This is a genomic window from Mucilaginibacter pineti, from assembly GCF_900101875.1.
Classification (GTDB): domain Bacteria; phylum Bacteroidota; class Bacteroidia; order Sphingobacteriales; family Sphingobacteriaceae; genus Mucilaginibacter; species Mucilaginibacter pineti.
This window is the reverse complement of record NZ_FNAI01000013.1, coordinates 115,344-173,014: the sequence shown is the minus strand read 5'-3', so window position 1 is coordinate 173,014 and position 57,671 is coordinate 115,344. Positions and strand designations below refer to the sequence as shown.

The window sequence follows — 57,671 nt, the reverse complement described above, 5'->3', positions numbered from 1 at the left end:
ATTGGTCAGGTCATTCAAAAAAAGGTTTTTGTCTGCAAGCTTTTCAATGATTTTGATATAATTCAGAAAGTCGACCTGCAGCTGCTTTTTTTTTGCAGAATCCAGCTGGAGGCGTTCAATGATCTCAGAATACTGTTCCATTCTTTCGCGGATCAGCTGACTGAGTTTCGATTTTTTTGCCATAAGGATTTCAAGTTGAATAAATTTCCGGAAACGGTTATTCAGGTTAATACTTAATTAAGAAATCAGGTGGCATCATACCCTAAAAAAGAATACGCAAACAGGGACAAAAGCCGTTACCGGAATCAGTCGGAATTCGTTTCGGGGATTGTTTTTTGTAGTTTTTTCATGAATGAGGTTGGTTAAGGTTAGAATAAATAAACAGAATAATATCTTTTACTTCGCTGAAAGTTAGGTAATTAATATGATAAACAAGAAAAATATATAATTTATACTGACAGTTAAATAACACAAGTCAGCAAAATTCAAACTGCCGGTTTTCATGGTGGAAAAATCATACCAAAGAGCTGAGTACACTAAACAAGTGACTCAGCTCTCCCGGAATCAGATTACCGGTAGCCCTTTATAGTTTCGATCATTTTTTCCAGCGTTTCAATGGCGACTTCCTTGTCCCTGCTTTCGGGTCGGCCTGCATTACTTCGCATCGCGTCCCAGCTGATGCCTGCTTTCCAAACTGTCGAAAGGTAAGGTGCCAGTATCTGGCAAACCTTGCGGAAAGAATTAGCGATGATCACTTTAACATCAAAGGCCGCCCTAAGCAAAATTCCAAGCTGATCGGCGCTGAGCCCGCAAACAATCTTTTTCAAGGTTGACTCTTCAGATCGAAGTTCGCACTTCCGGGTACGCGGTGATTCAGGCAAATACTCCCCGTAGCGGTGGTGCAGGTGATTGCTAAGCTGCTCCAGGGAGCTGATGATCAGTTGACCGGTTTTGCTCACCATGCCGGTTTTAGGATACTGCTGCTGGTTTTCCTGCGCCTGTGCCCGGAGCAGGCGGATGGCCTGATCATAATGGCCGGCAACAACTTTGATCTGATCCGTGATGTACAGGCAGAAAGCCTGCGTTTTGATACTGCTGAGAATGCCGCTGATTTCGCCGGGAAGACGCTCAGCGATCTGGCGCAGCTGATCTGCTGAAATTAGCCGGATGTTGGTTTTTGCCGGATTAAGGGTTGTTTCGATGATCTCGTCAAGCCAGGCAAAAGGGTATTGTTGGTCATTGATTGCGTTCGTACTCATATCCATTTGTTTTCGTTGAACCATGATATTAAGCGTATCAACATTTTGAAACCGGAATTTTAAACACAACAATCCTGCTGGCCTGATGAGCCATTAAATTAATTCAGGAATATTTTTGTTACTGAAACCGGATGCCGGATGATACGCCGGATAAACAAAAACACGGGTTAGTGCAAGCTCGGGCCGACTGAGGTACTGGTATACCTAAACAGCCACGAACAAGCACGCCCGCGTTTTCGCGGGCATTGCACTTGCTCTCGGCTGTTTTTTTAAAAATTACCAGTTTTCAGTCGGCCAAGAAATAGTTCAATGCGAATATCGCTATATGTTATTGCGTATGATTTCTGTTTTGTATTTTCATTTTTTTGACGTTTTAAAGTTAAACATTTTTTTTCAGGCCATGCTTATGTCTGTTTTCATCGGCGGCTTTCCAGGCCCATTTCAGGATTTGCACCATGGTCTCAATAAAGATTTCCCGGTCACGTTCCGTATTGACATCAATACCGCAAACCGGACTGTTATTCGTGCCAGCCTGCATAGCCACATAATAGCCGCCGCCTAAAATCATAGCGACTACGGCCTTCAGGCTGATGCCTGAGTTCAGGAAATGCGGGTCAGATAAACCTAAGAGTAACGCGCCGTCTTTTTCGCGTCTTTCCGATATCGAGCGCATCAGCGCGTTCGGCTCTGATATCTGCCATAGTATGATCTTCTGTAATTCCGGAGTCTCATTAAAGTACCGGAACTGTTCCTGCAGCGTACTGATGTAATAATCGAGTAAATTATCCGGTGCAGGCAATGGCTGACTTTTCACTTCTTCAAAATGAGGCAGCCAGTATTCGGTTTCCATAATATAAGCCCTGATCAGACCGTTGACACTGCCGAAATATTTTTTGACATATTGTTTGCCTACATCGGCACAGCGCGCAATTTCATTCAGGTACAGGAAACGGTGACCTTTGGTGCGCAGAATTTCACCGATGGCCCAGACCATCCGCGCCATACTGCCTTCTTTATCTCTTTTCCTGTACCTGCGGGCCATTAAGCTTATACTATTGCTGCTGTTGTTTTCAAATTCAATTTATGGCTGACCTGCTCAAATGCATTCAGTACCTGATCCAGGTGCTCAAAAGTATGCGTCGCCATCACGCTCATTCTGATCCGTGCATCTGCCGGTGATACCGCCGGATAGATGATCGGATTGGTGTAGATACCGGCATCCATCAGCAATTTGGCTGCCTGGGCGGTTTTATAAGGATCACCGATCTTCACCGGGATAATCGCGGATTGCGTATTGCCGGTATTCAGCCCCAGGCCTTTCAGCCCGCTTTTAAAGTATTCGACATTCTCCCATAATTTACGCATCCACTGAGGCTCCTCATCGATCAGGTCTATACTTTTCAGGATACAGGCGGAGGCCGGGGCGGCTGTTACGGAGAAGAGGTGTTGTCTGGCCTGAAACTTCAGGTAACGTACCACTTCCGGTTTGGCGATCAGATAGCCTCCGATATGCGCAAAGCTTTTGCTGAACGTACCGGTGATGATGTCCACCTCCTGGAAAAGATCATAATGCTCGATCACTCCGCGGCCGGTTTTTCCGATAACGCCGGTGCCGTGCGCATCGTCCACGACCAGATAAGCGCCGTACTGTTTGCACAGCTTAACGATCTCCGGCAGGTGCGCAAAGTCACCGTCCTGGGAATAGACACCATCAATAATTACCATGCGCGTCTGATACTTCCCCCTGGAAATTGTCAGTATGCGCTCCAGCTCCTGCAGGTTATTATGCGGGAAACGTTTGGTGTCACATTGCAGGCAGCCTTCATAAACGCTGGCATGTACGGCCATATCCAGGATAGCCAGATCATTCCGGCGCAACAGGGATTGCAGCGATGCACTGTTAGCGGTATAACCGGTGGTGTAAACAATAGCGCTGCCGCGCCTGAAAAATCCTGCGATCTTTTGTTCCAGGGCTTCGTGGAAATCAAAATGTCCGCCGATAGCCGGCGAAGCACCGGTGCCGGTTCCGTATTTTCCGATGGCGGCAACGGCAGCTGCTTTGACTTCAGGATGCTGGGTGAAGCCGAGATAATCGTTCGATACCAGGCTGATAAATTTGCGGGGCCTGGTTTTTCCTTTGAGTTCCAGCATAACTTCAGGGCCGCAGCCGCTGACCGTTTTGATACGGTAGTTAAGGTGTCCCCGGTCATCGAGGAAGTTCAGATACGTATCGAAATACGCTGCACGCTCATAGGCGTCCATACCAGGGATTTGTTCGAAATCCTTGAAACTGGCTTTGTTAAAATCGATGTTCATAGCAGATATAATAGGTTCTTTGAACACGAAATTAGCGCGCAATTTTATCCGCAGCGGTAATTTCAAATGACTTTTTTTAATTTTTATTTAGATGACTTAACTAAGCCGAAATATTACACACAATAAAAAAGCGCGCCCGGAATCAGGTCCGGGCGGCGCTTTCTCACTATAATTAACTCACTGATATTAACTGACCTGTAAAGAACGATTGATAAAGCGGCAGGGTCATCAGCAAAGCCTGCCTGATTTATATTTTGATATTCCGGAGCATCTCACTCACGATTGTTGTCAGATTATACTGAGGTTCCCAGTCCCAGTCATGCCTGGCATGCCGGTCGTCTACACTTGCCGGCCAGCTGTCTGCGATGTTCTGGCGCCGGTCGGGTTTATAGTTGATGGTAAATACCGGAAGATGTTTGGTGATGGCTTCCGCCAGCTGCGCCGGGGTAAAACTGATGCCGAGAATGTTGTAACCGGTCCTGACAGTCAGCTTTTCATTTGACGCTTCCATCAGTTGCATAGTCGCCCTGACGGCGTCAGCCATGTACATCATCGGCAATGCCGTATGCGGTTTCAAAAAGCAGGTGTAGGTACGGTGCTTCAGCGCATGGTAAAAGATATCCACCGCATAATCAGTTGTACCGCCGCCCGGCTCAGCAGTATAGCTGATCAATCCCGGATAACGGATACTGCGGACGTCCACACCGTATTGCTCATGATAATACTTGCACCACAGCTCTCCCGAAACTTTGCTGATTCCGTAAACGGTGGACGGTTCCATTATGCTGTGCTGGGGAGAAAATGCTTTAGGGCCGTTCGCGCCGTAGACAGCAATACTACTGGGCCAGAAAACTTTGAGCTGGTCTGTCTTGGCAATTTCCAGGACGTTGAGCAATCCCTGCATATTCAGATCCCAGGCTTTGAGCGGTTGCTTTTCGCCGGTAGCCGACAAGGTCGCAGCCAGGTGATAGATAACCGTGATTTTTTCCCGCAGCACCAGTGCGTGCAGGGATACTTTATCCAGTACACTAAGCTGAATGTATGGCCGGATACGGAATTCGGTATCGGTCAGCAGCCGGATATCGGCGGCAATCACATTTTCGTTGCCATATTTAAGCCGCAGGGCGGTAGTCAGTTCTGTCCCGATCTGTCCGCAGGCACCAATTACCAGTACTTTAGTCATGAATCAGTTTGATTTGTGTAACTAGTCCGGAATTAGCCAGCGCGTTTTGTATGCGGACAGCTGCGCTGTAATCAGCCGTTCTGTAAAATACGCCGGTAATAGTGTGGTCCGCTTCCAAAATCCAGACTGGCAAGGGCAATTCGGTTGATGAAAATGACATAGTATCAATACCTGAAATCAGCCGGGCTTCAACGACCCAGTTTTGTGATACCGGAGCCGTACGCATGGTGCTGCATGCACTAAAAACAAGGCAAAGGCATAGCCAGGGGTAACCCCAAAAATGTTGTCTTTTCATGTAATATTATTTATGCTGGTCTATGGCCTCCTGAAATGATTTGCGTTCCCGCTCAGCTATATTTTTACCATATTTAGCCAGATATGCAGTGGCAGCAGGTACGTATTCAGACCAGTTCTGTTTATTGATAAACTCTACTGTTTTCGCCCGCATCAGTATTTCGTCGCCCGGTTCACCAAATGGCCTGATCTTTTCCGCCAAGGCATTCCAGTCTACATTTCCGGCATTGATCACCGGTTCCAGTTCTCCTTTATAGATCATATTCATCAGGGCCAGGGTATATTTTCTTGAACCCATCACCTGTTTAAAACCGGCTGAATCGGTGAGCATCAATGCATAACCTGCATCCTTGGTGCTTTTGGTAAACTGCGCAACGGAGGCGCGGTCGTCGTCCGCCAAGGGTATTTTAAGCGATGCGATATAGGCTTTACCTGCCATTTCAGCACCCGGCTTATCACCGGCCTGTACAGCCTGCATGGCCATTCGTTTTAAAAACGCAGGTTCTCTTTTACCGGCAATATACTGGTCCAGTAATTTGCTGTATATTAGACCGGGCTCCGTGATATCGGCGTCTTTAGCGATGACGAGGCTGGTTTTGATGACATCGGGGTTTAATATGCTGTGAATTTTCCGAAGCTTTGCAAAGGGCACTTTGATCACTTCCCGGTCATAGGTCATCAGGCCATTCTGTTCGCCTTCAACATCAAAGGGCTGGGTGTAAATGGAACCTGACAGCCCTTCTTCCTTCAGCAGTTTTAAATGCTGATTCATAATCTTATATTTCGCCATCAGCCCGGCGGGCTTCTCCTGGATGTAACCCCAGGCGGAACCGGTCAGCCACTGGTGATCCGGTATAAAAACACCGATTCCGCCGAACTCTCCAACCACCTGCGCTTTGCCAGCTTGTTTAATGGAGATCATCGGATCAGGGTATGCATGTACGTCCGTCATATCCGCACCGACATAAGCATTCGGAGATGGCGAACGTAATTGTTCATTAACATAGAGCAGCTCGCCGGTATGGCCGTTGACGATTCTTGAAGGGTCCGTCTCTTTGATCCATTTGGTAAGCCGCTCCTGATCATACTGACCCCATTTTTCATTAAACAACACCCAGGTAACGATACTGGGGTAATTATGCAGCTGGGCTAAAATTTCCGCACTTTCTTTCTCAAATTCCGGCTTGCTGCCTTCCGGTAATCCCTGGTTGGGATTTACCATATCCTGCCACACCAGCATACCAAGTTTATCCGTGTAATAATACCAGCGTGCGGGTTCAACCTTGATGTGTTTACGGATAGTATTAAAGCCCATAGATTTGATGGCTTTGATATCAAATGCCAGTGCTTCGTCTGTAGGAGCAGTATACAATCCGTCAGGCCAGAATCCCTGATCAAGCGTGCCTAAATTAAAGTACGGTTTGTTATTCAGGCAGATACGGTCAATGCCTTTGGCGTCTTTACCAATACTGATTTTACGCATAGCAAAATAACTTTTAATTTCATCGATGATTTTGCCATGAAGTTTGAGGCGGACTGTCAGATCGTACAAAAACGGATCTGAGGGTGACCACAAATGCGGTACTGGTATAGCCAGACTGGTCGAATAGTCGCCATCATGACGGCTATGCCAACTGGCAATTACTTTCTGTTTATCATAGGCAATTGCTTCCACTTCCAGATCTTTATCTATGCCTGAAATGTTAGCACTGAACTGTAATTGAGCATGGTCGATATCGGGTGTGATCTTGATATCACAAATGTATTTTGCAGGAACCTTTTCAAGCCACACCGTCTGCCAGATGCCGGATGTTGGCGTGTAATAAATATTAGCCGGGTTCAGTACCTGTTTGCCATGTGGACCTATGCCTTCATTAGTTGGGTCATATACTTTGACAACTAATTCATTGTCAACTTCTTTCAGTGCGTCTGTGATATCCAAGTTAAATGCTGTGTAACCTCCTGTGTGCTGGCCAACTTCTTTTCCGTTAACAAAGACCGTTGCCTGCCAGTCTACTGCACCGAAATGCAGTAGTGCTCTTTCTCCGTTTGTAAGGTTCGGCTTCTGCAATGTTGTTTTATACCAAAGTAGCTGGGAAGGACGCAATGTTTTTTTTATACCGGATAAAGCAGATTCAAGCGGGTATGGTACAAGGATTTTTCCATCGTACTGAGCCGGTGCTTTTCGCTGATCGTTGTCGGTAATTGCGTAAGACCACAATCCGTTGAGATTTGTCCAGGCCGGCCGCATCAGTTGCGGCCTGGGATATTCATTAAGCGGATGACCCGCGGTAATCTGTTTAGCCCATCGGGTTAGCAGGGGGGAATCCTGCATTTTGTAAGGTTGCTGGCAGAGACCATTGCTTATATTCAGACAAAGCGCGGCCAGTCCTGGTAAGATATATTGAAAATTTTTCATGGAAATTGATGTTTATTTGGTTGGCCAGGTTGGTAACCCACTGCGCATTTTTTCTAAGACTTTGCCAAAGCCGTATATATCATCCTTTTTAGGATCGAATACCTGTCCTTTTGATTCTGTTAATATCTTTTCACCCTCTATAGCTACATTTTCTTGGTCTATAGCTTTATCGGTTTTCCCAAGTCGATATAATATATTCGCCCGGGTATCCAAAAATTGAATGTGATCGTTCAATTGAGGTTTAATTTTAATTGCTTTCTCAATCCATTTTAGAGCGAACTTCAAACATTGCTCTTTCCCAGTAGAACTAAATAAAATCCATGCGGGGCTATTTAAGGCAAAGAAAGCTTCATTCCCTTCAGTCGAAGGCGGGTAATTAGTTAGAAACTTGTCATAGTAAATAGAATAATTAATCCAATCCCTTTTTGAGGCGTAATAAAAATATAATCCTTTTAAGATTATTTTATCAGCATTCACCAATGGATATTTTAGCTTAACTTTCTTTACGGTTCTATCAAAATTAAATGTGCGTTTATCTCTTTTTGATAAGACATTATCAATTTCTTCATGTTGTATAACTATAGATACTAGCCAATCCGCCCACTCTATTTTTGTAGCTTTTCCTTCGTTGAATATACTGTCAACTTGACGGGGGCTTTGTAACGTCAATTTAAATATTAAGTCATTGGAAGAAACCAAATTAATATTTTTTCCAAGGAAAGAAAGATTATCTTTTTTAAGCAGACTATCAGGTGATATTTTATCAAGGAAATTGACTTTTATATCTCTGGCTAAGCTGTCCGCAAACAATGCCTCGTTCATAACAAGCGCCTTTTTATATAAAAGTCTTATATCAGAATAGTTTAATTCATTTTTTCGATACCTTTCGACCTGATTTGGATAGGACCAATTTGTGTTTTCTACGTCACGAATTATTGAAGTAAATTCTTTGATGTTTTTTGCACCTGCATCTTTATTTAATAGCTCCCCATTAGAGTTGAAAAAAAGAAACGTTGGAATAGACTCAATGTGAAATTGATATTTAATGAACGCGGCGTCCTTATAAAATGATCTGGTCTTTTGCGAATCATTTTTTGATGTATCCATTTGTACCTTGACAGAAATAAAATAGGGATTCATTAAATCACCAAGTGTTGGGTGCGCATATATTTCCCGATCCATTTGTTTACAAGGACCACACCAAGTTGCATATACATCCATGAAAATAAATTTATTTTCTGCTTTGGCTTTTAATTGAACTTCTTTCCAGGAAAGGCCGTCGGTAAAGGTTATCCCTTGGCTTTGAGCCATAAGGATAACCGGGCATAAGAAAATGCCTATTAAAAAGAGATTTTTAATCATGATTAATTACTTCCGTAGCCGGGATTTTGTATTAAATTTGGATCAAGACGAATTTCGGATAGTGGTATTGGGTAAAGTTTCCAATTTGTATTCCAAGTGCCAGTTAAACCTCCATAAACCTTTTGAGATGAGTAAATAGCCATGACTTGATCAACCGTATTTGTTCGTTTGAGATTAAACCAGCGTTGTCCCCATTCCGTAAAAAACTCTGAACGATATTCTTGGAGAATCGCTGCAAGAATTACTGATTGGTTTAATGATGTAAAACTAGGCAGTCCAGCTCTTTTTCTAATAACATTCAAATCATCTAAGCTTCCATTTATATTTCCTAAATATGCGCGACATTCAGATCTAATTAAATATTGTTCAGCGAGACGAAATATCACTGAGTATTCGGTTGTTGTACTAGCCGCATTGTAGAGTCCTATTTTGTATTTCGTCGGAAAATAATAGATTTTTCCAGCCGAAAAAATACTCTTCGTCCAGTTCGATAGCCTTTTATCGTTTGTCTGAAAACTATTTATTAAATTAGAACTCAAGTAGACTAAATTCGTTCCTGGCCCAAATTGATTTGAGGCATCTGGGAGAAATAAAATACCCTCTGCCGTATTAGACAATGTTCCCGAATTGACAGATGGAAGTGACCATATAGATTCCTTGCTATTTTTTAAAAAAACATTATTTATTGAAACAGTATCATAAGTTGATTTATTGGATATTACGGTTGATGCTTGGATCTCTGCGTTCGTATAATCTTTTGTATATAAATATGCTCTTGCCAATAACGCGGTAGCTGTATACTTATTAGGTCTAACTCTTTCTTCGTTTCCTGATTGATAGCTTGAAAGCACATCACCTTTTAAAAAATTTGAATTTAATAAGGATTGTGCTAACTTTAAATCCTCAATAATCGCTGTGTAAATAAGGCTTTTCGACGTTTTTGATAGGTTTGAAGTATTCGCGTAATTAGTGCTTGTGACAAAAGGGACGTCATCATAAAGGTTAATTAAGTTGAAATAACAAAACGATCTAACAAAATATGCTTCACCGAGTAACTGATTTTTTACTGGTGTACTTACTTTTGCAGAACTTTTTAATCCATCAATAATCGCATTTGTTTTATTAATAATAGTGTAACTGTATTGCCAATATGAGAGGTTAATCGAATTGCTGCTTTTTATCGAATTTATGTAAATCTGTACAAAGTCTGAATTACCATTTCCGTCAAATAAAGTCAGGTCATCCGCAGATAAAGATGGCAATAAATTTAAAGCTGTTAAACTCCCATTTCCACCATTTAATCCGTAACTATCTAAACTCCACTGGGTATAAATCCCGGTAAGCGTAGCAATAGCAGTAGCATCCGATTCGAAAACATTTTGCGAATTAAGAGTTGTTACAGGTGCGCCCGCATCTACAAATTTTTTACAAGATGGTAAACTCGTCGCCAAAAAAATGAATAGGATTACAGCATAGTTAATTCTAAATATTCCATTTTCGAAAAATGGTCTTTTAAAAAGTATATTTTTCATTTCAATATTGTTTAATTTTAAAATGTTGTCTGAAAACCAAGGGTTATTACTCGAAGTGGTGCTAAAGAACTTACGCTCTGATTTTCTGGGTCCGGTCCTATATAGTTGGTTAGAGTGAATAGGTTTTGACCTTGAATAAATAATTTTGCGTTAGTCATCTTCATCCGATTTTGCCATTGGCTGGGCAGCGACCAAGAAAATGACAGGTTCTTCAACCTAATATATGAAGCGTCTGAAATGCCCAAGCTTCCAAAATAATCACTATATAATGTCGTGCTAACTTTTTGAACTAAAGCATCTGTTTGTCCTGGTTTAGTCCATCGCTGTAAATAAATTGCAGAAAGATTAGCTGTCGGGGCAAATCTATTTCCAGACGCAAAAGCACCTGGTTGAGCATAATAAGGGATATCATTTGATCCTTGTTGCTTGACAAATTGTAATAAGAAATCCAACTGTAGAGATTTATAACTGATAGAATTCTGAATCCCACCGTAAAACTTTGGCATAAGATTATAGATGTACGTTCTGTCGATATCGGAAGGGTTACTAGTGGGCGTACCGCTAGCAGTATTCACTTGGTACAATCCAGTTTGGGGGTTAACACCTGATGAAGCGTAAGTTTTGCCAATTGAAACAGGTTGTCCAATTATGTAAGAAGAGTAGTAAGCTGACGTTTCCAAGTTTGGAAATTCGAGAAGTTTATTTTGTGAAGTAGTAAAATTAATTCCTGAACTCCAATTTACGTTTTCGGTTTTAATATTTACGGTAGTCGCCGAAAGTTCCCAGCCCCTGTTTTGTACCACGGCAGGTAAGTTTGCAAGAACACTGCCGAAACCAGTAAAGGCAGGCAAACTGTAATTTATCAGCTGATTTGAAGAATGATTATCAAAATAGTTGATATTGAATAAAATTCTATCTTTCAAAAACCCCAAGTCAATCCCAAATTGCTTTTTTTTAGTTTCCTCCCACTGTAGCTGTGGATTACTGTTGCCAGTGATTTGAATGCTGCCAGTTCCCTGATATGGTGTATTTACCACAATTGAGGAATATTGACTTGAAAATACATAATCACCTATTTGATCATTTCCAGTTAAGCCATAGCTGCCTCTGAGTTTGCCAAAACTTATAAAGGGAAATTTTTCTTTAATAAAATCCTCGCTCGAAAATACCCAGGCACCACCAATTGCCCAAAAATCATGAAACCGGCTGTCTGGCCCAAAACGACTACTGCCATCCCGACGTAAAGTTCCATTTAAGATATATCTTGAATCATAATTATAGTTCAATCTGGCAAAAAAAGCATTATACTTATAGGTAGTATTGATATCATTTATTATTGTCCTTGTATTTGCCGCAGAAACGCTTTTCAATAGTGCATCACTTATATAATTTACGCCAATTTGTGCAAACTCCTGGGTATTGAGCTTTTGAAAGGTCGCGCCTAATAATGCATTGATGCTATTAGCGCCCCATACATTGTTATATGAAAATTGGGGTTCAATGATCCAAGATGATATCGCTCCTTGGCCGTAACTTGCATTTCTCAATGATGTCGCTGTCGCAATGATTCTTCTTTCAGGAGCGACAGCACTTAAGGGCGAAGTTGTAATTTCATCCGTGGTTAAATTAGTGTAACCTAGGTTTGCTTTTAGAACTAAACCTGGGTAAAATTCATAACTTACATTACCACTGCTAATTAAATTCTTAGTGTTGTTCTTATAAGTTTTATCGAGTTGCGCTAAAGGATTTAGCCAGGTCGAAACACTATCAACCGCGCCAGCAGGTAAAAAACGCGCCCAATTTAACGATCCATCTGGTTTAGTTAGGGATGGGGCGTTAGGGCTTAACCTTATTGCGATATTAGTTAAATCATTACTTAGTAGTCTATTATTATCTGACAAATAATTTCCAGAGATCTGTATTTTAAATTTCTGATTCATAGAGTTATGGTTTAAATTAAAACCGAACGAGCCTTTTTGATCTCCAAAATCTCCGGGAAAAACCGTTGTTTCATTATGATAATTTCCGCTAATCCTAAAACTTGTCTGTACGTTCCCTCCAGAGATTGAAAGTTGTGCATCCGTGTATTTAGCTGTACCACCAATTAGCTCTTTCTGCCAATCTGTATTACGGTTGGAATCATATAACGTTAAATCATAATTTGAAGTTGAAGGTGTCGTTGCTTTAGTCGGCACAGGTAATCCATCATTCTGATAAGCTTCCCTTCGTAGTTGTAAATATTGATCCGTATTTAATACTTTTAAAAAACGGGTAACCTTGCCAACACCTTGTTGCATTTTTAGATCTACTTTCGTGAGGCCTGCTTTTCCTTTTTTTGTGGTAATCAATATAGCTCCGTTCGCAGCTCTCGACCCATAAATAGCTGTAGCATCAGCGTCTTTTAACACATCGATACTTTCGATTTCTTCTGGATTTATGAAACTAAACGGACTTCCTCCTCCATAAAAATCAGTTCCATTAGTTCCTTGTGCTCCTAAAATTCCATCTCCTAAATTAGAAGGCAATTGCGATATATATGGAACACCATCAATCACATAAAAGGGTTCATTTCCCCTTGTCATTGAATTTTGTCCCTGAATTCTTACTGAAACAGAGGAGCCTGGCACACCTGTATTCTGTGTAATAGTCAATCCCGGTACCCTACCAGCTAAAGCCAAGAGCGGATTACTCACCGGCTGCTTCTCAATGTCCGCCGCCTTAACCGTCGAAATATTCCCTGTCGACAACCTCCGCGAAGTCACCCCATACGCCTGCACCTGCACCTCATCCAGCTTCGAAGTTGCCTGCACCAACCGCACATCACCCACATTAGCTGCCGCATTTACCGCCTTCGGCTCATACCCGATCACCGTCACCATAATAATTGAACCGTTCTCCACTCCCTTCAACGTAAAAAAACCTTTCTCATCCGAAATCGTCGCCTGTGACCCATTCTGCACCCTCACCGTCGCACCGGGAATCGGTATTCCGTCCTTATCGACGACATGACCATTAGCATCAATAGGAGTTATTTGATTTGCTTTCGCATTTGTTATAGGTTTCACCTTTTGTGTGATCACGACATTTTTGTCCAGTATCCTGTAATCAAGATCCAGATTCGCGAGGCATTTTTTAAGTGTTTCTTCTAAATTGGAATTGTTGGTTTTAATTGTAACTCTGGTGTCTTTCAGGTCATTTTCATCATAAAACAAATCAAATCCAGATTGCTTCTGTATGGATTGAAATACCTTTACGATGGACGCTTTCTTTGCATTAAGGGTTATCTGACTGAATCCTTTTGCACTGACCTGCAGAAGACCAATGATTAGCATAAGCGTTGTGAGCTTCATAATCATCAAAAATTTGGAGACGGGATGCCGGCCGATTTTGGGCACAGCAATGCTAATAGCACTAAATTTCATTACATTTGTACTGTTTGGGTTAATACTTTAAACTCTTGTCCAATTGTTTATCCCGGTTTTGCCGGGAAGGGTTAATCCAGATACTGATCGCGGCTGTGCTTCCAACACTCCCGCGATTTTTTCTTTTTTACCCGATCTCTGCAACGCTACGTTCGTAAAACTTTTTTCATTGAAATTGATTTAGAGGTTTAATATAATTTGATTCGGTTTTCTATGGCGTGACAATAATTTTCCTGCCGCTAATTTTGAAGTTTACTCTTGAAGCCGTTAAGATTTGAAGTGCAACTGATGCCTTTGTGTTTCGGTTGATGTTACCGCTGAATGACCGTTTGGGTATATCACCCTGATATTCAATATCTACATCGTACCAGCGAGATAACTGACGCATTACATCAGGTATGCCTGCTTTGTTGAAATGGAAATGTCCTTCTTTCCAGGCTATAGCGGCTTCAGTATCTGCATTTTGCACGCGGATTATCTTATCCCTGTAATTTACTAAAGCCTGTTTTCCTGGTGTAAGAACTATATCGTCTTTTTTTATGCTGATTTTTATACTTCCCTGAAGCAGGGTCGTAATAATGGCTGGTTCATCCCCATAGGAATTGATATTGAAATGTGTTCCAAGGACCTCAACAGTTTGTTCTCCGGCTTTTACTTTAAACGGTTTTGTTTTATCATGAGCGACTTCAAAATACGCCTGCCCGGTAATTTCAACGAGTCGTTCCTTTCCGGTAAAGTTTACCGGATATTTGATCGACGAGGCTGCGTCCAGCGTTACCTCGCTTCCGTCGGATAAAGTCAGTTCGTATTTACCACCTCTTGGCGTCGTAATTGTATTAAAAATGACTGATGCATCTTTTTTGACGGGGGCAGTATAGACAAGGTGACCGTCATTAGTTTTGTTAATGGCAGTTTGTTTTTCATGGGTAATCAAGCCATTCTTGCGGTTATTTAAAATGATTTTTTTGCCATTTGCCAGCGTTAAAATGGCTTTATTACCGCCTGGCAGAATGTCCTGGACAATATTTGTTTTGACAGGATTGGCACTTTTATTTATATAATAGTTGTAGCCACCGATTCCGAAAAAGATCAATAGTACCGCCGCTGCGGCGTAGCGGTAAAATGGAATTATTCTTTTTCTTTGAATCTTATTCCACACCACAGATTTTACCTGATTAAAGTCCTGTCTTGGGTCGGGAAGCTCCTCGCCAGCAGCGAGCTTGTGATACCATTCATTAACGACTGCCTTTTCGTCTTCTGAGACATCATCATTGAGGTAACGGGCTAATAGATCATCTGCTTCCTGGTCGTTCATATCAACAATTAATATTTACTTATTAATTAGCTAACAGGTTGTTAATACCAAAGGAGTAGTGCTGCAAAAAATAATTTACAGCAATATCTTATAAAAGTAATTTACCGAAATCAAACGGTTTCGAAAGTGCACGGATGCGATTCAGGAAAACAGCCGGTGCAGCCAAAGTATGGCCGCCATGAAGTTTAAAAGTAAAGCAGAAGTTAGTTTTGCGCGAAGCCTTTTCAGGGCAACGGCCAGGTGTTTTTTTACTGTTGCTTCCGATATACTAGTAATTTCAGCAATTTCCTTATTGGTCAGGTACGCTTTTCTGCTCAGTTCAAAAACTTCACGCATTCTGGGCGGCAGCGCGGCGATTTCATGCTCGATAAGTTCAGCCATTTCTTTTTCCCTGTATACTTCATCCGCAGGAGCGCTATGTTTGTTGATGTAAGCTTTAAGTGACTGTACATATTTAATCTTAACCTGTTCCCGGTGAAAAAGATTAATAATACGGAAGCGGGTCGCCTGGAAGAGATAAGCTGCTAATGTTGTGTGGAAAGTCAGACTGCCCATTTTTTCAAGAACAGCTGAAAAGATTTCCTGAACGACGTCGGCTGCCTCGTCCTCGTCTTTCAGCATACGTCTGGCGTGATTATAAAGCGGCAGCCAATACCGGTTATAAACCTCTTCAAATGCACGGTTATCCTGCTGGTTGAGTTTGTCTACCAGCTCTGAATCCGAGAGTATTTGATAATTGGTTGTCATCTGAATTTGAGCAAGCCAAAAATACTCAATCGTTTATACATATCAAATTTATTATGACAATGGAATACATGCTAATATTCGCGGATATGCTGAATCATTTTCTCAAGCGCGGAAATGGCAATTTCTTTATCCCGGTCTTCACCGGTATAAGATTTCACCCGCATGCTCTCCCATGAAATATTTTCTTTTTTTTCAGTAGAAAGAAATGGCACAATTGTTTTAAAGATCATATTCAGAGACTTCCCGCTAATCACATGGCTATCATCGGCAGCTCTGATTATCAATGAAAGCTGGTCAGTAGAAAGATGACATAATACTTTCGCTAACGAGCCTTTAAGAGTTGTATCGTTCCAGTGACCAACTGTTTTTTCAGCTTTGAACTTATGGTCTGCATAATCGAGTTCATTGCTAAGGTATTCCAGCAGCCAGGATTTTAACGACCTATTGAAATCATCAAATGCGTACTGATTATCAGTAATCATACCATTATATGTCTTAATCAGATTTCTAAGGAGCAACGACGGATTTTCCTCCAGATTTATTTGCAACAGCTGAATGTCGGTGACCGACTTCAGTACTGATATGCCATGTTGATCATTAATATTTACTTTAAGATATAATTCATATGCCGATTCTCCAGAGTTGCTTTCAGCGTCACTGTTATGATGATTACCAAACAATTCAATAATATGTACAATAAAACTTAGCTGTTTTACAGTGACGGGAATTGCGGCAGCAGCCTTAACAAAGAATTCTGTCAATACATTAATAACTACGTCAAAAAGCGCCCGGTCCTGCTCATTCAGTTTACTGGCCAGAATGCGGATTTCATCGAGCCTCGAATAATTCTGTGTCACAAAATCGTCAATTGTGTTTTGCGGAACCTGTTGACTGCCTCCTAAAATTTCTGAATACTCATTGCTTACACTGGTGTAAAGTGACGAAAGATTAAATAATATTGCTTCATTTACCTTAGTAAGCTGCTCATTTACCCCTTGTGCAGCATTCGTATTATTATAAATTTTATTGATGAATCCGGTAATCAGATTGCAGTAATTAGTAACAATAGATCTTCGATCACCGTCAACGGAATTGAGCAGGTCATTTTTAAGGTAATCTTCAATCTTTTGGCATTCAGGTTTTGTCCATTTAACCAATTCGGAAAGATTAGCCAAACCAAATTCTGCATACTTACCAGACGGCTTTAAGACCTGGTCAATCATTCCTTCAAACCATTCAAAATTTTGCTTATTCATATTTAATAGGTTTATCGTTTGTTTCTGAACAGGTGATTATACATAACTCTATTTTCCTGATTTTGTTGGATTATAAGCCTGTCTTGTCCCCGGTGATCACAACGTTCTTCCCAATCGTTTCCGGGCTTTTTTCTTCAGGCGTCGCCTAAGTGCTGGCGGAAGTGAACCTGCCGTGTATTCATACTGCAGTAAAATACGGCCCAGGCTATTGTCGAAATCGGAAAATAAATTCCCGGAATTACTTGTGCATTCGTTTGAACGACTAAAATCTTGAAAATGTATTTTTTCGGTTTCTCCGATGGGCCGGAGCCTTGTTGAATTGGTTTGCCCTCTATTTTGTTTTCGGTTTTGCAGCGCATTGGCAGTAAACTCTTTCCCGAGTTCGCTGCCTTTGAAGACCTGCTTGTTTTTATGATCAATAAAAGTCACCCCAAAAACAACCTGATGCTTTCCCGTGGCCAAAACCATGTCGATACCTGTTTTTTTGAGTTCTTCCTTTAGTTCTGTGATGTTGATCTGCGTCCTAGCAACCATCGCTAATTTTACCTTTGTTGCCAGTGATTCCTTGTGCTTTTCCCGGCCAGCCGAATTCTTTATAAATTTCGCCTCAAGATATTTCAGCGTTGGTTTCTGGTAAAAACGGCTGGCCTTTACCGCTACGCCAACAGATTTACCTTTGGCATTTAATATCCGGTATACGAGCCCGCCATGTTTCCAGGCATTTGACTTGGGTGAACCGCGGTCCGCGTGTATGTTGTACAAATTGAGCACTGCATTAAGTTGTGGCAAGCTTGTGTATTTATAATTTTCCAAAACGAAATCCAATACATTGCCCATAGCACGGCGGGATTCTGTTTTACCGTAATTTACTTTGCCTGTCACTCCTTCTGGCTTAAATACTTTTCGCTTGCGATTGCCGGATTTGACAAGGTTATACTTAACCTCCAGAAGGTTGGTTGTTGGTTTGGAAAGCTTACGGCCAATGTGATCGGTCTCTATGACTGTTCCATCCTGCCTTATCTTGGTTGTTACAATGTGTACATGGGGGTGGCCGGCATCGAAATGCCTGTATATCAGGAAGGGTTGGTTGCCGAAACCAATGCCATTCATATACTCTTGAGTGATTTTTTTCAGCTGATCATCACTGAATTGCTCACCTGGTGTAAAATTAAGCGAGATGTGTATACTATTATGTTCGACACTCGGACGCCTTTCTGCCATCTTCAGTAACATATTGATGCGGTGTCCCTCCTTCATTTGTTCCAGATCCATAGGGTAATTCGTTGCAGCAATACAGGTCGCCACACTATCCTTTACTTTATTTTCATTGTAATGATAGGCCCTGCGTATAGAAATTCCTGATTTTATGACTGCAACCATAACGCTGACGTTTCATTAATATATTTCCGAATAGCCTCAACGTCTTTTAAAAGTTTGCGCTTATCCATTTCATACTTCAATACCCATTCCTGGTATTGCTGAATTCTGTCCAGGATATGCAGCTTGTGAACTGCCTGATTGAAATTTGCGGCGATACCATGCAATTCCCTGATGAGAACAGAAAATTCTTCAACGAGCTTTTCAAACGAAAGGTCCCGGGTTTTACCAATCAATGGTTGCGCAAGCAGCATTTTCCGGCAGTAAGCAGTCCTTTTGTATCCGGCGGTTTTTGCAAATTGTTTTTCCAGCAATTCCAGCTCATTTTCAGAGATCCGGATGTGTAACCATCTGGAGCGGATATCTTTTACATCTTTCATGATTTGCATTTAGTTGCATGCAAATAAAAAAGAAGCAACAATGCCGGTAAAGTACAATAAAGTTGTACCCCGCCTTATCAGGGTCGGGTTCGGGAGATAGGGGAAACGCCACTATTCGCGTATTTCATACTTTAGCGTTCAATTTTAAAATTGATTCCACGAATTAATTGCTCTTTTTTAATCTCAATTACCTCCGGCATTCGATCATATCCCGTAATTGATAGCCCCGCAATTTTTCATCAATATCCATATCGGCCATTCCATCAGGGACTTCAAGTTTTGTGCATATATCCAGGTGAATTAAAAGGAGGCGATGATCCGCTCTAACGAGTTTCATTAATTCTCTCCTCTCCCCGTCGTCAATGACGCCACAGAATTCTTCCAGTGTCAGCCTGAATACTAAGTCATGATTTAAATTTCTCATCTCATTTTTATTTATTAAATATCGTTGCGGTGAACTGCGAAAGATAACATGGTGTGTTAATTATTCTCTAAACAAGCGGCCCCGACTCAGGAGAGGCCGCAAAAGTGATACATTTAGACACCTTGCCGGTTATCGCAGGCGGTAACCCATGGCATAAATCACATCTATGGTTCCTTACTGTTAAAGACTGTATCAATCTCTTATCTAACTATCGTTACGCCAAATATTGTTAAAGCCTAAGTGTTAATAAGCAGGTGATATATATAAAACGCGCTAACCCTCTTTTGGTACTCTGTTTTACTTAATATTTTGAGATCTTTTTTAAGATGGCCCTTTTGTATGGTTTACTTTGGTGATTAACATAGTTTTAACCTCTGAATTATACAATTCAAGCTACCTTGCGAAAACGGACTTAAATCCTGTTCCGTCTTCGAATATGAAATGTTATTATACCATTGTCTTTTTAATCCTGTATTTTTACGGGAATGCGCAAATTCTTAAAACCAATTCAGCCGGCCCTTTTGCCTATACATCAATCCCGTTGAAGTCCGATAAAGGGGGTAATTATGACATGGCATTTGCGCCCGAAATGGCCTCAATGGCAGGTCTGACGATTAACCGGCAAGTAAAAGAAGATTTCGCATTAAGTTGTGAAATAACCTACACTTTTACTGATTATACATCTTTCAGAGGATCGGGGAGTTATATTCAGGACGATTTACATTACGCAGGAATTACGTTGCTTCCTGTATTTAACAGGTGGAATCAAATTGGCTTCTACTGCGGGTTAAAAACAGACTGGCTGCTTGCCGCCAAAAGGTACTCAGATCGTACCTCAACGAATTGGCCCGAAGCGCGGGTATTTTACCGCTCCTTTGCTTTTACCGGATTAGCCGGTTTTGATGCGGAAATAGCAACACACTTGTGCTTTGTCCTGAGATACTTTTATGGTCTCAATTCTGTGTGGAAATCAAAGGTTCCGGAGATGGATGGGGATACAAAGAACCAGTTGGAATTTTATCACAGTAATTTGCAAATTGGTTGTAGATATCTCTTTCCTTCAAAAAAATCAAAAGAACGCTATGATATTAGCTCGGATTATATAAATCATTGACGTATTCAGGTCGGTATATTTTTTCTTCGACTACTCTTTTTAGTTTCCGCACCTGTTATGTTGTAGACAACTGCGATATGTCCGCAGTGTTGTTTGCTAACTTAACTCAAAAATGAAATCCTTATTTACTTTTTTCCTGTGCCTGAACAGCATTATCTGTTTTGCGCAAAAACCTGTGCTTGATACAGCAACTTGGAATAACTGGCCCACCGTAGGACAACCCGCACTTACCGACGATGGAAGTTACGTTATCTATATGATAGATAATCAGCCAAAAGGTAGTGAGACATTAATGTTAAAGGCTACTAACGGGAGATGGGAAAAGCAAATCCCGCATGCAAAAAATTATAAAATAATACGGGGTAACACTATCGTTTATCAGAAAAGCGATAGTCTTGTTATAATCGCTCTCGATAAAAAGACGGAGAAAGTAATAAAAAACATTTCGAGTTATACATTATATAAAACCCGGAAAGATGCATTATTAGCCTGTTTACGACCTGAAAACCGATTGTTGTTAGTTAGTACTTCAACCGGAAAACAAACCGAATTTAATGGGGTGCTATCTTATCTCATGGCAGGTGAAAACTCTTTGCTTCTAAAAAGAAAAACTGGCTTGTATAAATCATCCTTTTCAGACACTACAGTTTCCGTTATCTACGCTGGTGAATTTGAAAATCTGATTAGCGACAAACAGGGAATGCAATTTGCATTTACCTGTGAACTCAATGGCAGTAAGTCTATTTATTATTACAGCAAAGCCACGGGTACAGTTGAAATCGCCGATAATCATACAACCGGTATTGATACGGCTTTAAGTATTGCAGGAATAGACCGATTCAGTGAAGATGGCAAACGAATTATAATATCCCTGAAAGAAACTCAGAAAACCCCAAAGGGCGATAATCAAAGGGTGAGAATCTGGAGTTATAAAGATGTAAGACCGCCTTATGATCTGCAAAAAAATGAACCGCTTAAAAGTTCTATTTCGTCTTTGTCAATCGGTGAAAGAAAAGTTATTCAGCTTCAGCATGAAAATGAAACTGTTCGATTCCTGAACGACAGTATATTGCTAATTAACTACAACAAAGGAAATATCTCGGAAAGGAATTGGAATGAGGACGCACACAGTTATTATTCTCTCTTCAACTTAACCACTAACAAAAAAACAGAAGTCGCTTTTATTGTTACGACAATATCTCCTACAGGTAAATATGCACTTGGTTACGACAGTACGGCTCAAAACCTCGTTACTATTAATTTAATTACCGGAGAATCCACTAATCTTACTAAAAACCTTCCTATTCCTTTGGTTGATAATGATTACGATTTGCCAGGCAATTTATCCCGTGGTTTGAGCTTAGGAGCGTGGTTGCCGAAAAATAAAATTCTAGTGTATGACAGGTATGATATATGGAAGCTGGATTTGACAGGTTTAGAAAAACCGGAATGCCTGACTAACTTTCAGGGTCGTAAATCTAATGTATCTTTCAGATTGATTAGTGCTGATTTAAAAACGGCTAGGCTAAATAATGGCTTTTATCTTACGTCTTTTGACTGGAATACTAAAGATAATGGCTTTTATTCGCTGATTAATAAACGGCTTAAAAGGTTAAGCTCAGGGTCATATTTTTACAATTTTCCCGGCTCTGTGGATTTACCTCAATTCACGCCATTAAAGGCAATCGATAAATCTATATTTTTAGTTCGAAGGGAGAGCGCTACCTCATCACAGAATTATTTTATAACAAAGGATTTTGTAAAATTCAGTGAGGTAAGTAATGTCTATCCCGAAAAGCAATATAACTGGATAACAGCTGAATTAGTGAAATTCAAATCGGCTGATGGTAAACAAAGTGACGGGGTTTTGTATAAGCCAGAAGATTTTGATAGTTTAAAAAGGTATCCGGTTATCATCCATTATTATGAAAAACTGAGCCATCGGAAAAATGTTTATTACCAACCCGAAGGATCGGGAGATAATATTAATATTCCATGGTTTGTGTCTCAAGGGTTTCTCGTCTTTACTCCTGATATTCATTATACAGTAGGTAAACCCGGGGCGAGCGCTTTGAACTATATTTCGGGTGCTTATAAAGAGCTTTCTAGTAAAAACTATGTTGATAGCAAAAGAGTAGGAATCATGGGCCATAGCTTTGGGGGATTTGAGACTGATTATATTGTCTCTCATTCTAATTTATTTGCCGCAGCTGTTTCTTCCGCTGGCGCTTCCGATTTTATAGGTAATTACGGCTATAAGAATTATCAGTTTCTTTTTGATATGGGAACCTATCGAATGGGTAAAACACTTTGGGAAGACAAAGAAGGTTTCATTGATAATTCATCTGTTTTAAATGCAGAAAAAGTTGTAACTCCAATTTTATTATTAAACAACCGAGGGGATATAATCGTTCCTTTTAATCAAGGAGCTGAATTCTTCACAGCGCTAAGACGCTACAAAAAGAAAGTTTGGTTAATTGAGTATTCAGGGGAAAACCATAGTGTTAGTAAACCGGAAAATGTGAAAGACAGAACTTTGAATATTGAAAATTTTTTCACCTTCTTCCTAAAAGGTGAAAAACAAATTTTTGATTGGAAATAAATAATAAATAAGCCGAGAATACTTATTCTCGGCTTATTTATTTACGGTTGGTCCGTCACAGAAACAAGTGGACAAGCAACAGTAGTAGAACTGATACTGGCATAACTCAACGGCGCACTAGCATCTTTTGTAATTGTAAATCCATTAGTCAGATTTGTACATGGGGCAGTGCTGTTTGCTGCTGTAAAGATTCTAGCGCCTCGCTTTGCCTTGGAAGCCATTACACCGCCAGTAATGCCGAGAATAGCGATACCAAAAAGGATTGCTCTTGCTTTTGTTGGAATAGTCATAATACAAAGTTTTGAATGATTAATTGTTGCTTACTCTTTTCATGGGTTTTCAGCTTCCCCCTTTTTTTTCTTTTTTGAAGCTGTTATATTGCTGATCTTCTTCAGAATGGATTTTTAGGTAACTGAAAATGTTTAGGTTTTGAGAATGGCCGGTTGGCTGGGTTCCTTGATAATTGTAATCGTAACTATATCTGTGTGTCGCTGTATTTCCTTTGCTGTTATAAAGCTACTGGCAGTAGCAGGAATCTGCACCGCAGTCATAATATTTTTCGATTTTTTGCTCTAATTATTTTTCTCAAAATCCTATCTGACAGGCGTATAGTTATCTATAAATTAAATAAATATCTTACGTCATTAACAAATCATTAACGAAACTAAAATCGCGATACACTAACTTACAGGGTATTATTCACAACATTCTATCATAATGCCCGTTAACAGCCGCCCCTCAATGATCGCCAAGTTTTTCAGGCGTATAAAGTACTTTCTTAAAAATTATAGCCTTCTGTGTGTTGCCAGCCTCATCGTTTTATATCTGATGATTATACTGTTGGAGCAACATCTGAAAATTGCCGCTACCCTTGCGCTTTTGCTGCTGGTTTTAAACAGTTATATTTTTACTTATAAAGCAAGCGCAAAGAGCAATGAACGTTACTTTGGTCAGATCAAAATATTCACATCAATGGCGATCAATATGTTCCGGCAGGAACTGCGGGCTAATTTGAGTTCTATTGCACAACTCAGACGGCACTTATCAAGTGAAGGCATTGACGAAAAACAACCCGGGATAATCGCTAAATCATTAGATTTAATCACAGATCAGGCACTCGCTATATTGGATAACCCACAGGTGTTTGACTGGTATTTGACCCGCCAAAAGGCTAAGAAAAATATAATGCCTATTGATTCTGCATCATGGATAACGGAAATGAAAATTTTAACCTGCTGTTATATCCACAGCAGGAAAATAAATTTGATTACTGAAGTACATCAAAACGTCGGAAAATTTGAAGGTGATCTAGTAAGAATCAATCAGATTGTATTTAATTTAATTCTCGGTGCAGTAAGATTTGCTAATCCGGGAAGTGATATAAAATTGCTGGTCGAACGGGTATTATATGATATTCAATTTGAAGTGAGCTTTACATCAAACCAATTGTTGCCTGAAAACCCGGAAAGCATGTTTGAGTATCAGCTAAAAGATTTTGACAAAATAAATGGAGATAACTTTGGGTTGTCTACTGCGAGGTCACTTGCGAAGTTCCTCAACGGAAAAGCTGGTATAATCTGCGAGGGAAAAAAGTCCCGTTTAATACTCACGCTACCGCTTGAACGTCGAACAGATGATTTCACCGTAAATTGGTCTGAAAACTAAAACAGGCGCATTTGCGCCTGTTTTAGTTTAGTTTTCTTAATAATTATAGATTTCTTCTACTTCTTCCATCTGAATTATATTAGGTAATGTTTCCAGCGCTTCTTGTTTTTCAATATAAAATGCAAATGCCGTTTTTAGAGTGGAGTGCCCAAGAATGTAGGCTATGCTATTTACATTCATACCCTGTCTGAGGGCCTCTGTCGCTAAACTTTTTCTTGCAGTATAAAGAACACGGTAATCAATTCCCAAGCCGGCTAAAACCGTTCTGAATGCCGTTCTTAATAATAGCGCATCATCAACACAATTTTTGTTAACACTCGTAAAAATCAAATCATCGCCGGCCTTGCCTTGGCATAAAGGAAGTAATACCTGATATAACCCTTCAGACATTTTTAGTTTCCTGATATTCTGGGTCTTTGTCTTTTTCCACACCCTTGCATTATGATGCGTACCATGAATTGACCGGGCAAAACATTCGGCGATAGTTATCGTTCGATTTTCGAGGTCTACATATTTCCTTTTTAGGCCAATAGCTTCAGCGTTTCTTGCCGCCGTTGCATAAATGAAATACAGGAAATCATAATAACGGTGGTGATACTTTCCGAATGTGTTATTTTTAAATGCTTTGAGTATGGCTGTTATTACGTCAGGTGTTAAGGCGCTGCGTTCTATCGGATCAGGTAATCCCGGATCGATTCGTTTCATCACATGTTTAAATGGGTTGTAAGCAATGAGTTTTGTATCAGTTATCCATTCGAAAAATTTACGGTAGAGGCCTAAGTATTCATTATACGTTCCAAAACTCAGGTTTTCAGTGTCGAGCAATGCCGGTAAATCACTCACAGAGGTATAGTGCCATGTGAATAATTTACTTCGGAGACTTTTGTATCTGTTGTCTCTGGTAATGTCCTTGTGCCTGATTGCCGTTGACCACTGGTCAAATTTTTCAAGGATAGCAGATTTACCCGGCGGGATAACTTCTTTACAACTATAATTAGCAAACAATGTTTCTATATACTGGAAAAATTTACTGTCCGAAGCCGGGAGATTTAATTCTTCGTTTGCGGATGCGTTACAAGCCGTTAAGGCGTGGTTAAATGATATTGTAGTATCAATTGCGACGGGTGTTATTTCAGCGCTTTTAACAACCTCTTTTGCGTTAATTATGTTTAGCGGACAATATTCCACTGTATCTGCCTTATACTTGGTTCTGTCGAAACAGCCGTCTAAGATTTCGAGCTTGATTGCAGCCGCTTTCAGGTAAGCGTGATACTGGTTTTTCTCATCGTCAAACCGGAAGCCGGTATTGTAGGAAAACCTTTCCCGTTTATAAGACCACCTTAAACGAATCATTCCATTATCATTGATAATGCTGACCTCGCCTTTTGCATTTCGTTTTGATCTGATGGGTGCAGCGGTGTGAACATCCGCTATAATGTCTTTTTTTGTTCTTGTATTCCGTCCCATTTCCGGCCAGATTTAAAGGTTAGGCGGTCGGAAATAGCTTTTTCAACGCTTTTAACACGGTTGAAACCCCTTCCCTGCTTTGCCTTTCCGGCGCAATAACTTTGATATTAAAGATATTGTTCAATTCATCCTTCCTTATCTTAGTTCAATGACAGAAGGGGAATTGTTGCCTGAAAGGCGCTGCTGGTGCGGGTCAGAAATACCAGAGTTAAATTCTCTTTTTCCTTCCGGTATTTTCCGGCCATTTCCTGACCTGATTTTATAAAGTTAATGTCTGGCCGTTCAGAAAAATGTTAACGGGTCATATATGTTTTTTTTACATAAAAAGGGCCGCATTAAAACGCAGCCCTATAGCTATTTCAACTTTATTTATAATAACAATCCTAACTGTTAATCTTATCAAGTTAAGATATGGTAAAAAACACCTTTTTACAGACTAAAATAATGAGCAGTCCGCCAAAAAAGGCGGGCCGGTTCTATACCAGTGATAATTACTCATGATAATTATCCACAACAAGATGAAATACCTTTGACAGAAAAAGGGTAGCCCCCCGGGTTTGGGGGGCTACAGGTTACCCTGCGCTGAAAACTATGTCCCCGAATTACACCTTCTATTATTAATCGTAACAGTAACCTTCACATGACTATCTTAACAACCAAAAGGATCAAATGATAGCCGCTAAAAAGCGGCCGTCATTATTTTCCCGTTGAAAATGTGACGAAACTAAATCATATAGTTTCGCACCGGATCAAAGGTAGATGATAGATTAATATGAAAACGTTAATAAGATGTTTATGAAAGTTATTAGGGCCATAGCCGCCTTTCACGGCTCCGGCCCTAACGAAAACCAATCAGTCAATCTCCTTAAATAAGGAGAATTTGCGTTAATAAATCAAGGTTGGAAATCTTTCCAGTCCTTAAATTAAGCTAAATGGAATAAACAGAAGTTAATAAGATGTTATTGCTGTTCAATTCGCAGTAGAAAGATTTCGTCTTCAGCAATAGCTGACGGGTAGACGATAAGCACGATTTAAACTAATGATTTTTGAGCGTTCTTACAGAAATTGATTAGAGGGAATTATTGTTTTTTTCTTTTTAGAAGCTAATAAATAACATAATCCCGGGAGATAGGGGGAACCGAACCGTGGATTATTAATGTGTTTGCGGCACGGTACCCACGGTGACATAACCATTCACCCGGTCAACCTGGATTTCCATCAATGTGGTGGTATTCGGGAAAAAAAATGAGGGTGTTTCCGTACTTGTATTTGCAGAATCATAGATCAGAATGTTCTGCAGGTTTTTCGTGTAATAACCGATTTCCTTGTCAACGGCAGGGACATATACTTTCATGAAAATGCCAAAACCTGCAGCCATATCGGGATCCTCGCTGATTTCTGCGGTCAGGTTTTCGAGGTCTGTGGTGTTTACCAGTAACCTGCGGTAACTGGAATCTCTGGAAAAGGTGTGTGCTTCTCCGTTGACGATCTCATTTATCCTGCGGCTGTATTCATATTCCGCGGTCGTCTGATCGTTCGCCTCCTCGTTGTCTGTCTGGGGTAACTCGTTCACCACAATTCCATAAGCCCTGCTTTTCAGGTACACCGAAAAATCCAGGGTAAAGTCCATCGCAGACCGGTCCTGATAATCCACCGCATGGACCAGGAACTGCTGGAATTTCGGACTGATGGATTTAGCGTAGGCGTCATCAGTAAATTTCGTCAGGTCTGACTGCAGTGTTCTGAATCCGCTTTCGTCTTCCATCTGCAGTGCCCGCACCAGCAGATTGCTGATAGCTGAGGCATTCTCCGAGTCAGCAGATGACTGGGTGATGATCGAACCATGGTCCAGTCCGCGCAATACACCAAAGGCAATATCACTGACCGGTTTGGTAGTTACCCACTGGTGCCCGGGAGTACTGTCCGAAAGGTTATCCGGCTGGGTAAACTGCAGGCAAAGTTTCGCCGAATTCAGATTGGTACCGGCAATCACAACCGTACCGTCCGTACCTGGTTTATTCAGCCAGCCCCTGATGCCTTTATAATCTGTATCCCCAACCATCACCACCGTACGGATATGGTCCGGCATAAAATATTTGTTTTCTCCAAGGAGGTCATTATGAGCCAGTGTCCACTGATAAGAGCTGCCGAGCTCCAGTCCGTCCAGCATGATCTTTCCCGTTTCCAGCATATCACCTACCTTCCAGCGTCCTTTTACCAGACCACCCAGGAAAGATTTGCCCATCTGCGCCAGCGGCGAGCCAAAATTTGCCGGGGCCAGCATGACCAGGTTAGTCACCGGGCAATCGCCTATCCTCCCGGTTTTACCGTAGTATCGCCATAACCAGTGCCGTACCACCAGCCCGCCGGTTGAATGCACCACAATTTTCAGGTCATAATCCGATTTTCCGTTATTGTAAATCAGCTTTTTCAGGATCAGTTCATTATTCAGTCCTTCGATCACATCTTCATAAGTGATATTATCTTCACGGGATTCATAATCGGCGTAATAGATGGTTTCGACCTGTCCAACATTTTGCCGGATCAGGTAATTTTTCATATCCTGAAACGAGGCCGAGCAGTCGCTCCAGCCATGGATGATCAGTACTCTCGATGGTTTGCTCATAACACTTTTTATTATTTGAATGGTGAACCGTATTTGATCGTCAGTAAAATGCTCAGGAATACGGCAACTGCTGCCCAGATCTTGGCGCCCAGATCCTGGCAGTATTTGATATCGTCGCGCTGTGCACTGTTCATCCTGTTTTTATCATCAGCGCCGAAAATGTAAGTATACTCGATCAGGAAAAAGCAGGGTGGCCCGATGATCCAGATACCGTAAATAATCATATCCCAGGTGTCATAGCTGGCAGGCTTGCCTTCTTTTGCTGTTGAAAAGTTGACGCCGTGATAAATGAATAAGACAGATCCGATCAGCAGACTGATTACGATCCAGAGAAATGTTTTCTGATATAACGAGGAGCGCCATAGTTTTTCTTCGGGCGGCGGGGTGCCAAGCAACTGCTGACAGTCATCGATGGCTTTTAAAATAAGCGGATCAGCCGTAAGGATTCTGACGCCTTCCAGCGTGTCGTTTACCTTTTTAATATCGGGCACTGGTGTTTCCATGCGAAAAGATAAGGTTAATGATTGAGCACTCAATTTACGCTTATAATTCCGGCAAATCCACACTAAAAATATAAATTAATTTTTATTTGATATTTTTTCTCGCTGTTTATCAGTGCGTTACTAAACGAACAACCGGGGTACAACTTTTCCTGTACTTTACCAGCATTTCCCACAGCCTTTACTTTGTATCATAAATCAAACGGACCTGAAGGCCTGAAGCCAGGGTTTGAAAGTTGAATCACTAAAACGAAAAGATTATGTTACAGGACATCAGCTGGGGAGAGTTAGCAGGGGCACTCATCATCGTATTAATAGTATATTATGGTTTCCTTGCCATCAAATATGCCGGCGATATAAAAGACTTCAAACCCCGCAGAAAACCAGCCGTGCTCGCAGAAGATGAAAAGTTTTCGGAAGAGCCGGAAGAAGAGCTCGACGAACTGCCTGAGGACTCAACTGAAGAATCAGTGAATTATGCAGAAAAATCCGATGCGTTGTTTGACAGAATTGAAAAATTGGTCGCGGCATTTAAAGAGCGGATCACGCTGGCATCCAAAGAAAACCTGGTTAAAGGTCAGCTGAATGAAGAGCTAAAAAAAATCATCTCCGGCTATCCCGACCTCGTGCATACGAGTTACCGAACTGCCCTTAATGAACTCATCATATATGAATGTACCGAAAACGGTTTAACTGCACCCAATGAAGAAGAAGTGGAAGAATTGTGGGTGATGTAGTGCAGTCGCCGGTTACCGTACCCCGCCGCCATGATCGGCGGGGACGGCAGACCGGTTTATCAAAAGAAATTTAAAAAATGCCACCATCCTTCCCTGCTGGATAGCAAAGTGAAGACGATTTGACGGACTGCGATGGTGTCTGTTCCTTGTCCCCCGCTGCCCTGTAAGGCGGCGGGTAAGGGAACCTTTTGTCTTAAATTTTTAAAACAATAAATATGGAAAAGTGCAGAACGATGAAAAGAAAAAGCAGCAAAATCTGGGCGATAGTTTTGGTCATGCTGATGGAGAGCGCAGCAGCTTTTGCGCAGGATGGTAACGCCGGTATTAAAGATGCCGACTCAAAAGTACGTGAGTACTTCAAAACGGGTACGAGCCTGATGTATGGTATCGGGGGTGTAGTAGCCTTAATAGGGGCGATCAAGGTATACCAGAAATGGAATGCCGGAGAACCGGATACGTCCAAAGTTGCCGCCAGCTGGTTTGGCAGCTGTATTTTTCTGGTTGTCGTGACCACTATCATTAAAGCATTTTTCGGTTTCAAATAAGGCTCAATATTCATATCGACATGGGTAACAGTGTATATGCCATCAATAAAGGCATTAATAAAAGTATTGAATTCAAAGGTCTCAAAGCACAGTATATCTGGTATCTGGCCGGCGGTGTTATGGGTCTTCTCCTGCTTTTTGCAGGCCTGGCCATCATCGGAGTTAACCAGTATATCTGTGTAGTACTGATTCTGCCACTTGGCGGCGTGATGGTATTAAAGGTGTACCAGCTAAGTAATAAGTATGGTGAACATGGTCTCATGAAAGAAATGGCTCGCCGTAGTGTGCCGAAATTACTCAAATCAAAAAGCAGATCAGTTTTTTATACCGGAAATCAAGATGCCGAGTGACATAATCGGAAAAACAAAGGGAGTAATATCCCGAACTGCCGCTTTTGATAAGCAAATTAACAATTGGGATTAATATTCAGATGATGGAAAAAACAAGTGATGTGGCGCTGATTTTCGGCAATGCCTATAAATTTGATCACCGCAATGCCATGCTGGTCAGTCTTGAAAGAACAGGCAGCAACGTCCTTTTCAGTCAGCTGCATTATTCACCGGAAGAGTACTATTACAGCTGGTATGACTCTGAGCTGGAAACGTTTTCAGGACACGACAAAAAAGACGAAAAAATCGGCTTGTTTAAGATAGATTCCCGCTTTATTGATGGGCCTGCAGTTCAGGCATGGCAACTGGCTATGATCAACCGGAGAAGTCAGGAGAACGACTGGAATTCAGAAGTGATAACCGGATCATTGGCGGCTCTGGTGCAGGGCGCTGAGCCTGAAATTGATGTTGGTGGAAACCCTTACAAGGTTTTCCTTCGCCAAGGTATGCTGATACACCGGAATGACCGGAAAAACATCATTTATTTCGATAAATGCACAGCAATCCCAGAAACCGGGGAACGTCAGCTATATTTCGACCTTCAACTAAACAAACAGGTTTTTCCCGACTGGCGGATAACTTGCCTGCCTCCGCATATGGTACTTGTCACATTACCGCAGGATAAGGCGCTCAATCCGGTGGCGTATGCGCAAATGAAAGATCAGAAGTTAACAGTATATCTAAAAGAAAGGCTTAATACCGGACCGTTGGCTGCAAAAGTCGAGGGTCTGCAAGCAACGCGGCTCCCGGAAATGGTCCGACGTAACCAGATCGAACAGGAAATGCAGGGCAAACTAGTCGGTCCGCAGAAGTTTCTGTGCTCAAAACCTCCGGTACAAAAAACCTCAATAAAAAAAGGCAAACATTAATAACCAGTAAGATGACGATAATGGAAAATCACGGGCGACAAATCCGGATGTATCTCTATGGATTCGGCTTTGACTATCATGTTAAAAACAAAACATTTGTTTCTACAGACCAGAAATATCAGTTCGGACGGTGGCACCTGCAAAAGGAAAACGACGGATATGTCGGCTGGATAGATAAAGCTACAGGTAAATTATCGGAGCCTCCCTTATCAGGAGTGGCCAGCGAAAGATTTAAACGATTTCAAGTCCCTTTTGAGGCATTGCTTCCGCTGCTTGCCAAACATGAGGAATACGCCGTCAAACATAATCAGCGAAGTTACAGCGAGAACCTGTATACCTTGCTGGATACGCCATTAATACAAGATTTCCTTGCTGGTCATAAAGGCGAATTGATAATTAATGGAATTCGGTTTAAACCTGATGGTGAGTCTGTTAAGCTTTTATCCGGAAACAGGCTCTATCATGACATAGACCTGGATAATGTTCCGGCCATTAATAAGCAATACCAGGTGTTAATGAATCAGCAAGATTTGAAGGTGATCGAGCCGGCCTTGCTTGGTTTGTATAACACAGGCCAGATCCTGATGGTGCAGTTTCCATACCTGCCCGCTCTGGATCCTATCGGCTGCGGAAAAAGGATCGGCGGATCACCAACCCGGTTATTAGCTGAGTTTCCAATCGTACCAATTCTTAAGGCATACGTAACGCCTTTAAATCAATTGACGTCAGAAGAAATAAAAGCGTTCCAGACAACCTATTATGAACGAGGCCTGGTGCTGCAAAAACAGAACAATGAGCGAAAAGAATTCGCCGAAAAAAACAGCAGACAAAAAAGTGATAGAAGGGTGAAGTCGAAAGGAAAGCGGTTATAGCAACCTTAGCCGTAAGCAGGGCTCCGCTTGCCTTTCAGCAGACATATTAGCGCAAATCATAAACCGTAATACGAACTGATGATGGACATTCCGGATATCATATTATTTCAGCGCCTTCCATTTTATATTAATTATGAAATGCAGGCATTTATTGACCTGGAATATCCGGACAATAAGATTTTGTTCAGTGACCTGAACCAGTGGAATGGTTTCCATGAACTACTCTTTGATGAAGACCGGAGAATACAGGTTTCTAAAGGCCGTCAGCTGAAAGATTTTGCAAAGGGCGTACTGATCCGTATTCCCCGTGAGGTGCACTGTTTCGACGGTGCGGAGCGTGAGGGTTTTGTAAAGGAAGTTAATGCCCGGGCAAAAACGGAACATCTTGGCTTTCGGCTGGCAGGTGAGGATATAAAAAAACAGATTAGCGGCATTCCACCGCTGCTGTACCTTGAAAAAGATGTATTTAAAATCATCATCAAAAAAGCACAGGCCCAGCTGGTGGAGATGCCGTCACGGCAGTTTGGTCTTGACAATCTGAAGGCGGACGGCAAGAGTCTAGATGTACTGATCACCTGGTATATCACGGAACAGTCGGCAGTCACAAACTGGAAAGTGGCAGGCCGCCATGTAAAAATACGGCTACCTGGATTGGGGATCATCGACCCTTATCGCAGCAGCAAGCTGCTGGATGAGTCGCCGGTATTCCGGCTGATCGATCATCCGCTACCCATGGCTATTTATAGCGAACGTATAGAAAATTAAAAAACAATAAACCGATAATCAGTGCAGATGGAAAAGTGGTTAGAGAAAATATTACCGGTAATGGGTGTGGAACATGATTGTATTCTGTCCCGCCGCGGAGACATTACCCTGGCTTATAAAGTGGAGTTACCAGAGATCTTTACGCTTAGTAACGAGGACTACGAAACTTTTCACCAGGCCTGGGGCAAGGCCATCAAGGTATTACCAAAACATAGCGTCCTGCACAAGCAGGACTGGTTTATCCGGTCGGGCTTTAAACCTGACTTTAATAACCCGGATGTGAGCTTCCTGTCGCGGAGCAGCGACCGCTTTTTTAACGAGCGACCTTTTCTGGATCATAGCTGCTATATTTTTCTCACCAAAAAGCCGCATGATCCGCGCGAGGCTAACAGCATGTTTTCCAGTCTCCTCAGAGGTTCTATCGTGCCGGAGCAGACCATCAATCCGGTTCTGTTTCAGGATTTTAAAGATTCCTGCGGACAGTTCCGGCAAATCCTGCAGGACAGTGGTTTCGTGAAGATGGCCCGCATGAAGAATGCAGATCTGCTTAGCACTGCAAAAAAGGCCGGACTCATTGAACGCTACTGTTTTCTAAGTGAAAAGGACGACAGCTTATTAATTAAGGACATCACTTTCGATAACGGTATGCAGATCGGGGACCAGCATGCCCAGCTTTATACGCTCGGCGATGCGGAAGATCTGCCTGCGCTGTGTGGCAGCCGGATAAATTACGACAAATACAGTACCGACCGCACCAAATTTAGTATCGGGTTTGCCAGTACACTCGGTCAGCTGCTGCCTTGTAACCATATTTATAATCAGTATATCTTTATAGATGACGCGCAGAAGACGATTAAGGAACTGGAAAGCAAGCGGCTGAGGCTGCAATCACTTTCGGCCTACAGTCGCGAAAACATGATCTCCCGTGATGCTACTAATGATTTTTTGAATGAAGCCATTGGCGAACAGCGGCAGCCGGTTAAGGCCCATTTTAACATAATGGTCTGGACGGATCAAACAGAAGAACTCAAGGATCTGAAAAACCAGGTGAGCTCGGCCCTGGCCCAGATGGATGCAGTCGCAAAACAGGAAACTGCCGGTGCCGCACAGATCTTTTGGGCCGGAATGCCGGGCAATGCGGCCGATTTTCCGGTGAACGATGCTTTTGACACTTTTGCTGCACAGGCTTCCTGTTTTCTGAACCTGGAAACCAGCTACCGGACTTCATTAAGTCCAACCGGTATCCGCTTAGGTGATCGCCTCACCGGGAAACCGGTACATGTAGATATCTCCGATGAACCCATCTTAAAAGGAATTACTACTAACAGAAACAAATTTATCCTCGGGCCTTCAGGCTCGGGTAAGTCATTTTTTACCAATCATATGGTTCGCTCCTATTACGAGCAGGGTACACACGTTGTTCTGGTAGATGTAGGTCATAGCTATAAAGGTTTGTGTGACATGGTTAACGGCTACTATTTCACCTACGAAGAGAAAAATCCGATCCGGTTCAATCCTTTTTTCATCGGTGAGGGGGATAATCTGGACACCGAGAAAAAGGAAAGTATTAAAACACTCCTGACGGCACTCTGGAAAAAAGATGATGAAGCTTTCAAGCGCAGTGAATATGTGGCGCTTTCCAACGCTATCCAGCTTTATTACGAAAAACTGGAAAAGGACTCGTCCCTCTTCCCTTCTTTCAATACTTTCTATGAGTTCCTGCGTGATGATTTTACTAAAGTGCTGACCAGCGACAATGTAAAAGAGAAGGACTTTGACGTTAATAATTTCCTTTATGTGCTACGCCCTTATTATAAAGGCGGGGAGTTTGATTACCTGCTGAATGCGACCGAAAATTTAAATCTTCTGCAGGAACGCTTTATTGTTTTTGAACTGGATAATATTAAGGACCACCCGATCCTTTTTCCAACCGTCACGATCATTATCATGGAGGTTTTTATCAATAAAATGCGCAAACTGAAAGGGGTGCGCAAAATGATTCTGATCGAAGAAGCCTGGAAAGCGCTGATGAAAGAAGGATTTGCCGAGTATATCAAATATCTGTTCAAGACTGTCCGGAAGTTCTTTGGCGAAGCCATTGTGGTTACCCAGGAGGTGGAAGATATCATCAGCTCGCCAATTGTCAAGCAGGCTATTATCAATAATTCCGATTGCAAGATCCTGCTTGATCAGAGCAAATACCAGAATAAATTCGACGCGATTCAGGAACTGCTGGGCCTGACTGCCAAAGAAAAGGCGCTGGTGCTATCGGTTAACAAGGCGAACGATCCGAAGCTGAAATACAAGGAAGTATTTATCAGTCTGGGAGGCATCTCTTCCAAGGTTTACCGGACCGAGGTTTCGCTGGAAGAATATCTCGCTTACACTACCGAGCAAAGTGAAAAAGTAAAAGTTATGGATTATGCGGCACGGTTCGGCGGCGACATCCGCAAGGGTATGGCCGCGCTGGCCAACGATATGCGGACCGCACAATAACCTGTTAGAATTTAAAACGATGAAGAAGTTTATCCTGGTTATTTCTATGACGGTGCTGCTGGTCGTCGGACCGGTGCAGCGTAGCCACGCATTCTGGTTCGTGGTGACCGCCGCTATCAAAAAGGCGCTGAAAGCAGCTGACCTGCAGGTCCAGCGGCAGCAGAACAAAGTGATCTGGCTGCAGAACGCCCAGAAAACACTCGAAAATATTATGGCTAAAGGTAATCTGGACGAGATCACCGAATGGTCTAAAAGACAGAAAGAACAGTATCAGAAATATTATGAAGAGTTGCATAAGGTCAAAACGGTAATCAGTTTTTATTACCGCATTAAAGAAATTACAGCAAAAGAAACGGCACTGATCCGGGAATATGAACGGGCGACCAGCCTCGTCCGGAATGACCGCCATTTTACGGCGCAGGAAATCGAATATATCGGTATAGTCTACAGCCGGATCATGCAGCAAACGATCAAAAATGTGGAAGATCTCTCTATGGTGGTCCAGGCTTTCGGTACTGAAATGTCGGATGCCAAAAGGCTGGAAATCATTAACGCCACGGCCGAAAAAGTTGACCGAAATTATAAAGACCTCATCCGTTTTAAAAATTCAAACGGCCGGGAAAGCTTGAAACGCGCACAGGGTGAACAAGATGCTGCGCTGATCAGAAGTATCTACGGATTACCAACATAAAAAGAGCAACTATGAAAAAATTACTGATAATACTATTGCTGGCTGCGGCCGGCCGGGTCGTTCATGCCCAGGTACTGGGCGGTGTATTCAGTCAGAATTCGACCTATTTGAAAAATTTGGCCACCCAGCTGGCAGCATTAAATATGTATAAAAGTTATGTTCAAAAGGGCTATAAGATCGCCAAAACGGGTCTTGGCACGATTGAAAAATTTAAAGGCGGTGAATTCAATCTGCACCGGTTTTACTTTGACTCTCTGAAAACGGTCAATCCGAAAGTAAAGCTCTACAGCAAGGTCAGCCAGATTATGGCTATGCAGGCGGAAGTGATCTATCGTTGCGCCCGGTCACGCCGCGAAGCCCGCGACAGTAAACAGTTCGGAGAAAACGAGATCGAATATTTCGGACATCAGCTGGATGAACTCCTCACTTCCTGCGATCACACGCTGGATGAACTGCTCACGCTTTGTACAGATAAAGAATTGCAGATGCGGGACGATGAGCGGATCAGCCGTATAGATCTGCTCTGGCAGGAGATGTGCCGGAAATACCGTTATGCCTGCAGTTTTAATGGAGAGATCAGCAGTCAGGTGGCTAACCGTCGCCTGGAACATGCGCGGCTTGAAGGCACAGCCGCCTATTATCCAACAGAATTATAAAAACCTGCTCTATGATTCAGATTAAAAAAATATTATGTCCGGTTTTGGGCCTAGCCTGCATACAGTTTTTGACTGTCCGGCCGGCAAATGCCCAAAATATAGGCGATCTGGCGATGCAGCTTTATATGGATGGCGTGCAGCTCGCCGCTATGAAGTCCACTTTAACGGAACTACGCAAAGGGTTTCAGATTGTCAGTAACGGCTACGGAAATGTTAAAAATATCTCTAAAGGGAACTTCGATGTTCACAAAACTTTCCTGGATGGCCTGATGGCGGTTAGTCCCGCAGTACGCAAGTATTACAAGGTCAGGGAGATTGCTGATGACCAGATCCGGATTGTCAGCGAACGCAAGCAAGCCTTACAGCGGATTCGGGAAAGCGGGAATTTCAACCCGCAGGAGATCAGTTACATATCCGGGGTTTACGAGAATCTGGTTATCCAGAGTCTGCAGAATCTGGACGATCTTATTATGGTTACCACCGCAGGTAAGCTCAGGATGAGCGACGATGAACGTCTGAAATCCATTGACCGCATTCATGCCTCTATGCAGGATAAGGTCGCATTTATGCAGGGTTTTGGTAATGACACCCGACTCGTGTCCTTCCAGCGGGAACGGGCAAAATTGGCCTCAGCAACGGTGTCCGGCATGCATGGTATCGTTCAAAATTAAAACTATAAAACTAATGATATGAAACACTGGAAAAAGATCGTACTGATGACTATACTCCTGGCGGGTATAGCATCACTGGCCCAGGCGCAGGAACCACATGGCGTGGCTGGTAAAATTAAGGGGCTCGAACCTGTGCTGGATACCATTTTTCACAAAATGATTAAACTCAGCAGCAAACTAATTAATGTCAGCAGCGGCATCGCCGGGTTTGGAGCATTGTTTTTTATCGGGTCACGAATCTGGAAAAGCCTGGCGGCAGCTGAACCAATTGATTTTTATCCGCTGCTGCGGCCATTCGTCCTGGGTTTGTGCATAGCCATGTTTCCGGCCGTACTTGATGTCCTTAACGGACTACTGCAGCCGACTGTTAATGGAACAGCTGCGATGCTGGAAGACTCCAACGCCGCGGTCCGCGTGTTGCTCCAGAAACAAAATGAAGCCATTAAAAAAGGGATTTTAACCGGAGTTTATACGCCGCCCATCACCCAGGAAGAGCAGCATGACTGGGATTACGCGCACGCAGGTACTAAAACAGAAAGTGACAAGCAAAGTGAATTTGGAATGCAAAGCCAATTTCAAAACGATGCTATTTCCAGCTGGATGGCGAACACCATTAAACGCTGGATCAGCGAAATTCTGCAGCTCCTTTTCGAAGCTGCCGCACTATGCATCAATACGGTCCGCACTTTTCAGTTGGTCGTGCTTGCCATCCTCGGACCGGTCGTCTTTGGATTTGCGGTCTTTGACGGTTTTCAGCATACACTTACGGCCTGGCTGGCTAAATACATTAACATCTTTCTCTGGCTGCCGGTCTGCAATATTTTCGGAACCATTATCAGTACAATACAAGCAGAAATGCTCAAAATCGACGTGGAGCAAATGGCACATACCGGAACCAGCTCATTCGGCCTGAGTGACGCGCCATACCTGATTTTCATGATCATTGGAATTGTAGGGTATATGACTGTGCCTACGATAGCCGGATACATTATTAATGCAGGTGGTGCAGGTGCCATGGTGCAGAAAATGACGAGCATGGTCAGTAGCGCAGGCTCCGGGGCAATGAATCGCATGGCATCGGCACCGGGTAATATAGCAGATGCCAGGCAGCACCTCAAAGATGGCAAGGAAGGCACAAAAGAAGATTCACAGGGTAGGGGCGTAGCCGGAGCGATGGGGCGCATGGCAGGCTCCATGTATCAGGCCAATAAATTATCAGGCAACCAGGGCGAAAAGCAATAACACGTTCAAATACAAAAATCAATGATATGATATTCAGGCAAATGAAAAATGTCGATACTGCTTTCCGGTATATCCGGACCTTTAGCGGCTGTGTTATCGGCGGAGTGGTTTTACTTGCAGGCTTCATCGCCTGGAAAAGTTACCGGCTAGCTTCGGAGACCCAACAAAAAATTTATGTCCTGGGCAACGGCAAGGCACTTGAAGCTTTCGCAGCAGACCGACGCGACAATATTCCGGTAGAAGCCCGTGATCATATCAAAACATTTCATCAGCTCTTTTTCACCCTGTCACCGGATGAAAAAGCCATTGCCGCCACTATCAGTAAATCACTGTACCTCGCGGATGAATCCGCAAAGGCTGCCTATGACAATTTGAAAGAAAGTAATTACTTCAGCAATCTCATTAGCGGTAACGTCAGTCAGGCCGTTCGGGTGGATAGTGTATATGTGGATATCAATCAGTATCCCTATTATTTTAAGTGTCATGCTACCGAAATCATTACCCGGACATCTTCCGTTGTGACGCGCAGCCTGGTCACCGAAGGTTATCTGCGTAATGTAAGCCGCTCAGATAACAATTCGCACGGCATGCTGATCGAACGCTGGGAAACACTGGAAAACAAAGATTTAACCATACAACGGAGGTGAAGATGTTCAAACTGATCAGAAAAAAAGAAAATACCACCCGGTTGCATCCGGCCGCCGAAAAGCTGGCGGAGACAATGGCGGATCGCATCTTATCAATGAAATCTAGCTGTGCTGCCCGGCTGGACCGGCTGGTCAATCCCCGCCCGCTGTACCAGAAAAAAGCCATCCTGATCGTGGCCGGAATGATCGCTGCCTGCTGGTGCTTGTACCTGATTATTCGCGGAGTTATCCGCTGAGCAATTAATAATAACCCGTAAAACTTAATAAGATGAATATAACTGAAAAACAACCCCATTCGGCGGCCTATCTCAGCCAGCGGCGTTTTCTTTTTGTGGTACCGCTCATTATTCTGCCCTTTGTACTGCTGGGTTTTAAATTGCTCGGTGGCGGAAACGGTACGCAAACACAAAACACCGTTAAGGTGAAAGGCATTAATACCACCTTGCCCTCCGCCATGAATGAGGCAGACACAACGATGGATAAAATGGCATTTTATGACCAGTCGCGCCAGGATTCCTTAAAAAAAGCCGGAAGCTACCAGGATGATCCCTATAACAAACTGGATACAAGTGGAAATCATTACGGCACTGACCCTGCTGCGGGTACTAATTTCAATCGTCTTCAGGGCAGCTCCCGCCCGGCTGATCCAAGCGAGGTTAGGCTCCAGCAGAAACTTGCTGAACTCAATGCAGCGATCAACGCTAATTCAACGAATACCGGTCCTCCTGCTGATGCACCCGCAACAAGCGGCAGCAGCGCCAGCAACAAGGCCGATATTGACCGGCTGCAGGCGATGATGACATCCATGCAAAGCTCGGGCTCAGGTGATCCTGAGATGACGCAGATCAGCAACATGCTGAACCAGGTCATGGATATCACGCAACCCGGACGGGCACAGTCCCGTCTTCGCGAAGCGTCGGCAAGATCCCGCGGTCAGGTTTTCGGCGTTTCCACCACATTCAGACGGGATCCGGTAACGCTACTGGACAATCAGGCTCCCGGAACCGCCACGAAAGGCGGCAACGGTTTTTTTTCACTGAATGAAAAGCCGTCAATCCCAGCCCTGCAGAATACGATTGAAGCGGCCACCTGCGAATCCCAGACACTGGTCAGCGGCGCTATTATTAAACTGAAACTGCTGAACGATGTGTATGTGAACGGCCAGCTGATCCCACGCAACACCTTCGTCTACGGCACGGTGAACCTCAGCGGAGAGCGCATGATGGTCAACGTAACCAGTCTGCGCTATGGTAATGGCCTGTATCCGGTAAGCCTTTCAGTCTGTGATCTGGATGGGCTCGATGGCATCCATATCCCCGGTGCCATTGGCCGTGACGTTGCCAAGGAAGCTTCCGGTGATGCTTTACAGGGTATCGGTCTCAGCAGTATGGATCCGTCCATCAGCATGCAGGCGATGGATGCAGGTATTCAAGCGGCTAAAAGCTTTATCGGCAAGAAAATCAGGTTGATCAAAGTCTGTGTTAAGGCCGGATATCATATCCTATTGAAAGATGAAAAACAAAAAGATTAATAAACTCTAAAAATTGAAAAGATGAAAAAGATTTGTGTTGCAATAACCGCATTATTATTCTTCCTGACGCATCAGGGTATGTTCGCTCAGACAGCCAGCATCAGGGTAACCGACACCCGCAATCCTGCTGGTCTTGCCGTATCATGTTATAAAACGACCAACCTGATTTTTCCTTATGCCATCAAAAGTGTAGACAAAGGCAGCAGGGATATTTTGGTGCAGAAAGCCGGCGGCGTTGAAAATGTACTTCAGGTAAAAGCCGGGAAGGAACGCTTTCCGCAAACTAATCTCACTGTGATTACTGCTGATGGACAGTTGTATTCTTTCGTGGTAGATTATGCCATTCAACCGCAACAACTCAACGTTCGCCTGGAAAATAATCGTCCGGACAAAGGCCTCGTGCAGTTTTCCTTAGCCGAAGATAATGAAGCGCAGGTGAAAGGAATCGCAGAAACCATATCTGCTAAAAATCCATTGCTAAGCGGCATCAAAGCAAAAAACAATGATGCCCGTATGCAGCTTCGCGGACTTTATGTTAAAGACGATCTCTTTTATTTTCAACTGGAACTGGAAAACCGTTCAGATATTGGCTATGATGTGGATCAGCTCCGCTTTTTCATCCGTGATTTGGAAATTGCCAGGAGGACCGCTCATCAGGAGCTCGAACTTAAGCCACGGCAGGTACTTGGCAATGCCCGCGTCATCCACGGCCATTCGAAACAAACCGTCGTGGTGGCGATCCCCAAATTCACCATTCAGGATAAAAAAGAACTCCAGATCCAGTTAACTGAACTGCGCGGTGCCAGAAATCTCACACTGCAGCTAAAAAACGGTCAGTTGGTGCACGCCGTTTCGATTTAATCAGGGCTTATTTTCTTTCTGCCGCACAGCAAAAAGGTGGAGTCAAAAGCTACGCCTGTTCAATGTAAATTAAAATTGATCAAATGGAAAATCAATCAGCTGAAATAACTGCAAATCAACAACCGAAAATTACGGGTCAAACGAATGCCCCTAAGCAAACTCCGGCAGCACCGAAGGTCGCACAACCATCTGAAAATCCGGAAGTGCAGGTGGCAGAAAATCAGACACAACCGGTTGCGGCAGTTCAGCAACCCCAAAAAGCAAATCTGCCATTAAAGCAGTTAGATCTTTATGATGAGGCTATGTTGGCCATGGCAGAAGGTAGAGGGCCAGTTCTGGATGTTATAAAACCTACCGTCAGCCAGGATTCCAAGGCGACGGTTGATACTCCCGCAATGCAAACTACCGTAGCCGAATCCCCAACGCCGAAAAAGTCAGAAGAAATCTCTGGAATCAGCGCAACTAAAATGGTGCGTAACGCAGGTAAAAAGAAATTGGGAGGTCAGTCTGAAACGCGCATTACTGCTGAAATGGCCATCATAGATGGGCGTGCGTACAGACTTGCCAAAGTATTTGCCAAACGTGTATCTCCTGAAACACTAGAACGGCTCCAAACCAGGGAAAAAATAAATGGCTATAAGGATGTGTTAAGCCGTTACCGTGGCACTTCCGATCTGACTGAACGAGGCCAGCTACGAGGGATAGCAATGGAAAAGAAAGAACTGGAAGAAGCATTCTACGGCAAGGGTTTCCGGTTCCGCAAATTGTTTGAGACGATTGGAAACCGCTTCACCAATATGAAAGAAAATATTGCGCCGGTAGTCAAAGATGTAACCCGGGCCAAACCGGGCCATAAAAATAACACTGTCAGCCATCAGCTGATTAGCTCCGGCTTCGTCAAATTTCTGATCAAGGTCGATCAAAGGATTAATCGCGGACATTACGAATTTAAAATGAACGACTCCAAGGACCTGGGTAACGGTAAGTCAGTTGACTATACCCTGGTATTTGGGCCTGGTAAAAATCGTCACGAAAAAACCTCACTGCAAAAAGTCGAAGCCAGCTATACTGATCTTAAAAATCCAGCCGAATCCCGAACACGGACCTTCGATTGCCGCAAGGGGATCAATTATACCAAAGAACAGATGGCGACTCTTATCTCGGGTGGCGGAGTCTATCTGGAAAATACTAAGCGCCTGGGTATAAACACCGGACCAAAGTGGGCGAAAATGGACTTCAATGACGTCAGGGACGGCGAGTACCGGATCAATACCAGCCGCGCGGAAGACCTGTCGTTTTATGAACGCCGCGTAGCCGCACTTCCCGGATTTAAAGTATATCAACCCGGCAAAGAGAAAGAGATGACCGACGGTTTGCTCGATGGCAAAAAAGTCACCGCAAGCCTGAACATCAATGGAAAGAAAACAAGTACCATACTGCAGCTCGATAGCAGAACGGATAACATCAGCATCACGGATAATCAAGGGAAGTCATTGTGCCAGAATGGCAATGGTAAAATCATAGATATCAACAGCCGAAAAGAGGTGCCGCAGCAAAACGTGACACCGGGCAAACAGCGAAAAACGAGATTAAAAGCATAATGAAACCGAAAGATCCATTAGCGACATTTTTTGAGGCCGTGCAGCGTGACCCCAGGATCAGTGTTACGCATATTGGCATTTATGCAGCATTGACAGAGTACTGGCGGGCGCACAAAAAGCCGAACCCGTTTCAGGCTTTTAGCCACGAAATCATGCAACTGGCCCGCATTACGGCGAGTACAACCTATCACAAATGTGTACGTGATCTGCACCGTTATGGCTACCTGCGTTATGAACCATCCTACGATAGGAATAGAGGTAGCCGGGTGTATCTTGTACGGCCTGAAAAGAAGTGATAAAAAATAAAGATAAGTGAAATGGAAATGATCACATTAGATGACCTGCGCCAGTTCAGGTTGCAGCTCCTCAACGATATAAAAGCGTTACTGAATGACAGGCCAACGGTTGTCGGAAAAGACATGCCGGTGGAATGGGTAAAAAGCCCGGTTGCCCGTCGGATGCTGGACGTTTCTCCAGGGACACTGCAGAACCTGCGCATATCTGGCAGGCTCGGGTTTCAGCGGCTCGGCGGCTCTTATTATTACAGCCTTAAAGATCTGAACGGTTTATTTCAAAATAACGCTACCACAGCGTCTAATCCGGGAAATTATGCTGGAAAATAGCTTCGGACTGCTCTTCTTTTTAAAAACCTCCGGCGGGCGGAAGCAGACGGTCAAACACGTTTATCTGCGGATTACGGTTAACGGCGTGGCCAGAGAACTATCGACCAGAATGCACTGGTACACCGACCGCTGGCACCAGGGGAGCGGGCGCGCCACCGGTAATCGGGAGGACGCGCGTATACTCAATAGTTTTTTGGATACCCTCACTGCCAGGATCTACGAAGAACGCACCGCCCTGCTTAGCGCCGGCAAACCTATTACTGCGGTTGCACTTAAAAACAGGATCACCGGCAAAAACCAGAACCATACACTGTTAGCCGTCTTTGGTGAGCATAACAACCATATGGCGCAACTGGTGGGCAGGGAATATGCGCCGGCTACCTGCACGCGTTTTAAAACGGCGATGGCACATACCCGTGCATTTATCCGCTGGAAATATGAGCAGGACGACCTGGACCTCCGGGAGCTCAACTATGAATTTGTCAAGGATTTTGAGTTTTATCTCAAAAGCAACCGTCACTGTGCCCATAACTCAGCCATGAAATATATTTCTAATGTGCGTAAAATCGTACTGCAATGTGTTCTGAAGGGCTGGCTGCCGGCGAATCCCTTCCTCGGCTTTAAAATGAAGCTCAGGGAAGTACGGCGTATTCCACTAAATGCTGCCGAACTCCGGACCCTGGCAATAAGTGTTATGCCGTCACCGAGACTGGAACTGGTCAGGGACATTTTTCTCTTCAGCTGCTATACAGGACTGGCCTGGATAGACGTAAGGCAGTTAACCCGCGCGGAGATAGCGGAAGAAAACGACGGAGAGCTTTGGATTCGCACCAGACGCCGGAAGACCGATTCACCGACCCGGCTGCCATTACTCCCGGAAGCTCGCCGAATCATAGAGCGTTACCGGAATCATCCCAAATGCAAAGCAGGTATGCTGGTGCTGCCGGTATTGTCCAATCAGAAAATGAATTGTTACCTGAAGGAAATCGCACTGCTCTGCAGCATCACCAAAAGGCTGACTTTTCATATCGCCCGCCATACTTTTGCCACTACGGTAACACTGGCCAATGGCGTACCACTGAATACGGTCTCTAAACTACTGGGCCACAAATCTATTCAGCAGACTGAACATTATGCCCGGCTTAGTGATGAGGTGATCCGGGAAGATATGGCTTTACTGAAAGTGCGCTTAAGTCAAAATGGATTTGCAGGTCTACCTGTCGGCGTTAACTGCAATTAGCTGTCAGATGTCCATTCGCTCTTTGAGTTGCCATAATCGTTCCAGATGGGCTTTATCATCCTGTTCCAAGGCCTGATAAGACGCAAAATCTGCCAGCTTGTTAATCGTCGGGGTTCCGTTAATATGGTCTTCTATATCCTGAACCATGAGTAGCAGTGTGATCATCTCAAGTGGCTCTTCTGTCTTTAAATAACAGAGCGTATCGTGCACCGCAGCAATTAGACTTACTGCCCCCCTCTTCCGGATCAGCAAGGTTTGCTTTCCGGTAAATTTTCTGAACGGCCGATCCGGTTGCTGACTGATAATGATCTATTTCCGGACCTGTTACAGACGTATCATATCCGGGCAATCGGGAGCTCCGCTTTTTACCGGTACGGTGTGATTTTATCACGCAAAGATGTAAAAAACACAAGGACTGCCGGCGATGAATGGTTATACATGTTACAGCCGAACTTCGACGCCGGCATATTGTTTTTCGACGATCATAAGAAAACATGGATCGCCAGAGGTACCAAACACTTTGCTAAATTCGAGGATATGGTCACCTGCATCAATAAACTTAACTCGGGTGTACATCCCCGCTGATCATTTTCGGATAATCAGATGCACGAGCGCGGGATCGGCCATCAGCCGCTCCATTTCGCTTTCCACGATCTGCTGTACATCCTTCCTAACCTGGATGTAATTCCGCTGCACCATATCAGGCGTAATTTTACGGATCACAGGAATCGGTTTATAGGCATTCTCTTCGGCATGTAGAGCCGGAATATCGTTAATAACTTCGCAATGAAAAGCTTTTAACTCAATTTTAGTATCAGGGTTGTCCGCTACCATGCCTACAAATTCACCACTGGAAAGCGAAGCAATTTTACTGGCCGGTACGGCAGATTCCAGCTGCCGGGATTTGCTTATTGAAGTATCTGCACTATTGACAGATAAACTCTGCCGCTCCTGCATAATACGTCCGATTCGATCAGATAACTGCTTGGCGGTATCACCGGTAACCTGCCCTGATATGATGTTGCCTACGATGCCCATAATTACGTCCGCCTGCTCACGGCCGTAATCTTTCCGCAACTGGCTCAAATCCTGCACCGCCAGCGTGGTGGCTACTTTGTTACTTCTGGCCGTAGCGATCAGACTGTCAATACCGCTGAGGTAAACGGTTGGAAATTCATCAAAGATCAGACTACTTTTAAGTTTACCTTTCTGGTTAACCAATTTAACGAGGCGGTTAACAAACAGCGACAATACCGCACCGTAAATCTGAATCTTCTGTGGGTTATTGCCGATACACAAAATTTTAGGGTTATCAGGATTATTGATATCCAGCTTGAAATCGTTGCCACTCAGCACGTAGTAAAGCTGCGGGGAGGATAAACGTGCCAGGGCGATTTTGGCCGAGGCAATCTGACCTTCCAGCTGCTCCATGACGTCGTTTAAATAGGCATTGACAAAAGGGTTGATCAGTACCTCCACCTCGTTTTCCTGTCTTAACAGTGTAAATAAACTATTATAATCCAGCTGCAAAAATTCAATAACGTGTGGCAGCGTACAATACTGGCCGCTACGATACTTTCGCAAATACCAGATGACTGCCGTTACCAGATTAATGGGTGATTCTACAAAGAAGTCACCTTGTTTTTTAATCCATTCCCGGTTAAGGCCGAGCAGGATCGTACGTGCTGATTCTGTTGCGTCGGTAATATCCATCATTGTATCCGGATCAAGAGGGTTACAGCGATTGCTTCTGGTCAGATCATCAAAATTGATCGCGTAAAATTTGGGAGGAACCACGTATTTATGCCTGTTCTTCAGCCAGTGATTATAGGTAATGACGGAAAGATCCGGAAACTTAAAATCATAAACCAGCATGGTGTGCTGCTTGGCCAGTGCCTGTGTAATGATATGGCGAATCACAAAAAAACTTTTACCGCTGCCAGGACTGCCGGCCACCAGCAGACCACGCGCAGGATTAATAAAGTTGATCCAGGAGCTGCGGTATTTCCCTTTCAGCTGATAGCGCGCCGGAAGGTTAACCGAAAACTCATTGTCGAGCAGCCGTTCTTCCTGCGGAAAAGTCTCGTTTTCGTTATTGAAAATATCGTTGTTATTCAGGTTGTTTTTAATGATCCGGGACAGCATGGTGCCGCCGGTGATGATCAGCAAGAATCCGGTACTGCAGATGCCTATATAAATAGCGGTTTTAAGCTCCACCTCCAGGCGAAATGACAGAACCAGCCAGCTGCCAAAATATAGAGTCAGTCCAGTAATGATATAGTATACCGCACCCTTAAAATTTATGTTTTCATCCAATCGTCCTCTCGCGCCGATAAGGGAGATGACCAACATGCCCAGCGGCCAGCATTTGGAACTTTGAAATCCGTTTAACAAACCGGTTCTGCTGATATTAACCAGGAGTTGATCCGTAAACGGAGCGTTCAGATGCCAGGCCCGGAAGGCCTGGTAACAGTAAAAGTAAAAATGTATGGTTAGTAATGTTATCGCAATCAGTCTGGTCATATCCAGAATCTTCCTCAGCGCCTGTTCGTTTTCACCTGTCTGCATGATCAAAATATAAATTGTAATAAACCTTCCTTACCGGCGGATCAATATTTTTTTTCTTTCTCTGCCTTCCTCTGCCCTGTCAATAGCCCATTCATTCAGATCGCCGTGGGTAGCATAGTGAAAGCGCCTGTCTTCATACCTTTTAGCGTCCGCACCAATGGCTTCATGGGTATACAAATCTCCGGTCTTATCGTTATCCAGATAGAGAAATGCCTTTTCATGTCCTTCCATAAAATCAAATGATTCCTTACGCCGCATCAGATGCGCTGAATTCAGAATCAAATAATTGCTTTGCGGAGGGTTATTTTTGTGAAGTGTCATATAAGTCAGAAAATTCATAAACCCCTCGAAAACCCTGACTACAGACGCACCGTTATCTACGGTCGTAACATCCTTTTTGTCCGCAGCTTTCATAAACGGATTGCGGATCTCAAATCCCCCGCTGTTGTTCTTAAAGCCGATACCATAGTACTTTTTATCATGAATAGTAAACTGCACTTCACAACAGTACTGATCAGCAACTTTCAGATCAATTCTTCTGTTCTTCAGATAACACAGTAATGATGACGTATGCAGTATGCTTTGTTTACCAATTTTCACAATCGGTTCCTTGGGTATTTCGGCCAGTTGCAGATCTGCAGCGCGGACATAAGCACCGGGCAGGATTTCATTGTTGTTAAACCGCCGGACGACCTCCCTTGCATCAATATTATGGTAAGCCATAATAAAGTCCACAAAAGATTTTCGTTTAACTTCAATTCCGAAATCCGTCCATTTATTCCGGGAACGTTCAACCCTGAAAGAAGGATTGTTTTCACTCCGGATCGGCGAAAGATAATAGTAAAAATCGCCGACCACATTTACGGGATTGATGCCAATACTTGCCAGGTAAGACACCAGTTCTATATCATTAAGGTCTGCACATCTCATTCCCATCTTCTTTCCTCTTAATCTTGGCCTCAGCAACTTTTCCCTTTTGTCAGTACAAAATTAGCTGGCGTAAACGGAATAAACACAACCTCATTATATTATAACGGGGTGCATTATGGTAATATAAGTAAAACTGTTATCTTGAAAGAGACGCCTGAAGACAAACAATATGAAATGATCTGCGCAGTCAGAAATTATTTGTCAACCTAAATGTCGCTTAAATATCCGGGCCAGCCTGCATCATTTTGGGAGATAAAAATTATATTTGTTTAAATACATATCTGCCAGATGTCAGTCACCAGGTTTTTTGAGGAAAGGTTTACAGCGAATCCGGTTAATCAACCGCAGCTTCCCTTTTTTCATTCCTGCGATGCCTATTATCTTCAATCAATCCTCGCCAATAAAAAGCTGATCCCCCGGGAGTGTAAAGTATTTAATAATGAAAAGCTACTGTACCTTTTTTATGGCCGTCCTGCTTATAAATCGGCACTGACAGAAAACAGCAGCCTGATTTCAAGGATGCCCGTTTGTTTTATCTTCAAACCAGCCTGCAATATGGATATGAAAAGGATTTGTGCTTTTGATTCGGGCGGTTACAGCCTGTACGAAAGCTTTATGCATCCGGGCATGACAGTAGATAATTTTCTGATGACACCAAACATCACTTCGGTTCACAAAACTGTTGATTATTTTTATGACAACAATCTGGGTTATTTCACGGGTAACCCTAAAAACCAGATCAGTTATGACCCTATCGAGTTTCACATCGAATCTTACTATAATCTACTGAAAGACAGCAGTGCCAATAAAAGGGACGACAGAAAGGCGAGTATAGAAATACAACTTAATCACGAGCTTGAGCTTACACCAGATACGCTGGCGGCAGTTATTTTGCCATCAAATCTCGCCGGATCCGCAATGGTCAGGAGGATTATTACCGATGAGCTTGGCGCCGAAATTATCAGCATTCCCAATTACGGGGTCGCATCAAATGGTTACTACGCGCTGATCATGGAAAAGACAAAAGAATTCTTCATTAAACAAAATCTGATCGATGGACACTAATCAATCATATCAGTTATATGGCTTTATCGAATATCTGCCGCTGGATATGGGATTTGTTACGCCCGTATTTTTATTTGATTCTGAATTTTATGTACAGCTTAGTGATGACAGCCGGTTCATTGAAAGTTTCATAAAGCTTCCTTCAGGAGAACCGGACCTGATCCGGGCTAATCAGCTACCGTTTAATATCGCTTGCCAGACAGGCGATGAATGTATATTTGGTTTCAAGTTCAACGACTTCGAAATCTACTATGACGTTTGTCTGGATTTGTCCCGTTATCTTAAAGTCCGGCTGTTAAGCTCTCTTGAAGACCCGTGGGTGAAGGAGATGGTCGAATCCTTCATCAGTTCATCAAGGGAACCTGAAGTGCCGGACTACCTGCCCGTCAAATATTCGGGAATAACTGCTGTAGAAGATTGCCGTAAATTAATCGAACCGGTCATGTATTACTCTGCAGACCAGCTGAAATATACAGCCGAGATCTTCTATTTCTATTCTAATTTTAATTCCGAATTTAAAGATACCAGCGCCCTGCTTTATGACAGAATAAATAAATCTGATTTGAATTCAGCGCTTTCGAAGTTCTGGATTACGGCTATGCCAACAGTCATTATTGCTGCGATGGGAATGGCTACGCATACAAAACAAAACTCCGGGATTCATTTTGATAAGATCAACCGTTTAATTGCCCTACTTGAAAATGACTGGTATAGTACCACTCTTTTTGAAATGAATTTCGTCCTGATCATTGACTTGATTAAGGAAAGAAATGATGTACTTCATAACGTCTGGGGTTATTTTAAGGAACACCTGGATGACATGTCTCATGCACACAGACTGGCAACATACGAAAAGATTAAACAGGTTAAGGATGCACAGGGATATGCATTAAAATCAATCGATCATTATGTTTCGGGAAAAAGTACGGCCTATTGGAAAAATAATTATTTTTCCAGGGACAATGAAGTTCGGAACCGTCTTTTGATGAATCTATCCCGTATGGAAGAAACGCTAACCACCTATCATGGAGAGATTGCCAAATATGAAAGTCAGCGGCACAGCCTTGCTGAACTAAATGCCAGCCGCGGGGATGAAATGAAACCCGTATACGGAAATTGGATTAATGAGCTGGATAACAAGATATCAGTAACCGAAAGAAACGTTCAGGAGATCCAAAGATGGATTGTTCTGGTACATAAATTTCTTTTAGAAAGCTTTTAGAACGCTGAATGCTCCTGATCGTGCTTTCACTTTACGAATCCATCAAAGCGATCTGAAGGGTCGCGTTTCTGCTGCCTGGGGAATGAACACATTCGGGCACTGGCCGGAGGCTGAGTGCGCATATTAGCTTATAATCTGCGGGATTTCTATTCGGAAATTTTTTATAATGCGGTGACTTGTGAAATTGTTAAATGCCGCGTGTCTAAGTCCCTTCATTTGTTAACGCCCAGCCTGAAGTTTAAAGAAACCAGCATCAGTTAATTCGTGAATAATATTTAAGTGCAAATAACGTCACCAAATCACCAAAGGCATAAGGAACGGTCAGCTCACGGCCAGCATGAGGCGCCGTTAAGTGGTCGAATTTAAGTTTATGTGACCATTCATGAGCGATATGACCAACCAGATCCGCCTTGTGCCGGGAATCATCGAACCACCACGTATACGTGTAAATAGTTGTATCAGAAGGCAGGCCGTATCCGATTGCAGGGTGACGGGTAAAAACGGTAACAATCTTTGCTCTTTTCTTAATCTCCCAGTAGATATTAGCTGTATTGTCGTCAGCCGGCTGATACCATTCACTCCCTCTGTAAAGTTTTTCCGCCACCTGCCGGGTAGTCAGGCTGCTGTTAGGATCATCGGGGATATCGTATGCAAAGGACTTCTTGAGTAATTCCGCCTGGAAAGCAGGATCATTCATGATTTTTTCGAAGGTTGCCAGAGCTTCACGCATCTTTACCTCCCGGTCGGCAGTTAAACCTTGTATTTTATTTCCATAGGCTTTAAAAGCAGGCAGAGCCTGACCACTGGCAGTCATGGAAAGATTTGCCAGTAGCAGAACGGTAAAAAGATATTGGCGCATTTTACAGGGATAAGGTTATCATAAAGGTATTTATTTTAGCTGGTATTTACTGTATCAGTCAACTATATCCGGCATTGATGTAAATTTAGTATTATTACATTTTACAACTTATAACCTGAATCCATGCCTTCCCGTTCAGCTACCAGTCAAGATTTTAAAATAATTGCTATCAGACCGCAGACTGACTGTGATACCAGACTTTCCAAGGTGCTTGAAAGGGGCCGGCTATACTATTTTTACAGTGACTATGAGATTACCGAACAGGGCATAACCTATAAGGACGAAAGCCCGGATTGTTTGTACCATTACCGTAAGCTGCGGCTTCAGATTTGTGCAGTTGCAGGTCAGAACGGATCGGGCAAAAGCACGCTCATTGAACTGCTCTTTATGGCCGTCAATAATATCGCCCGCTATTATAAAGTCAATCCTGACCTTAAACCGGTTCAGAAATTGCGGGTGGAACTTTTTTTTAAAACAGAGCATTTCTATAAAATAACCGTGAACGGTACCGATGTCCGGTGTTTCAAACTTGACGGCGGTAAATGGACAGGTGACGAGGAGCTTGACTTCAGAGATTTTTTCTATACAATTGCCATTAACTACTCGCATTACGCTTACAACAGCCGTGAACTAAAAAAAGGCAAAGACTGGATTACACCGTTATTTCACAAAAATGACGGCTACCAAACGCCTATCGTTCTTAATCCGAAACGCGACAGAGGGAATATTGATATTAATACAGAGGATCAGCTTGTCAATCAGCGTCTGGTGGCCAATATGCTCAGACACTCAGATGATCACGTTTCGGAGTTCAGAAAATTAACGGATCACTTATCCGCGACACATCTCGTCCTGAAACTGATTCCAAGAAAATCGCAGGGTATTCTGTATAAAAAAAACGGGAAGGAAATCACCCTGGAAAAGCTAAATCTGGCAAAGGAAAAAATCTGGAAAAGAGTTAACAGTATTTATGACTTCGGTTTGAAAAACATCGACAGGAAAATTGAAGCAAACAATATCGCACTTGATTATCTGATCTGCAAGCTTATTACTATTGCCGCCAATTACGAAGAATATACGCCTCTTTTTGATCAGAACGCTGGTAATTTTAACTGGAAATATATTAACGACTGGCTCCGTCCTCTGTTGCAGGACAAAAGTCACATCACGTTCAAGCTTAAGCAGGTACTTCATTTTTTGAAGTATTCCGAACTGGGCTATCACACCGGCATGTTTACGCTGGACGATTTATCAGCGAATATTCATACAGTTATCGCGCAGAAGCAAACTCATAAAATAAAACTGATCGCACTGATTCCCCCGCCAATTTTCAGAACGGAGATTTTACTTTTACCTGTAAGCGGTGAGAAAAAGATTAACTTCAAAGTGCTCAGTTCGGGAGAAAAGCAGATGATTTACTCGGTGAGTTCTATTCTCTATCATTTGTCCAACCTTGATTCGGTTACTTCACAGCAAAAGAAAGCATACCGTAACGTCAATATACTGCTGGAAGAAATTGAATTATACTTCCATCCCGAAATGCAGCGCAATTATATTCGGTATCTGCGTCAGAGTATAATTCGCCTCGGTCTGGAACGTATCCGAAAAATAAACATTTGTTTTGTCACACATTCCCCTTTCATTCTTTCTGATATACCGGATAAGAATGTGATGTTCCTCAAAATTATTAATGGTGTTGCTCAGCAGACTAACCTGAACAAAAAGACATTCGGGGCTAACATCCATGATTTACTTGCGGACGGCTTTTTTATGGAAAATGGCTTTTGCGGAGAACTGGCGATGGAGCGGATTAAACAGACGATCAGGTTCCTGAATGCAAGCAAAGAGCTTAAAGAAGTAAAGGCAGCGTGGGAAGAAGACAAGGAAAACGAAGCTCTTGAAGACCGGATGTATGAGCTTGAGGCGGATGCTGATTTTGAGGAACGCTTCAATCATCTGAAAATGATTAAGTCCATCGGCGAAGCTGTTATTGCCAGAAAGCTGCTTGAAATGTATGATGACGTATTCGGAATTAGTTACGAAGATAAAATCAGGGAAGAAATAACGCGTCTGCAACAACTTATAGCAAAATAACATGCTCCATATCGATCTCCAGAATAAATGGGTGGCCAAAGCACACCGCGAACATCTGAAATATGTTTACTGCAGAATACGGAAGAAACTTACCGGTGAGACCTGCGGTGATTCGGCGTGCGGCGTTTGTGCGCAGCCTTCGCATATCATTAAAGGGTTACCACACAGTTTGGATGCAGTGCTAACGGACCGGAATACGCTGGAAACGCTGATTGGTGGCAGCCCGGATGATTTGCAAAATCTCAATGAGCTCATCTGGTTTGAAATGATTCCCGACTTTAACTGGGATGAATATAATTTATATCTTCCGGTCAGGGACAAAGAGCTGAAAAAACTATCCGATGATCAGCAGTATCTTGTATATAAGTATGATCGTTTTTACCGCATTCAGCTAAGAATTATTGACTATGATACCTGGTTCCAGAATAAGGACAACGAACCCCGGTACGACGCTTACAGACTTGCTGTTAATCTTGACCGTCGCACCTGCACCTATTGTAACCGGATCTGGACCACGACAATCAAGAACAGACATAATAAAAAGGTTATGCGCGCAAATTATGATCACTGGTTTCCCCAGACTAAATTTCCGCTGCTGGCCCTGTCTTTCTGTAATCTGATCCCGAGTTGTACAGTTTGTAACAGTTCTGTAAAGAATGACACCAATTATTCACTGGCAACACATATGCACCCTTATGTCGATATGGATGCATTAAGCAGGTTCCAGTACAGCTATGACTTTTTCAGGTCAACAAATACCTATCAGATCAAGATTAAATCGGGCTTTGGTGATACCAAAGCCGCGCGCACATACAGGGACATGAAACTCCAGGATATCTATGATGCCCATCACGCTGAACTGATTGACATGATTAATATCCGGGAAGCTTATTCAGATAAATATATCGAACGCATGATGTTAAATTTTAAAGATGCCGGACTGACTTACGAAGAAGTATACAAAATGGCATTCGGTGTGGAATACCTGGAAGATCATTATTTTAAAAAGCCGCTTAGTAAGTTCAAAAAAGATATTTTGACCGAGCTTAAACTGGCACGATAGTCTTTGGTAACGGGCTAAATAACAGCTCTGCTCTCAAAAACAGCGTCAAGAGGTTTTAGATAAAATGGTAAAACCGGTTTTACCCCAACCTGAGTGGTGACATTCAGTATCAATTCCGTTAGAGAATTACCGGTATGGATGATTCCATTGTTAAAACCAGTAAAATAAACAGGATATTCACCATTCGGTAAACGATTACGGGTATCCCAGAATAAAAACTCTCCATTTTCAGTTGCCGCAAAAGGTACAGCAGCACTGATCAACGCGACACCGTCCGGCGTATCTGTAATAGCAAATAATGGAGGATTCAGATATTGTTCAAACAACAATCTCATCGCAGCCGACTGAAGCTGAAAAGAATCGGGATGATCTGCATCAGCCATTGGAATATAGATCATAAACAAATTGCATAACAAACCATAACCGAGTTCCCTGCAGAACTGCAGATAGGAAGGCGGTAATAAATTCCCGTCAGGTAACCGAAACGCCGCTATTGCTGTTTCGTCACCAGCTGTAATCCACTCTCCTTTAATATGTAGAATGTCTTTGAAAGCCGGCACTAAACCAGAAATCACTTTATCCAGCGCTTCGGTCAAAACACCTGTGATGTCGCCACTGATACAGAATTCCGAAATTTTAAATGCTGATAACCGATTCGTGTGCCCCCTGAAAATCAGATCATTTCCGCGTGCCATATAAACGACTTTATCCCATTTGCAGCCCCGTACCTGCTCACCAAATTCCAGATAAAGTTCCTTTTCATGGACCAGCCGAGTCAGTGAAATATAACTACTATCTTCCAAACGAAAATCAATGACAATAAGCTCATCATGTAATTCTTTGGGATTGATAAAAAAGTCAATGCTGATAAATGTTTCCATAAAAGATTATATTCAGTAGCTGTTAATAACAATCTAACGTGTCAACGGTTTACTTGTAGCTTTCAGTCCGGTGTCGTGAAATAAGCTTTTAGCAATACAAAACTTCCGAGTGCTGGCAATGCTTTTTTAATATACGTGTGACGGCTTTTCTTGTCTTCGTTACGTCCATGATCATGTGAGACGAAAATCAGCACCGGATAGTTTTTAAATTCGGGCTCACTCCAGTCGTTTTCCGCCTTATTGAAATTATCACTAATAGTCATATGATCGGCAAACAGGCCCGAATATTTAAGATATTCTCCTAAGTAACTGCTTTCATGGGGGACGAAATTCAAATCCATTTTTTGATATAACAGATCTGCGGCCATTTGCCGGCTGTCAAGGAAGGAACCAAAAAGTAAAAAATAATTTTTTTTCATACGTATGTTTTCATCGGCCGTCACAGTAAAAAGACATTTAATATTTACTGATTCTGGTGATTGTACTGGCAATCTCCTCCTGATTCTTAAAGATTTCCTCAGTATAGCTTAACTGCCATGTCTTAAAATAGGAACTATAGGTATATAGCCTGGTCGTGCAAGGAAATTTTATTGTCCAGAGCAGCTCATTTCCGGCAGCCATAACCTGTTTGACATTTGATGCAGGTATTTCTACAACATATCTTTTAAAGTTTTTGAATCCGATAAATTTGAGGATTTTCCAGTAGTCAGTTTGACCTGCAGGCTCCCTGAACCTGTCCTCAGGGGTTTCTGCCATCTTTTCATACCGTAGCTTTACTTGTGGATTAACCGGCACAAAAAACATCAGTTCCAGATTATGGCTGGCCGCATTTTCGTTTTGAGCGACAATATAGCCCGGCCGGAAAACCGACCAATAAAACCCCATACCAAAATTTTTCCTATCAAAATTGTGATTAACCTCCTGCGCGTATACAGATGAAACAAGGCAGGTTATCAGCATGATCAAGCATGATCTTTTCATATAATCAAGCATTAATTTTTAATGTTTCTTTGTCTGTATAGTTTCCAAGGTTGTTCTTGACTTATTTCAGATTATCATTATGAACTCACCGTTTTTGCAAAGGTTTAACGCCTGTATCACCGAATTTACAATTCAAATTATGGAACTGAATGGTGTAGCAAGGATGTTTATAGGGCATTACCAGGTATAGCATAGTAGAAGGTGTTTTTTCATGAGGCAACTCATTCTTATTTTCCGTTCAAATAAACCAGCGCTTCTTCCAGAACCGAATCTTTGATCCCGCTTTTAGTTTCCATCTGAAGATCAGGTTCC

At 42.9% G+C, this 57,671-nt stretch carries 55 protein-coding genes (2 of these 55 cut by a window edge); 27 read left to right on the top strand and 28 right to left on the bottom strand.

The features are described from left to right. From BLS59_RS23810 to BLS59_RS23735, 16 genes are all read right to left on the bottom strand, one after another. Positions 1-183, bottom strand: partial view of a DUF4231 domain-containing protein gene (locus BLS59_RS23810; protein ID WP_091153348.1) — the 5' end (the start) only. It extends 1,296 nt beyond the left edge of the window; 183 of the gene's 1,479 nt are visible here — the first part of the coding sequence; the start codon lies at positions 181-183; the stop codon falls past the left edge of the window. Between the two features lie 386 nt (positions 184-569). Continuing rightward, positions 570-1,259 carry a hypothetical protein gene (locus BLS59_RS23805; RefSeq protein ID WP_143014232.1) on the bottom strand — a complete coding sequence of 230 codons (690 nt, stop codon included), beginning with the start codon at positions 1,257-1,259 and terminating at the stop codon, positions 570-572. 379 nt (positions 1,260-1,638) lie between these two features. Beyond that, positions 1,639-2,301 (bottom strand): TetR/AcrR family transcriptional regulator, encoded by a 663-nt coding sequence (locus BLS59_RS23800; protein WP_091153339.1) that lies wholly within the window; start codon positions 2,299-2,301, stop codon positions 1,639-1,641. A 5-nt stretch (positions 2,302-2,306) separates the two neighbouring features. Beyond that, positions 2,307-3,602: an aminotransferase class I/II-fold pyridoxal phosphate-dependent enzyme gene (locus tag BLS59_RS23795; RefSeq protein ID WP_240315322.1), complete on the bottom strand. Its 1,296-nt coding sequence runs from the start codon at positions 3,600-3,602 to the stop codon at positions 2,307-2,309. 220 nt (positions 3,603-3,822) lie between these two features. Continuing rightward, positions 3,823-4,758 carry an NAD-dependent epimerase/dehydratase family protein gene (locus BLS59_RS23790; protein ID WP_091153336.1) on the bottom strand — a complete coding sequence of 312 codons (936 nt, stop codon included), beginning with the start codon at positions 4,756-4,758 and terminating at the stop codon, positions 3,823-3,825. Further along, positions 4,751-5,053 carry a hypothetical protein gene (locus tag BLS59_RS23785; RefSeq protein WP_143014231.1) on the bottom strand — a complete coding sequence of 101 codons (303 nt, stop codon included), beginning with the start codon at positions 5,051-5,053 and terminating at the stop codon, positions 4,751-4,753. The genes BLS59_RS23790 and BLS59_RS23785 overlap by 8 nt, the downstream gene beginning before the upstream one ends. 6 nt (positions 5,054-5,059) lie before the next feature. Next, positions 5,060-7,471: a glycoside hydrolase family 2 protein gene (locus BLS59_RS23780; RefSeq protein WP_091153329.1), complete on the bottom strand. Its 2,412-nt coding sequence runs from the start codon at positions 7,469-7,471 to the stop codon at positions 5,060-5,062. Between the two features lie 12 nt (positions 7,472-7,483). Continuing rightward, positions 7,484-8,833, bottom strand: coding sequence for a thioredoxin family protein (locus BLS59_RS23775; protein ID WP_091153326.1), 1,350 nt, complete (start codon positions 8,831-8,833; stop codon positions 7,484-7,486). 2 nt (positions 8,834-8,835) lie between these two features. Next, entirely contained in the window at positions 8,836-10,365 is a 1,530-nt protein-coding gene (locus BLS59_RS23770; RefSeq protein ID WP_091153322.1) for a RagB/SusD family nutrient uptake outer membrane protein, read from the bottom strand. A 17-nt stretch (positions 10,366-10,382) separates the two neighbouring features. Beyond that, positions 10,383-13,787, bottom strand: coding sequence for a SusC/RagA family TonB-linked outer membrane protein (locus BLS59_RS23765; RefSeq protein ID WP_091153318.1), 3,405 nt, complete (start codon positions 13,785-13,787; stop codon positions 10,383-10,385). Between the two features lie 211 nt (positions 13,788-13,998). After that, positions 13,999-15,102: a FecR family protein gene (locus BLS59_RS23760; RefSeq protein ID WP_091153314.1), complete on the bottom strand. Its 1,104-nt coding sequence runs from the start codon at positions 15,100-15,102 to the stop codon at positions 13,999-14,001. 141 nt (positions 15,103-15,243) lie between these two features. Then, entirely contained in the window at positions 15,244-15,849 is a 606-nt protein-coding gene (locus BLS59_RS23755) for an RNA polymerase sigma factor (protein ID WP_091153311.1), read from the bottom strand. A gap of 71 nt (positions 15,850-15,920) precedes the next feature. After that, positions 15,921-17,105 (bottom strand): hypothetical protein, encoded by a 1,185-nt coding sequence (locus BLS59_RS23750; protein WP_091153308.1) that lies wholly within the window; start codon positions 17,103-17,105, stop codon positions 15,921-15,923. A 96-nt stretch (positions 17,106-17,201) separates the two neighbouring features. After that, entirely contained in the window at positions 17,202-18,485 is a 1,284-nt protein-coding gene (locus BLS59_RS23745; protein WP_091153305.1) for a relaxase/mobilization nuclease domain-containing protein, read from the bottom strand. Beyond that, positions 18,470-18,862: a plasmid mobilization protein gene (locus BLS59_RS23740; RefSeq protein ID WP_091153300.1), complete on the bottom strand. Its 393-nt coding sequence runs from the start codon at positions 18,860-18,862 to the stop codon at positions 18,470-18,472. The genes BLS59_RS23745 and BLS59_RS23740 overlap by 16 nt, the downstream gene beginning before the upstream one ends. A gap of 187 nt (positions 18,863-19,049) precedes the next feature. Beyond that, positions 19,050-19,286, bottom strand: coding sequence for a hypothetical protein (locus BLS59_RS23735; RefSeq protein WP_091153296.1), 237 nt, complete (start codon positions 19,284-19,286; stop codon positions 19,050-19,052). 352 nt (positions 19,287-19,638) lie between these two features. On the opposite strand from BLS59_RS23735, the gene BLS59_RS23730 reads away from it, so the two are divergent. Continuing rightward, complete coding sequence (locus tag BLS59_RS23730; protein WP_162842764.1) at positions 19,639-20,400, top strand: PorT family protein; 762 nt, start codon at positions 19,639-19,641, stop codon at positions 20,398-20,400. A gap of 112 nt (positions 20,401-20,512) precedes the next feature. Continuing rightward, positions 20,513-23,002: an alpha/beta hydrolase family protein gene (locus tag BLS59_RS23725; protein ID WP_091153289.1), complete on the top strand. Its 2,490-nt coding sequence runs from the start codon at positions 20,513-20,515 to the stop codon at positions 23,000-23,002. A 41-nt stretch (positions 23,003-23,043) separates the two neighbouring features. Here BLS59_RS23725 and BLS59_RS23720 read toward each other — a convergent pair whose 3' ends face one another. Next, complete coding sequence (locus tag BLS59_RS23720; protein ID WP_091153285.1) at positions 23,044-23,292, bottom strand: hypothetical protein; 249 nt, start codon at positions 23,290-23,292, stop codon at positions 23,044-23,046. A gap of 451 nt (positions 23,293-23,743) precedes the next feature. On the opposite strand from BLS59_RS23720, the gene BLS59_RS23715 reads away from it, so the two are divergent. Next, positions 23,744-24,667: a sensor histidine kinase gene (locus tag BLS59_RS23715; RefSeq protein WP_143014229.1), complete on the top strand. Its 924-nt coding sequence runs from the start codon at positions 23,744-23,746 to the stop codon at positions 24,665-24,667. A gap of 36 nt (positions 24,668-24,703) precedes the next feature. On the opposite strand, the gene BLS59_RS23710 is transcribed toward BLS59_RS23715, so the two are convergent. From BLS59_RS23710 to BLS59_RS23700, 3 genes are all read right to left on the bottom strand, one after another. Then, a complete protein-coding gene (locus BLS59_RS23710) occupies positions 24,704-26,134 on the bottom strand; it encodes a tyrosine-type recombinase/integrase (RefSeq protein ID WP_091153277.1) in 1,431 nt (476 codons plus the stop codon). Between the two features lie 1,153 nt (positions 26,135-27,287). Continuing rightward, positions 27,288-28,760 carry an esterase/lipase family protein gene (locus BLS59_RS23705; RefSeq protein ID WP_091153273.1) on the bottom strand — a complete coding sequence of 491 codons (1,473 nt, stop codon included), beginning with the start codon at positions 28,758-28,760 and terminating at the stop codon, positions 27,288-27,290. An 11-nt stretch (positions 28,761-28,771) separates the two neighbouring features. Continuing rightward, on the bottom strand, positions 28,772-29,263 hold the full coding sequence (locus tag BLS59_RS23700) for a hypothetical protein (protein WP_091153271.1): 492 nt from the start codon (positions 29,261-29,263) through the stop codon (positions 28,772-28,774). 257 nt (positions 29,264-29,520) lie between these two features. Here BLS59_RS23700 and BLS59_RS23695 point away from each other — a divergent pair, with 257 nt between their 5' ends. The 19 genes from BLS59_RS23695 (at position 29,521) to BLS59_RS23605 (ending at position 45,696) form a co-directional block, all read left to right on the top strand. Then, positions 29,521-29,997, top strand: a complete 477-nt coding sequence (locus BLS59_RS23695) for a hypothetical protein (protein WP_091153267.1) — start codon at positions 29,521-29,523, stop codon at positions 29,995-29,997. A gap of 275 nt (positions 29,998-30,272) precedes the next feature. Beyond that, positions 30,273-30,542 (top strand): DUF4134 domain-containing protein, encoded by a 270-nt coding sequence (locus tag BLS59_RS23690; RefSeq protein WP_240315326.1) that lies wholly within the window; start codon positions 30,273-30,275, stop codon positions 30,540-30,542. A gap of 20 nt (positions 30,543-30,562) precedes the next feature. Beyond that, a complete protein-coding gene (locus BLS59_RS23685) occupies positions 30,563-30,892 on the top strand; it encodes a DUF4133 domain-containing protein (RefSeq protein WP_091153263.1) in 330 nt (109 codons plus the stop codon). An 80-nt stretch (positions 30,893-30,972) separates the two neighbouring features. Beyond that, a complete protein-coding gene (locus BLS59_RS23680; RefSeq protein WP_091153261.1) occupies positions 30,973-31,800 on the top strand; it encodes a hypothetical protein in 828 nt (275 codons plus the stop codon). A gap of 11 nt (positions 31,801-31,811) precedes the next feature. Beyond that, positions 31,812-32,672: a hypothetical protein gene (locus tag BLS59_RS23675; RefSeq protein WP_143014228.1), complete on the top strand. Its 861-nt coding sequence runs from the start codon at positions 31,812-31,814 to the stop codon at positions 32,670-32,672. 78 nt (positions 32,673-32,750) lie between these two features. After that, entirely contained in the window at positions 32,751-33,437 is a 687-nt protein-coding gene (locus BLS59_RS23670) for a hypothetical protein (RefSeq protein ID WP_091153257.1), read from the top strand. A 27-nt stretch (positions 33,438-33,464) separates the two neighbouring features. Beyond that, complete coding sequence (locus BLS59_RS23665) at positions 33,465-35,933, top strand: TraG family conjugative transposon ATPase (RefSeq protein WP_091153256.1); 2,469 nt, start codon at positions 33,465-33,467, stop codon at positions 35,931-35,933. A gap of 19 nt (positions 35,934-35,952) precedes the next feature. Then, positions 35,953-36,624, top strand: a complete 672-nt coding sequence (locus tag BLS59_RS23660; RefSeq protein WP_091153255.1) for a conjugal transfer protein TraI — start codon at positions 35,953-35,955, stop codon at positions 36,622-36,624. Positions 36,625-36,635: 11 nt separating this feature from the next. Further along, the gene (locus tag BLS59_RS23655; protein WP_091153253.1) at positions 36,636-37,280 is read left to right on the top strand and encodes a hypothetical protein; all 645 of its coding nucleotides are present in this window, start codon (positions 36,636-36,638) and stop codon (positions 37,278-37,280) included. A gap of 11 nt (positions 37,281-37,291) precedes the next feature. Beyond that, positions 37,292-37,951: a hypothetical protein gene (locus tag BLS59_RS23650; RefSeq protein WP_091153251.1), complete on the top strand. Its 660-nt coding sequence runs from the start codon at positions 37,292-37,294 to the stop codon at positions 37,949-37,951. Positions 37,952-37,996: 45 nt separating this feature from the next. Continuing rightward, a complete protein-coding gene (traJ, locus tag BLS59_RS23645) occupies positions 37,997-39,193 on the top strand; it encodes a conjugative transposon protein TraJ (RefSeq protein ID WP_205411343.1) in 1,197 nt (398 codons plus the stop codon). 29 nt (positions 39,194-39,222) lie between these two features. Then, positions 39,223-39,840, top strand: coding sequence for a conjugative transposon protein TraK (gene traK, locus BLS59_RS23640; protein WP_091153422.1), 618 nt, complete (start codon positions 39,223-39,225; stop codon positions 39,838-39,840). 2 nt (positions 39,841-39,842) lie between these two features. Next, the gene (locus BLS59_RS23635) at positions 39,843-40,076 is read left to right on the top strand and encodes a hypothetical protein (protein WP_091153247.1); all 234 of its coding nucleotides are present in this window, start codon (positions 39,843-39,845) and stop codon (positions 40,074-40,076) included. A 32-nt stretch (positions 40,077-40,108) separates the two neighbouring features. Then, a complete protein-coding gene (gene traM / locus BLS59_RS23630) occupies positions 40,109-41,371 on the top strand; it encodes a conjugative transposon protein TraM (protein ID WP_091153245.1) in 1,263 nt (420 codons plus the stop codon). Between the two features lie 21 nt (positions 41,372-41,392). Further along, positions 41,393-42,232 carry a conjugative transposon protein TraN gene (traN, locus tag BLS59_RS23625; protein WP_091153243.1) on the top strand — a complete coding sequence of 280 codons (840 nt, stop codon included), beginning with the start codon at positions 41,393-41,395 and terminating at the stop codon, positions 42,230-42,232. A gap of 83 nt (positions 42,233-42,315) precedes the next feature. Beyond that, entirely contained in the window at positions 42,316-43,833 is a 1,518-nt protein-coding gene (locus BLS59_RS23620; RefSeq protein ID WP_091153241.1) for a hypothetical protein, read from the top strand. Then, entirely contained in the window at positions 43,833-44,129 is a 297-nt protein-coding gene (locus tag BLS59_RS23615) for a hypothetical protein (protein ID WP_091153239.1), read from the top strand. Before BLS59_RS23620 ends, BLS59_RS23615 begins: the two co-directional genes overlap by 1 nt. Before the next feature lie 21 nt (positions 44,130-44,150). Further along, positions 44,151-44,456, top strand: coding sequence for a helix-turn-helix domain-containing protein (locus BLS59_RS23610; protein WP_205411342.1), 306 nt, complete (start codon positions 44,151-44,153; stop codon positions 44,454-44,456). Continuing rightward, positions 44,443-45,696 carry a site-specific integrase gene (locus BLS59_RS23605; protein ID WP_091153237.1) on the top strand — a complete coding sequence of 418 codons (1,254 nt, stop codon included), beginning with the start codon at positions 44,443-44,445 and terminating at the stop codon, positions 45,694-45,696. Before BLS59_RS23610 ends, BLS59_RS23605 begins: the two co-directional genes overlap by 14 nt. A 3-nt stretch (positions 45,697-45,699) precedes the next feature. On the opposite strand, the gene BLS59_RS31810 is transcribed toward BLS59_RS23605, so the two are convergent. Continuing rightward, the gene (locus BLS59_RS31810; protein WP_162842763.1) at positions 45,700-45,861 is read right to left on the bottom strand and encodes a hypothetical protein; all 162 of its coding nucleotides are present in this window, start codon (positions 45,859-45,861) and stop codon (positions 45,700-45,702) included. Positions 45,862-46,074: 213 nt separating this feature from the next. On the opposite strand from BLS59_RS31810, the gene BLS59_RS23595 reads away from it, so the two are divergent. Next, positions 46,075-46,281 carry a hypothetical protein gene (locus BLS59_RS23595; RefSeq protein ID WP_143014227.1) on the top strand — a complete coding sequence of 69 codons (207 nt, stop codon included), beginning with the start codon at positions 46,075-46,077 and terminating at the stop codon, positions 46,279-46,281. On the opposite strand, the gene mobC is transcribed toward BLS59_RS23595, so the two are convergent. Together mobC and BLS59_RS23585 are read right to left on the bottom strand one after the other, a co-directional pair. Further along, positions 46,282-48,264: a conjugal transfer protein MobC gene (mobC, locus tag BLS59_RS23590; protein WP_091153231.1), complete on the bottom strand. Its 1,983-nt coding sequence runs from the start codon at positions 48,262-48,264 to the stop codon at positions 46,282-46,284. Positions 48,265-48,294: 30 nt separating this feature from the next. Then, positions 48,295-49,200: a toprim domain-containing protein gene (locus tag BLS59_RS23585; RefSeq protein ID WP_091153230.1), complete on the bottom strand. Its 906-nt coding sequence runs from the start codon at positions 49,198-49,200 to the stop codon at positions 48,295-48,297. A 282-nt stretch (positions 49,201-49,482) separates the two neighbouring features. On the opposite strand from BLS59_RS23585, the gene BLS59_RS23580 reads away from it, so the two are divergent. Together BLS59_RS23580 and BLS59_RS23575 are read left to right on the top strand one after the other, a co-directional pair. Beyond that, entirely contained in the window at positions 49,483-50,259 is a 777-nt protein-coding gene (locus tag BLS59_RS23580; protein WP_091153228.1) for a hypothetical protein, read from the top strand. Continuing rightward, positions 50,249-51,481 carry a hypothetical protein gene (locus BLS59_RS23575; protein WP_091153227.1) on the top strand — a complete coding sequence of 411 codons (1,233 nt, stop codon included), beginning with the start codon at positions 50,249-50,251 and terminating at the stop codon, positions 51,479-51,481. Before BLS59_RS23580 ends, BLS59_RS23575 begins: the two co-directional genes overlap by 11 nt. 253 nt (positions 51,482-51,734) lie before the next feature. On the opposite strand, the gene BLS59_RS23570 is transcribed toward BLS59_RS23575, so the two are convergent. Next, complete coding sequence (locus BLS59_RS23570; protein ID WP_143014226.1) at positions 51,735-52,340, bottom strand: hypothetical protein; 606 nt, start codon at positions 52,338-52,340, stop codon at positions 51,735-51,737. A gap of 123 nt (positions 52,341-52,463) precedes the next feature. Here BLS59_RS23570 and BLS59_RS23565 point away from each other — a divergent pair, with 123 nt between their 5' ends. Continuing rightward, positions 52,464-54,434, top strand: coding sequence for an AAA family ATPase (locus tag BLS59_RS23565; RefSeq protein ID WP_091153223.1), 1,971 nt, complete (start codon positions 52,464-52,466; stop codon positions 54,432-54,434). 1 nt (position 54,435) lies between these two features. After that, entirely contained in the window at positions 54,436-55,497 is a 1,062-nt protein-coding gene (locus BLS59_RS23560; RefSeq protein ID WP_091153221.1) for a hypothetical protein, read from the top strand. Positions 55,498-55,511: 14 nt separating this feature from the next. On the opposite strand, the gene BLS59_RS23555 is transcribed toward BLS59_RS23560, so the two are convergent. The 4 genes from BLS59_RS23555 to BLS59_RS23540 all read right to left on the bottom strand — a co-directional run. After that, the gene (locus BLS59_RS23555; RefSeq protein WP_091153218.1) at positions 55,512-56,378 is read right to left on the bottom strand and encodes a hypothetical protein; all 867 of its coding nucleotides are present in this window, start codon (positions 56,376-56,378) and stop codon (positions 55,512-55,514) included. 62 nt (positions 56,379-56,440) lie between these two features. After that, positions 56,441-56,797, bottom strand: coding sequence for a hypothetical protein (locus BLS59_RS23550; protein WP_091153216.1), 357 nt, complete (start codon positions 56,795-56,797; stop codon positions 56,441-56,443). Between the two features lie 37 nt (positions 56,798-56,834). Further along, positions 56,835-57,359 (bottom strand): hypothetical protein, encoded by a 525-nt coding sequence (locus BLS59_RS23545; protein ID WP_143014225.1) that lies wholly within the window; start codon positions 57,357-57,359, stop codon positions 56,835-56,837. Positions 57,360-57,586: 227 nt separating this feature from the next. After that, positions 57,587-57,671 carry the end of a S41 family peptidase gene (locus BLS59_RS23540; protein WP_091153213.1) on the bottom strand. 1,385 nt of this gene lie beyond the right edge of the window, so the window shows 85 of its 1,470 coding nt (coding positions 1,386-1,470); the start codon falls outside the window, past its right edge; the stop codon is at positions 57,587-57,589.

Excerpts from the sequence above, each read along its gene's own strand:
- BLS59_RS23765 (WP_091153318.1), bottom strand. The coding sequence starts at position 13,787 with ATGAAATTTAGTGCTATTAGCATTGCTGTGCCCAAAATCGGCCGGCAT.
- BLS59_RS23720 (WP_091153285.1), bottom strand. The coding sequence starts at position 23,292 with ATGACTATTCCAACAAAAGCAAGAGCAATCCTTTTTGGTATCGCTATT.
- BLS59_RS23805 (WP_143014232.1), bottom strand. The coding sequence starts at position 1,259 with ATGAGTACGAACGCAATCAATGACCAACAATACCCTTTTGCCTGGCTT.
- BLS59_RS23565 (WP_091153223.1), top strand. The coding sequence starts at position 52,464 with ATGCCTTCCCGTTCAGCTACCAGTCAAGATTTTAAAATAATTGCTATC.
- BLS59_RS23560 (WP_091153221.1), top strand. The coding sequence starts at position 54,436 with ATGCTCCATATCGATCTCCAGAATAAATGGGTGGCCAAAGCACACCGC.
- traN (WP_091153243.1), top strand. The coding sequence starts at position 41,393 with ATGAAAAAGATTTGTGTTGCAATAACCGCATTATTATTCTTCCTGACG.
- BLS59_RS23685 (WP_091153263.1), top strand. The coding sequence starts at position 30,563 with ATGGGTAACAGTGTATATGCCATCAATAAAGGCATTAATAAAAGTATT.
- BLS59_RS23620 (WP_091153241.1), top strand. The coding sequence starts at position 42,316 with ATGGAAAATCAATCAGCTGAAATAACTGCAAATCAACAACCGAAAATT.
- BLS59_RS23545 (WP_143014225.1), bottom strand. The coding sequence starts at position 57,359 with ATGAAAAGATCATGCTTGATCATGCTGATAACCTGCCTTGTTTCATCT.
- BLS59_RS23755 (WP_091153311.1), bottom strand. The coding sequence starts at position 15,849 with ATGACAACCAATTATCAAATACTCTCGGATTCAGAGCTGGTAGACAAA.
- BLS59_RS23610 (WP_205411342.1), top strand. The coding sequence starts at position 44,151 with ATGGAAATGATCACATTAGATGACCTGCGCCAGTTCAGGTTGCAGCTC.
- BLS59_RS23740 (WP_091153300.1), bottom strand. The coding sequence starts at position 18,862 with ATGAAAGATGTAAAAGATATCCGCTCCAGATGGTTACACATCCGGATC.
- BLS59_RS23715 (WP_143014229.1), top strand. The coding sequence starts at position 23,744 with ATGATCGCCAAGTTTTTCAGGCGTATAAAGTACTTTCTTAAAAATTAT.
- BLS59_RS23800 (WP_091153339.1), bottom strand. The coding sequence starts at position 2,301 with ATGGCCCGCAGGTACAGGAAAAGAGATAAAGAAGGCAGTATGGCGCGG.
- BLS59_RS23780 (WP_091153329.1), bottom strand. The coding sequence starts at position 7,471 with ATGAAAAATTTTCAATATATCTTACCAGGACTGGCCGCGCTTTGTCTG.
- traJ (WP_205411343.1), top strand. The coding sequence starts at position 37,997 with ATGACTATACTCCTGGCGGGTATAGCATCACTGGCCCAGGCGCAGGAA.
- BLS59_RS23555 (WP_091153218.1), bottom strand. The coding sequence starts at position 56,378 with ATGGAAACATTTATCAGCATTGACTTTTTTATCAATCCCAAAGAATTA.
- BLS59_RS23660 (WP_091153255.1), top strand. The coding sequence starts at position 35,953 with ATGAAGAAGTTTATCCTGGTTATTTCTATGACGGTGCTGCTGGTCGTC.
- BLS59_RS23585 (WP_091153230.1), bottom strand. The coding sequence starts at position 49,200 with ATGGGAATGAGATGTGCAGACCTTAATGATATAGAACTGGTGTCTTAC.
- traM (WP_091153245.1), top strand. The coding sequence starts at position 40,109 with ATGAATATAACTGAAAAACAACCCCATTCGGCGGCCTATCTCAGCCAG.
- BLS59_RS23695 (WP_091153267.1), top strand. The coding sequence starts at position 29,521 with ATGTTACAGGACATCAGCTGGGGAGAGTTAGCAGGGGCACTCATCATC.
- BLS59_RS23750 (WP_091153308.1), bottom strand. The coding sequence starts at position 17,105 with ATGAATAAGCAAAATTTTGAATGGTTTGAAGGAATGATTGACCAGGTC.
- BLS59_RS23615 (WP_091153239.1), top strand. The coding sequence starts at position 43,833 with ATGAAACCGAAAGATCCATTAGCGACATTTTTTGAGGCCGTGCAGCGT.
- BLS59_RS23665 (WP_091153256.1), top strand. The coding sequence starts at position 33,465 with ATGGAAAAGTGGTTAGAGAAAATATTACCGGTAATGGGTGTGGAACAT.
- BLS59_RS23725 (WP_091153289.1), top strand. The coding sequence starts at position 20,513 with ATGAAATCCTTATTTACTTTTTTCCTGTGCCTGAACAGCATTATCTGT.
- BLS59_RS23670 (WP_091153257.1), top strand. The coding sequence starts at position 32,751 with ATGATGGACATTCCGGATATCATATTATTTCAGCGCCTTCCATTTTAT.
- BLS59_RS23770 (WP_091153322.1), bottom strand. The coding sequence starts at position 10,365 with ATGAAAAATATACTTTTTAAAAGACCATTTTTCGAAAATGGAATATTT.
- BLS59_RS23550 (WP_091153216.1), bottom strand. The coding sequence starts at position 56,797 with ATGAAAAAAAATTATTTTTTACTTTTTGGTTCCTTCCTTGACAGCCGG.
- BLS59_RS23580 (WP_091153228.1), top strand. The coding sequence starts at position 49,483 with ATGTCAGTCACCAGGTTTTTTGAGGAAAGGTTTACAGCGAATCCGGTT.
- BLS59_RS23680 (WP_091153261.1), top strand. The coding sequence starts at position 30,973 with ATGATGGAAAAAACAAGTGATGTGGCGCTGATTTTCGGCAATGCCTAT.
- BLS59_RS23745 (WP_091153305.1), bottom strand. The coding sequence starts at position 18,485 with ATGGTTGCAGTCATAAAATCAGGAATTTCTATACGCAGGGCCTATCAT.
- BLS59_RS23760 (WP_091153314.1), bottom strand. The coding sequence starts at position 15,102 with ATGAACGACCAGGAAGCAGATGATCTATTAGCCCGTTACCTCAATGAT.
- BLS59_RS23785 (WP_143014231.1), bottom strand. The coding sequence starts at position 5,053 with ATGAAAAGACAACATTTTTGGGGTTACCCCTGGCTATGCCTTTGCCTT.
- BLS59_RS23635 (WP_091153247.1), top strand. The coding sequence starts at position 39,843 with ATGTTCAAACTGATCAGAAAAAAAGAAAATACCACCCGGTTGCATCCG.
- BLS59_RS23605 (WP_091153237.1), top strand. The coding sequence starts at position 44,443 with ATGCTGGAAAATAGCTTCGGACTGCTCTTCTTTTTAAAAACCTCCGGC.
- BLS59_RS23650 (WP_091153251.1), top strand. The coding sequence starts at position 37,292 with ATGATTCAGATTAAAAAAATATTATGTCCGGTTTTGGGCCTAGCCTGC.
- BLS59_RS23710 (WP_091153277.1), bottom strand. The coding sequence starts at position 26,134 with ATGGGACGGAATACAAGAACAAAAAAAGACATTATAGCGGATGTTCAC.
- BLS59_RS23675 (WP_143014228.1), top strand. The coding sequence starts at position 31,812 with ATGACGATAATGGAAAATCACGGGCGACAAATCCGGATGTATCTCTAT.
- BLS59_RS31810 (WP_162842763.1), bottom strand. The coding sequence starts at position 45,861 with ATGATCACACTGCTACTCATGGTTCAGGATATAGAAGACCATATTAAC.
- BLS59_RS23790 (WP_091153336.1), bottom strand. The coding sequence starts at position 4,758 with ATGACTAAAGTACTGGTAATTGGTGCCTGCGGACAGATCGGGACAGAA.
- BLS59_RS23735 (WP_091153296.1), bottom strand. The coding sequence starts at position 19,286 with ATGAGAAATTTAAATCATGACTTAGTATTCAGGCTGACACTGGAAGAA.
- BLS59_RS23570 (WP_143014226.1), bottom strand. The coding sequence starts at position 52,340 with ATGCGCCAATATCTTTTTACCGTTCTGCTACTGGCAAATCTTTCCATG.
- mobC (WP_091153231.1), bottom strand. The coding sequence starts at position 48,264 with ATGCAGACAGGTGAAAACGAACAGGCGCTGAGGAAGATTCTGGATATG.
- BLS59_RS23575 (WP_091153227.1), top strand. The coding sequence starts at position 50,249 with ATGGACACTAATCAATCATATCAGTTATATGGCTTTATCGAATATCTG.
- BLS59_RS23655 (WP_091153253.1), top strand. The coding sequence starts at position 36,636 with ATGAAAAAATTACTGATAATACTATTGCTGGCTGCGGCCGGCCGGGTC.
- BLS59_RS23705 (WP_091153273.1), bottom strand. The coding sequence starts at position 28,760 with ATGAGCAAACCATCGAGAGTACTGATCATCCATGGCTGGAGCGACTGC.
- BLS59_RS23700 (WP_091153271.1), bottom strand. The coding sequence starts at position 29,263 with ATGGAAACACCAGTGCCCGATATTAAAAAGGTAAACGACACGCTGGAA.
- BLS59_RS23775 (WP_091153326.1), bottom strand. The coding sequence starts at position 8,833 with ATGATTAAAAATCTCTTTTTAATAGGCATTTTCTTATGCCCGGTTATC.
- BLS59_RS23690 (WP_240315326.1), top strand. The coding sequence starts at position 30,273 with ATGCTGATGGAGAGCGCAGCAGCTTTTGCGCAGGATGGTAACGCCGGT.